Origin of the sequence: Galbibacter sp. PAP.153 (genome assembly GCF_037029175.1) — a bacterium.
In the GTDB taxonomy this organism is placed as follows: domain Bacteria; phylum Bacteroidota; class Bacteroidia; order Flavobacteriales; family Flavobacteriaceae; genus Galbibacter; species Galbibacter pacificus.
Genome location: NZ_JAZEUN010000010.1, coordinates 57,672 through 115,342, shown reverse-complemented (window position 1 = coordinate 115,342; position 57,671 = coordinate 57,672). Strand labels below are relative to the sequence as shown.

General features: G+C 39.1%; 51 protein-coding genes (1 of these 51 only partly in view). 19 read left to right on the top strand and 32 right to left on the bottom strand.

The genetic code is table 11. The annotated features are described in order from the left end of the window. Positions 1-85 precede the first annotated feature (85 nt). From UXI14_RS08380 to UXI14_RS08360, 5 genes are read right to left on the bottom strand one after another with little or no spacing between them, the layout of a single operon-like run. Positions 86-1,987, bottom strand: coding sequence for an amidophosphoribosyltransferase (locus tag UXI14_RS08380; protein WP_335965744.1), 1,902 nt, complete (start codon positions 1,985-1,987; stop codon positions 86-88). A gap of 47 nt (positions 1,988-2,034) precedes the next feature. Then, positions 2,035-2,961, bottom strand: coding sequence for a PfkB family carbohydrate kinase (locus tag UXI14_RS08375; protein WP_277899922.1), 927 nt, complete (start codon positions 2,959-2,961; stop codon positions 2,035-2,037). A 26-nt stretch (positions 2,962-2,987) separates the two neighbouring features. After that, positions 2,988-3,587, bottom strand: a complete 600-nt coding sequence (locus UXI14_RS08370; protein ID WP_335965743.1) for an START domain-containing protein — start codon at positions 3,585-3,587, stop codon at positions 2,988-2,990. 36 nt (positions 3,588-3,623) lie between these two features. Then, positions 3,624-4,097 carry a ribonuclease HI gene (gene rnhA / locus UXI14_RS08365; protein WP_335965742.1) on the bottom strand — a complete coding sequence of 158 codons (474 nt, stop codon included), beginning with the start codon at positions 4,095-4,097 and terminating at the stop codon, positions 3,624-3,626. Beyond that, positions 4,090-4,653, bottom strand: a complete 564-nt coding sequence (locus UXI14_RS08360; protein WP_335965741.1) for a phosphoribosylglycinamide formyltransferase — start codon at positions 4,651-4,653, stop codon at positions 4,090-4,092. The genes rnhA and UXI14_RS08360 overlap by 8 nt, the downstream gene beginning before the upstream one ends. 179 nt (positions 4,654-4,832) lie before the next feature. Between UXI14_RS08360 and UXI14_RS08355 the strand changes: the two genes are divergently transcribed. The 5 genes from UXI14_RS08355 (at position 4,833) to pyk (ending at position 9,175) form a co-directional block, all read left to right on the top strand. Continuing rightward, the gene (locus UXI14_RS08355) at positions 4,833-5,066 is read left to right on the top strand and encodes an acyl carrier protein (RefSeq protein WP_008989958.1); all 234 of its coding nucleotides are present in this window, start codon (positions 4,833-4,835) and stop codon (positions 5,064-5,066) included. A 100-nt stretch (positions 5,067-5,166) separates the two neighbouring features. After that, a complete protein-coding gene (fabF, locus tag UXI14_RS08350) occupies positions 5,167-6,417 on the top strand; it encodes a beta-ketoacyl-ACP synthase II (RefSeq protein WP_335965740.1) in 1,251 nt (416 codons plus the stop codon). Between the two features lie 16 nt (positions 6,418-6,433). Further along, positions 6,434-7,174 (top strand): ribonuclease III, encoded by a 741-nt coding sequence (gene rnc / locus UXI14_RS08345; protein ID WP_277899917.1) that lies wholly within the window; start codon positions 6,434-6,436, stop codon positions 7,172-7,174. A gap of 104 nt (positions 7,175-7,278) precedes the next feature. Then, positions 7,279-7,755 (top strand): IPExxxVDY family protein, encoded by a 477-nt coding sequence (locus tag UXI14_RS08340; protein WP_277899916.1) that lies wholly within the window; start codon positions 7,279-7,281, stop codon positions 7,753-7,755. After that, positions 7,748-9,175, top strand: a complete 1,428-nt coding sequence (gene pyk, locus UXI14_RS08335) for a pyruvate kinase (protein ID WP_277899915.1) — start codon at positions 7,748-7,750, stop codon at positions 9,173-9,175. Before UXI14_RS08340 ends, pyk begins: the two co-directional genes overlap by 8 nt. A 57-nt stretch (positions 9,176-9,232) precedes the next feature. Here pyk and UXI14_RS08330 read toward each other — a convergent pair whose 3' ends face one another. Next, positions 9,233-9,817, bottom strand: coding sequence for an RNA polymerase sigma-70 factor (locus UXI14_RS08330; RefSeq protein ID WP_335965739.1), 585 nt, complete (start codon positions 9,815-9,817; stop codon positions 9,233-9,235). 116 nt (positions 9,818-9,933) lie between these two features. Between UXI14_RS08330 and UXI14_RS08325 the strand changes: the two genes are divergently transcribed. The 3 genes from UXI14_RS08325 (at position 9,934) to UXI14_RS08315 (ending at position 16,171) form a co-directional block, all read left to right on the top strand. Continuing rightward, on the top strand, positions 9,934-11,100 hold the full coding sequence (locus UXI14_RS08325) for a FecR domain-containing protein (protein ID WP_335965738.1): 1,167 nt from the start codon (positions 9,934-9,936) through the stop codon (positions 11,098-11,100). Positions 11,101-11,244: 144 nt separating this feature from the next. Further along, positions 11,245-14,631 (top strand): TonB-dependent receptor, encoded by a 3,387-nt coding sequence (locus tag UXI14_RS08320; RefSeq protein WP_335965737.1) that lies wholly within the window; start codon positions 11,245-11,247, stop codon positions 14,629-14,631. Between the two features lie 25 nt (positions 14,632-14,656). After that, positions 14,657-16,171, top strand: a complete 1,515-nt coding sequence (locus UXI14_RS08315; RefSeq protein WP_335965736.1) for a RagB/SusD family nutrient uptake outer membrane protein — start codon at positions 14,657-14,659, stop codon at positions 16,169-16,171. Between the two features lie 61 nt (positions 16,172-16,232). Here UXI14_RS08315 and UXI14_RS08310 read toward each other — a convergent pair whose 3' ends face one another. From UXI14_RS08310 to UXI14_RS08280, 7 genes are all read right to left on the bottom strand, one after another. Next, on the bottom strand, positions 16,233-17,066 hold the full coding sequence (locus UXI14_RS08310) for a DUF1080 domain-containing protein (RefSeq protein ID WP_335965763.1): 834 nt from the start codon (positions 17,064-17,066) through the stop codon (positions 16,233-16,235). A gap of 2 nt (positions 17,067-17,068) precedes the next feature. Further along, the gene (locus UXI14_RS08305) at positions 17,069-17,824 is read right to left on the bottom strand and encodes a DUF1080 domain-containing protein (RefSeq protein ID WP_277899910.1); all 756 of its coding nucleotides are present in this window, start codon (positions 17,822-17,824) and stop codon (positions 17,069-17,071) included. A 20-nt stretch (positions 17,825-17,844) separates the two neighbouring features. Then, positions 17,845-18,897, bottom strand: a complete 1,053-nt coding sequence (locus UXI14_RS08300; RefSeq protein WP_335965735.1) for a sugar phosphate isomerase/epimerase — start codon at positions 18,895-18,897, stop codon at positions 17,845-17,847. A gap of 170 nt (positions 18,898-19,067) precedes the next feature. After that, positions 19,068-20,210, bottom strand: a complete 1,143-nt coding sequence (locus UXI14_RS08295; RefSeq protein WP_335965734.1) for a Gfo/Idh/MocA family oxidoreductase — start codon at positions 20,208-20,210, stop codon at positions 19,068-19,070. Between the two features lie 155 nt (positions 20,211-20,365). Next, positions 20,366-21,499 carry a Gfo/Idh/MocA family oxidoreductase gene (locus UXI14_RS08290; protein WP_335965733.1) on the bottom strand — a complete coding sequence of 378 codons (1,134 nt, stop codon included), beginning with the start codon at positions 21,497-21,499 and terminating at the stop codon, positions 20,366-20,368. A 108-nt stretch (positions 21,500-21,607) separates the two neighbouring features. Then, positions 21,608-22,837 (bottom strand): nucleoside permease, encoded by a 1,230-nt coding sequence (locus tag UXI14_RS08285; protein ID WP_335965732.1) that lies wholly within the window; start codon positions 22,835-22,837, stop codon positions 21,608-21,610. An 88-nt stretch (positions 22,838-22,925) separates the two neighbouring features. After that, entirely contained in the window at positions 22,926-23,939 is a 1,014-nt protein-coding gene (locus UXI14_RS08280) for a TIM barrel protein (protein ID WP_335965731.1), read from the bottom strand. 143 nt (positions 23,940-24,082) lie between these two features. Here UXI14_RS08280 and UXI14_RS08275 point away from each other — a divergent pair, with 143 nt between their 5' ends. Both UXI14_RS08275 and UXI14_RS08270 read left to right on the top strand, forming a co-directional pair. Beyond that, positions 24,083-25,798 (top strand): GMC family oxidoreductase, encoded by a 1,716-nt coding sequence (locus UXI14_RS08275; RefSeq protein WP_277899904.1) that lies wholly within the window; start codon positions 24,083-24,085, stop codon positions 25,796-25,798. A gap of 12 nt (positions 25,799-25,810) precedes the next feature. Next, positions 25,811-26,458 carry a gluconate 2-dehydrogenase subunit 3 family protein gene (locus UXI14_RS08270; RefSeq protein WP_335965730.1) on the top strand — a complete coding sequence of 216 codons (648 nt, stop codon included), beginning with the start codon at positions 25,811-25,813 and terminating at the stop codon, positions 26,456-26,458. A gap of 263 nt (positions 26,459-26,721) precedes the next feature. On the opposite strand, the gene UXI14_RS08265 is transcribed toward UXI14_RS08270, so the two are convergent. Then, positions 26,722-28,164 carry a glycosyltransferase family 2 protein gene (locus UXI14_RS08265; RefSeq protein ID WP_335965729.1) on the bottom strand — a complete coding sequence of 481 codons (1,443 nt, stop codon included), beginning with the start codon at positions 28,162-28,164 and terminating at the stop codon, positions 26,722-26,724. Between the two features lie 367 nt (positions 28,165-28,531). On the opposite strand from UXI14_RS08265, the gene leuS reads away from it, so the two are divergent. From leuS to UXI14_RS08250, 3 genes are all read left to right on the top strand, one after another. Then, positions 28,532-31,405 (top strand): leucine--tRNA ligase, encoded by a 2,874-nt coding sequence (gene leuS / locus UXI14_RS08260; RefSeq protein WP_335965728.1) that lies wholly within the window; start codon positions 28,532-28,534, stop codon positions 31,403-31,405. A gap of 261 nt (positions 31,406-31,666) precedes the next feature. Further along, on the top strand, positions 31,667-32,767 hold the full coding sequence (gene ald / locus UXI14_RS08255; protein ID WP_335965727.1) for an alanine dehydrogenase: 1,101 nt from the start codon (positions 31,667-31,669) through the stop codon (positions 32,765-32,767). Between the two features lie 99 nt (positions 32,768-32,866). Next, positions 32,867-33,559, top strand: a complete 693-nt coding sequence (locus UXI14_RS08250; RefSeq protein WP_277899899.1) for a zinc metallopeptidase — start codon at positions 32,867-32,869, stop codon at positions 33,557-33,559. A 55-nt stretch (positions 33,560-33,614) separates the two neighbouring features. Here the strand turns inward: UXI14_RS08250 and UXI14_RS08245 are convergent, their stop codons facing one another. The 3 genes from UXI14_RS08245 to UXI14_RS08235 form a co-directional block, all read right to left on the bottom strand. Then, positions 33,615-34,085: an Lrp/AsnC ligand binding domain-containing protein gene (locus tag UXI14_RS08245; RefSeq protein WP_335965726.1), complete on the bottom strand. Its 471-nt coding sequence runs from the start codon at positions 34,083-34,085 to the stop codon at positions 33,615-33,617. Positions 34,086-34,147: 62 nt separating this feature from the next. Further along, positions 34,148-35,245, bottom strand: a complete 1,098-nt coding sequence (locus UXI14_RS08240) for an esterase-like activity of phytase family protein (protein WP_335965725.1) — start codon at positions 35,243-35,245, stop codon at positions 34,148-34,150. A gap of 82 nt (positions 35,246-35,327) precedes the next feature. After that, entirely contained in the window at positions 35,328-36,698 is a 1,371-nt protein-coding gene (locus UXI14_RS08235; RefSeq protein WP_335965724.1) for a saccharopine dehydrogenase C-terminal domain-containing protein, read from the bottom strand. Positions 36,699-36,769: 71 nt separating this feature from the next. Here UXI14_RS08235 and UXI14_RS08230 point away from each other — a divergent pair, with 71 nt between their 5' ends. Both UXI14_RS08230 and pckA read left to right on the top strand, forming a co-directional pair. After that, the gene (locus UXI14_RS08230; protein WP_335965723.1) at positions 36,770-37,156 is read left to right on the top strand and encodes a DUF423 domain-containing protein; all 387 of its coding nucleotides are present in this window, start codon (positions 36,770-36,772) and stop codon (positions 37,154-37,156) included. A gap of 79 nt (positions 37,157-37,235) precedes the next feature. Next, positions 37,236-38,846, top strand: a complete 1,611-nt coding sequence (pckA, locus tag UXI14_RS08225) for a phosphoenolpyruvate carboxykinase (ATP) (protein WP_335965722.1) — start codon at positions 37,236-37,238, stop codon at positions 38,844-38,846. Positions 38,847-38,949: 103 nt separating this feature from the next. Here pckA and UXI14_RS08220 read toward each other — a convergent pair whose 3' ends face one another. Genes UXI14_RS08220 through UXI14_RS08210 form a run of 3 tightly spaced genes read right to left on the bottom strand, consistent with a single transcriptional unit; the run spans position 38,950 to position 42,043 of the window. Continuing rightward, positions 38,950-39,696 carry a uroporphyrinogen-III synthase gene (locus tag UXI14_RS08220; RefSeq protein ID WP_277899893.1) on the bottom strand — a complete coding sequence of 249 codons (747 nt, stop codon included), beginning with the start codon at positions 39,694-39,696 and terminating at the stop codon, positions 38,950-38,952. A 9-nt stretch (positions 39,697-39,705) separates the two neighbouring features. Beyond that, positions 39,706-40,356 carry a DUF4271 domain-containing protein gene (locus tag UXI14_RS08215; RefSeq protein ID WP_335965762.1) on the bottom strand — a complete coding sequence of 217 codons (651 nt, stop codon included), beginning with the start codon at positions 40,354-40,356 and terminating at the stop codon, positions 39,706-39,708. A 13-nt stretch (positions 40,357-40,369) separates the two neighbouring features. Then, a complete protein-coding gene (locus UXI14_RS08210; RefSeq protein WP_335965721.1) occupies positions 40,370-42,043 on the bottom strand; it encodes a glycosyltransferase family 39 protein in 1,674 nt (557 codons plus the stop codon). A gap of 137 nt (positions 42,044-42,180) precedes the next feature. On the opposite strand from UXI14_RS08210, the gene UXI14_RS08205 reads away from it, so the two are divergent. Genes UXI14_RS08205 through UXI14_RS08195 form a run of 3 tightly spaced genes read left to right on the top strand, consistent with a single transcriptional unit; the run spans position 42,181 to position 44,671 of the window. After that, positions 42,181-42,903: a polyprenol monophosphomannose synthase gene (locus UXI14_RS08205; RefSeq protein WP_277899891.1), complete on the top strand. Its 723-nt coding sequence runs from the start codon at positions 42,181-42,183 to the stop codon at positions 42,901-42,903. Between the two features lie 20 nt (positions 42,904-42,923). Continuing rightward, positions 42,924-44,261, top strand: coding sequence for a dihydroorotase (locus tag UXI14_RS08200; protein WP_335965720.1), 1,338 nt, complete (start codon positions 42,924-42,926; stop codon positions 44,259-44,261). 5 nt (positions 44,262-44,266) lie between these two features. Beyond that, positions 44,267-44,671, top strand: a complete 405-nt coding sequence (locus UXI14_RS08195) for a DUF4296 domain-containing protein (RefSeq protein ID WP_335965719.1) — start codon at positions 44,267-44,269, stop codon at positions 44,669-44,671. Here UXI14_RS08195 and UXI14_RS08190 read toward each other — a convergent pair. Further along, positions 44,661-45,656, bottom strand: a complete 996-nt coding sequence (locus UXI14_RS08190) for an NAD-dependent epimerase/dehydratase family protein (protein ID WP_335965718.1) — start codon at positions 45,654-45,656, stop codon at positions 44,661-44,663. The two genes, UXI14_RS08195 and UXI14_RS08190, sit on opposite strands and share 11 nt — an antisense overlap. Positions 45,657-45,815: 159 nt before the next feature. On the opposite strand from UXI14_RS08190, the gene tyrS reads away from it, so the two are divergent. Further along, the gene (gene tyrS / locus UXI14_RS08185) at positions 45,816-47,129 is read left to right on the top strand and encodes a tyrosine--tRNA ligase (protein WP_335965717.1); all 1,314 of its coding nucleotides are present in this window, start codon (positions 45,816-45,818) and stop codon (positions 47,127-47,129) included. 132 nt (positions 47,130-47,261) lie between these two features. Here the strand turns inward: tyrS and UXI14_RS08180 are convergent, their stop codons facing one another. The 11 genes from UXI14_RS08180 to UXI14_RS08130 form a co-directional block, all read right to left on the bottom strand. Then, positions 47,262-48,872 carry a DNA mismatch repair protein MutS gene (locus tag UXI14_RS08180; RefSeq protein ID WP_335965716.1) on the bottom strand — a complete coding sequence of 537 codons (1,611 nt, stop codon included), beginning with the start codon at positions 48,870-48,872 and terminating at the stop codon, positions 47,262-47,264. Between the two features lie 214 nt (positions 48,873-49,086). Then, a complete protein-coding gene (gene rpsU, locus UXI14_RS08175) occupies positions 49,087-49,281 on the bottom strand; it encodes a 30S ribosomal protein S21 (RefSeq protein WP_277899885.1) in 195 nt (64 codons plus the stop codon). A gap of 89 nt (positions 49,282-49,370) precedes the next feature. Continuing rightward, entirely contained in the window at positions 49,371-50,621 is a 1,251-nt protein-coding gene (locus UXI14_RS08170) for an FAD-dependent oxidoreductase (protein WP_335965715.1), read from the bottom strand. Between the two features lie 2 nt (positions 50,622-50,623). Next, entirely contained in the window at positions 50,624-51,631 is a 1,008-nt protein-coding gene (locus tag UXI14_RS08165) for a 4-hydroxyproline epimerase (RefSeq protein ID WP_335965714.1), read from the bottom strand. Between the two features lie 138 nt (positions 51,632-51,769). Beyond that, complete coding sequence (locus tag UXI14_RS08160; RefSeq protein WP_335965713.1) at positions 51,770-53,503, bottom strand: DUF885 domain-containing protein; 1,734 nt, start codon at positions 53,501-53,503, stop codon at positions 51,770-51,772. A gap of 1 nt (position 53,504) precedes the next feature. Further along, positions 53,505-55,088: an aldehyde dehydrogenase (NADP(+)) gene (locus UXI14_RS08155; RefSeq protein ID WP_335965712.1), complete on the bottom strand. Its 1,584-nt coding sequence runs from the start codon at positions 55,086-55,088 to the stop codon at positions 53,505-53,507. A gap of 99 nt (positions 55,089-55,187) precedes the next feature. Further along, positions 55,188-56,117: a dihydrodipicolinate synthase family protein gene (locus UXI14_RS08150; RefSeq protein ID WP_335965711.1), complete on the bottom strand. Its 930-nt coding sequence runs from the start codon at positions 56,115-56,117 to the stop codon at positions 55,188-55,190. 171 nt (positions 56,118-56,288) lie between these two features. After that, a complete protein-coding gene (locus UXI14_RS08145) occupies positions 56,289-56,654 on the bottom strand; it encodes an MmcQ/YjbR family DNA-binding protein (protein ID WP_335965710.1) in 366 nt (121 codons plus the stop codon). Further along, the gene (locus UXI14_RS08140; RefSeq protein ID WP_335965709.1) at positions 56,651-57,286 is read right to left on the bottom strand and encodes a DUF4230 domain-containing protein; all 636 of its coding nucleotides are present in this window, start codon (positions 57,284-57,286) and stop codon (positions 56,651-56,653) included. The genes UXI14_RS08145 and UXI14_RS08140 overlap by 4 nt, the downstream gene beginning before the upstream one ends. Beyond that, the gene (locus UXI14_RS08135; protein WP_335965708.1) at positions 57,283-57,636 is read right to left on the bottom strand and encodes a DUF4260 domain-containing protein; all 354 of its coding nucleotides are present in this window, start codon (positions 57,634-57,636) and stop codon (positions 57,283-57,285) included. Before UXI14_RS08135 ends, UXI14_RS08140 begins: the two co-directional genes overlap by 4 nt. Beyond that, on the bottom strand, positions 57,633-57,671 hold the 3' end of the coding sequence (locus tag UXI14_RS08130; RefSeq protein WP_335965707.1) for a cyclase family protein. The gene runs 717 nt beyond the window's last position; 39 of the gene's 756 nt are visible here — the last part of the coding sequence; the start codon falls outside the window, past its right edge — the gene reads right to left on this strand; its stop codon occupies positions 57,633-57,635. The genes UXI14_RS08135 and UXI14_RS08130 overlap by 4 nt, the downstream gene beginning before the upstream one ends.

Below are 57,671 nucleotides of genomic sequence, written 5' to 3'. Positions count from 1 at the left end.
TTGTCAAAGATAATATTTGAAAGTTATTTATAAGTTAATAATCAGTTAAAATGCATATTTTACCGATAAAACGTATATTCGCTTTTTAATAAGCTCTTCCAGTAACCCCTTCGTAAAAATTCATAAAGGCTCTGTTCACTACCCGGTTGCCTCCAGCTGTTGGGTAATTGCCCGTAAAATACCAATCGCCAAGGTTTTTGGGGCATGCCTTGTGTAAATTGTCAACCGTTTGATATATTATTTTCACTTTTGCATTAATACCTTCGGGACATAAAAGTTCGGAAATTTTCTCAGAGATTTCTTCGTCGCTAAATGGTTCATAGAATTCTTGAACGGCATTTTTTACTTCAGCATCGGGTAAATCAGCTTGATCCTTGCAATTTTTGTAAATAGCCTCTACTATTTCTTCTTTTGTCCCCCTGTCTTCATGCAGGGCCAGTGCCGCTTTAAAAGCAACAAGGTCTTCCATGCGGGCCATATCAATTCCGTAGCAATCGGGGTAACGTATCTGTGGAGCAGACGAAACTACAATAATTGTTTTTGGGTGCAACCTGTCGAGAATACGGAGAATGCTTTTCTTTAAAGTGGTACCCCTTACAATACTGTCGTCAATAATAACAAGGTTGTCTGTTGGTTTTACCGATCCGTATGTAATGTCGTAAACATGGGTTACCAAATCGTCACGGCTACTGTCTTCGGTAATAAACGTGCGAAGCTTGGCGTCTTTTATGGCCACTTTTTCGATTCGCGGCCTTTTGGACAGGATTTCGTGAAGGCGTTCACTTGTAAGCGATGCACCTTCCTGTAATATTTCCTGCTCTTTTTTATCGTTTAAAAAGTCCTGGGCCTGTTTTACCATTCCGTAAAAGGAAGTTTCGGCCGTGTTTGGGATGTATGAGAAAACAGTATTCTCTATATCATCATCAATGGTCTTGAGTATTTTAGGCAGCAATAGCCTTCCCAAGTTCTTTCTTTCCTGATATATTTCTGCATCGCTTCCGCGGGAAAAATAAATGCGCTCAAAAGAACAGGCTTTACGCTCAAGAGGCTCTAATATTTTTTTTGCTTTTACGGAACCGTCTTTTTTTATGATAAGGGCCTTTCCGGGGTCCAGTTCATGCACGTTTTCAATATCGACATTAAAAACGGTTTGAATTACAGGTCTTTCTGAAGCAACCACAACCACTTCATCGTCTTGGTAATAGTATGTGGGGCGTATTCCTGCTGGGTCCCGAAGCACAAAAGCATCCCCATGCCCTAAAAGTCCGGCCATGGCGTAACCACCGTCGAAATTTTTTGCGGCCTTTCTTAATATTTTGGCAACATTAAGCCTTTCTGCAATAATTGGAGAAGCCTCCATTTTGGTATATCCTTCCTTTTTTATTTGCTTGTAAAGCTTGGAAACGGCATCATCTAAAAAATGTCCTATTTTTTCCATCACGGTAATGGTATCGGCTTTTTCTTTTGGATGCTGGCCCAAACGGATAAGATTGGAGAAAAGCTCGTTTACATTGGTCATATTGAAATTCCCGGCAACAATCAAGTTTCTGTGCATCCAATTGTTTTGCCTTAAAAACGGATGGACGCTTTCAATACTATTTTTCCCAAAAGTACCATAACGCACATGCCCCAACATAAGCTCCCCGATATAGGGGATGTTCCGTTTTTGCAATTCAATGCTGTTGTTGTATTCTGGGTGCTCTTTTAATTCTTCGTTGATACGCCCATTTATTTGGTTAAAGATGTCTTGAATGGGCTGGGCTTGATTGGAGCGTACCCTGCTCATGTAGCGTTCCCCGGCTTGCATATTTAACTTTATGCTGGCAAAACCTGCACCGTCTTGCCCCCTGTTGTGCTGCTTTTCCATCATGAGGTACATTTTATTAATGCCATAAAATGCACTCCCGTATTTTTCCTTGTAGTATTCCAATGGTTTTAATAGCCTTACTAGGGCAATTCCACATTCGTGTTTAATAGCGTCACTCATTATTATTCTAATAAAAAACCCCGAAATTATTCAGGGCAGTGGTTTATTTACGTAAGTTTTATATCAAATTGCGTTAAACTCTTAAACTGTTCCAGCCTTTTGTAAACAGCATCGTGTTGTAATTCCTGTAGCCTTTTGGTTCCAAATTTTTCCACACAAAACGATGCAAGGTTCGATCCATGGATAACGGCTGTTTTCATATTGGCAAACGAATAGTCTTCTGTTTTGGCGATGTATCCAGAAAAACCGCCTGCAAAGGTATCGCCGGCACCGGTCGGGTCGAATACTTCTTCCAAAGGAAGTGCAGGGGCAAAAAATATGCTCCCCTTATGGAACAATAGAGCACCGTGCTCCCCTTTTTTAATAACAATGTACTTTGGCCCCATTGCTTGTATTTTTTCGGCGGCTTTTACCAAAGAATATTCGCCGGATAATTGCCTTGCTTCTTCATCGTTTATGGTAATAACATCTACTTTGGCGATTACCTGCATTAGCTCGTCCAGGGTATTGTCCATCCAAAAATTCATGGTGTCCAGAACAATTAGCTTTGGCTTTGTTTCCATTTGTTCAATAACACTTAGTTGGACGGATGGATTTAGGTTTCCTAACATTAGCACTTCGGCATCTTTATAATTGTCCGGTACTATTGGGTTGAAGTTTGCCAGTACATTAAGTTGCGTTTCTAAGGTATCTCTGGAATTTAGGTCGTTATGGTATTTTCCTTTCCAGAAGAAGGTTTTTCCGCCTTTAACAACCTCTATGGCATTAATGTCGATGCCTTTTTTTGAAAAAAGGTCGAGGTATTCTTTAGGAAAATCGTCGCCCACTACAGAAACAATGGCGCTCTCTACATTAAACTGAGAAGCGGCTAACCCTATAAAAGGAGCGGCGCCCCCTAAAATTTTATCAGTTTTACCAAAAGGAGTTTCAATAGCATCAAAAGCAACGCTTCCTACAATTAGTAATTTGCCCATGCAATAATTTTTGTGCAAATATAAGCTTAGTTTTCCAGTATTTCTTTCAGATTTTCAAAAGAATGGTAAGGAAATGTAACAAGAATTGAATTTACAAGCCATGACGGAATGGTTCCTTTTGGGTCTCCGTACATTTGCTGTGTAATTTCCACAGAATCTTTCCCTATGTCTTTAATGAGCCAATAACCTTCAAAATTATCCATTCTTATAATGTTCTTTTCTTTTTCCACATAATTGCTGTCGGCTGGTTTAATGGCTATTTTATATGTATTGGCCTCTGGTTGGGAAACATTTATGGATGAAACATGGTCCCGGTTGCTTATGGGCCAGGGAAGGTCGTTTTCCATCCAAAAAACAAATTCGCTATCAGAAATCTTTTTTACAAGTTTGCTTTGCGGGGTCTTATAGTTCCATTTTTTTAAATTATCGGCATCCACAATTGTTTCCAGGGCCTTTTTTATGGATGTTCTTGCAATAAGCACGGCCTTGTATTCATTAAACTTGGTAGAGTCCAGCTCCCGGGTGTACACCTTAATGTTGTTGGTATTGCGTTTTAGGTTCCATTCTTGAGAGTGCGATGGAGCGGTAGTGGTTAAATAAACACAAAATAAAATCAAGAATTTCATGGGGGTTGTTTTTTGATATATTGTGAAAATAGTAATTTATAACGAATTATTTTCAAATTCTGTATCGATGGCCAGTCTTTTTTCTTGGGCGGCATGTACGGCCAAAAAATCGCAGCGTTCATTTTGCGGGTGGTTGTTATGCCCTTTTATCCATTGAAAGGAGACCCTTTGTTTTCGGTATTGCTTTAAAAAGCCTTTCCACAGATCCGGGTTTTTCTTGTCTTTAAACCCTTTTTTTTCCCATCCAAAAACCCAGCCCTTCTCAACGGCGTCAACCACATATTTAGAGTCGGAAAAAACCTTTACCAGAAGTTGCGTTTTTTTAAGTTTTTTAAGCGCTTCAATCACGGCCATAAGTTCCATGCGGTTGTTGGTGGTTTTTCTAAAGCCTTTGGCGAACTCTTTTTTATAAGGTTTCCCTACCCATTCCATAACAATGCCATAACCTCCCGGCCCGGGATTTCCTTTAGAGGCCCCGTCTGTATATATATGTACGTCGTATTTATCCATTCAAAAGTTTTTCTATGATTTCGGGAAAATGTTTGTATTCCAGTTGATGTACCTTTTGTGCCACCGAGTCGGCAGTGTCTTGAGCCGTTACCTTGGTTTTTGCCTGAAAAATAATGTTTCCTTCGTCATAATTCTCGTTTACATAATGTATGGTAATCCCCGTTTCTATTTCTTTATTGGTAATAATAGCTTGGTGGACCTTTAGCCCGTACATTCCTTTGCCTCCATAATTTGGCAACAGGGCAGGATGTATATTAATGATTTTATCTGGAAATGCGGTAATTATTTCAGAAGGGACCTTCCATAAAAACCCGGCCAAAACAATAAGGTCCGGATTTAAATTTTTTAAAAGATCAAGCACATCTCCGTTCGTAAAAGCGGTTTTGTTAAAAGAAATTGTACTTTTTCCGTAACTGTTGGCACGGTCCAAAACTTTTGCCTCTTTTTTATTGGAAAGCACCATTCTAACCGATGCGGTTTGAGAATTTTCAAAATATTTTATTATATTTTCTGCATTGGTTCCTGAGCCTGAGGCCAATATAATGATATGCTTCATGAGGTGTAATTAATTAATTTCTAGGCAAAAAAAAGAATAATAATCAAGAAAGTGAAGGCAAAAATTAAATAGTTGAATTAAAAATTATTAACTTTAAAAGCACATTTTAGCCTCAAAACGTTTTTTTAAAGTAAAGTTTTTTATTTTTGCCAACAATTAAATTTTAAAACAAAAAAATTATGTCAGACATTGCATCAAGAGTAAAAGCGATTATCGTAGATAAATTAGGTGTAGATGAAAACGAGGTAGTGCCAGAAGCAAGCTTCACTAACGATTTAGGCGCAGACTCATTAGACACTGTGGAATTAATTATGGAATTCGAAAAAGAATTCGATATTCAAATTCCAGATGATCAAGCTGAAAACATTGCTACTGTTGGTCAAGCAGTTAAGTATATCGAAGAAGCAAAGTAAACGTTTTTATAAAAAAATAGACCAAAAAATTTATTCATGCTATATTGCGTGAATAAATTTTTTTGGTAGATTATTATTTATCAGAATAAAAAATATTCAGATGAAATTAAAGCGAGTTGTAGTAACAGGATTAGGAGCATTAACACCCATAGGGAATACTGTAGACGAATATTGGAACGGCCTTGTGAATGGTGTTAGTGGAGCTGCTCCGGTAACCCATTTTGATGCGTCCAAATTTAAAACGCAATTCGCCTGTGAAGTTAAAAACTTTGATCCTACAGACTTTATCGACAGGAAAGAAGCGCGCCGGATGGACCGTTTTGCCCAATATGCCATGGTTACGGCCGATGAGGCATTAAAAGATTCCGGGATCGACATCGATAAAGTAAACAAATACCGGGTAGGGGTTATTTGGGGAGCCGGAATTGGCGGTCTGGAAACTTTTCAAGAAGAAGTAACCAACTTTGCCCTTGGAGACGGAAGCCCAAGGTTCAACCCTTTCTTTATCCCTAAAATGATAGCCGATATAGCCCCTGGCCTTATTTCCATTAAAAATGGATTTATGGGGCCAAACTATACAACGGTATCAGCCTGTGCTTCATCGGCAAATGCCATTTTTGATGCACTAAACTCAATTCGACTGGGCGCAACCGACGTGGTTGTTACCGGTGGTTCTGAAGCTGCTGTTACAGCGGCCGGAATGGGAGGGTTTAATGCAATGCATGCCATGAGCACAAGAAACGACGACCCCAAAACAGCGTCTAGGCCATTTGATGCCAACAGGGACGGTTTTGTACTTGGGGAAGGCTCTGGTGCATTGGTGCTCGAAGAATATGAGCACGCCATTGCACGGGGCGCCAAAATTTATGCAGAAATCGTGGGCGGCGGGTTATCATCCGACGCATACCACATGACTGCGCCTCATCCGGAAGGTATTGGTGTTGTGGCAGTAATGGAAAATTGCCTGGAAAACGCCGGATTAAAACCAGCGGATGTAGATGCAATTAATACACATGGAACATCAACTCCCTTAGGGGATGTTGCCGAACTTAAAGCCATCGGTAAAGTGTTTGGGGAGAACGCGTACAATATAAACATTAACTCTACCAAGTCGATGACGGGACACTTATTGGGTGCTGCTGGGGCAATAGAAGCTATTGCATCGATATTGGCCATAGAAAAGGGTGTTGTACCACCGACCATCAACCACTCTACAGTTGATGAAAATATAGACCCTAAGCTTAACTTGACACTAAACAAAGCCCAAAAGCGAGATGTTAAAGTGGCAATGAGTAATACCTTTGGTTTTGGAGGACATAATGCTTGTGTAGTATTTAAAAAGCTAGATTAGATATCAAACCTATTGAATGAAGATCATTCGAAAAATATTAAATTCCCGGTCACAAGATGACGGGGATTTTTTTTTAGAAATCTATAAAATACTAGGCTTTAAACCTAAAAATATCGAGCTCTATAGAAAGGCTTTCACCCATAGGTCTGTTAATATTAAAGACCAAAAAGGCATTCCCGTAAACTACGAACGCTTGGAATTTTTGGGAGATACCATGTTGGGCTCCATTATCTCGCATTACCTTTTTAACGAAGTACCTACCGGAGACGAAGGGTACCTTACCAAAATGCGCTCTAAAATTGTAAGCCGGGAGCATCTAAACGAACTGGGAAAAGACCTTAACCTCATAAAATTTGTAAAAAGCAAGATACCCAGCGAACATTTTGGCGATAATATCCACGGAAATGTGTTCGAAGCACTGGTGGGTGCCATTTTTTTGGACAGGGGATTTCATTATTGCGAACGCTTTATCCATAAACGCGTAATCAAACCTTATGTGGACATAGAAAGCCTTGAAGGGAAAATTATTAGCTATAAAAGCTTAATAATTGAATGGTGCCAAAAAGAAAAGAAGGAATTTTTATTTGATACCTATGAAGATGATGGAAACGACGATCTAAAACATTTTGCAGTAAAACTGTACATTAATAAAAAGTTAATTTCCAAAGCCCGCGCCACTTCCAAGAAAAAAGCCGAAGAAAGCGCATCCAAAAGGGCTTATTATGCCCTGCAGGATAAAATAGATGAGTTTCTATAAGCAAAACTACATCGTTTTCGTATTAAAATCATTGCAATCAAAGACTTAAAAGTTGCTAAGTCACGCTTATAATTATATATTTACATTTCCGTGTAAACTTATGTATGGCAATCTATAAATTATTAGATGACGTTTATGAACACTCGTATACCTTAATCGCTATTCACGGCTCTTTAGATGATTACAGGTTAGCATACTTTTTAAATTCAGGATTGAATATAAAATTAACAAGGTTGGATGAAGATGTAACCATAACAAAGAATGCAAAAGTGCCAGCATTTAAATGGTACGACGAAGAAAACGACGTGCAGTGGAGTTTGGTAAAAAACAAAACAGCCGTACAATTGGAAAAGCCCGGATTAAGCCTGTTTGCCGAAAAGAACGAAATGCAAAGAGCCTTTTTAATACCCGAATACAGTAAGGTAGACTATTTTTTAAAAATAGATGAAGAAGGAAGGTATAAAAACGAAATACAGGTACTGTTAAAGCTAAAAAAAATACCCGGTGTAATAACCGCATATAAAATAGAAGCACAACAACTAAAATCTAAAAATAACTTAATTTTTCTAACGAATGCCTAATAGAAAAAAGACAAAAATTGTAGCAACGCTTGGTCCTGCCACAAGCACTAAGGAGGTTTTAAAAGACATGATAGAGGCAGGGGTAAATGTGTTCAGAATTAATTTTTCGCATGCCAATTACGACGATGTAAAAGAACGAATCGATATGATACGTTCTTTAAACAAAGAATATAATTACAACACAGCCATCCTGGCCGACCTACAAGGGCCCAAACTTCGTGTTGGGGTAATGAAAGAAGATGTTATCGTAAGCAAAGGCGATGAAATTACTTTTGTGACCGGAGAAGCTTTTGAGGGAAATGCCGAAAGGGTTTACATGAATTACAAAGAATTTCCAAGAGATGTAAAACCCGGAGAACACATTTTGCTGGATGACGGTAAGTTGATGTTCGAAGTTGTTTCGACCGATAAAAAAGAAGCGGTAAAAGCAAAAGTAGTGCAAGGAGGGCCATTGAAATCTAAAAAAGGGGTAAATCTGCCCAATACGGATATTTCGCTTCCCGCACTTACCAAAAAAGATATAAAAGATGCCATTTTTGCCATTAAGCAAGATGTAGATTGGATTGCACTTTCGTTTGTTCGCCATAGCGAGGACTTAATGGATTTGCAAAAATTAATAAGCGAGCATACAGACCAGAAAATTCCAATTGTAGCCAAAATAGAAAAGCCAGAAGCGGTAGAAAACATAGATAAAATCGTGGCCCATTGCGATGGTTTAATGGTTGCCCGTGGCGATTTGGGTGTTGAAATCCCGGCACAGGAAGTCCCATTGGTGCAAAAACAACTTGTATTACGCGCTAAAAAAGCACGTATTCCAGTAATTATTGCCACGCAAATGATGGAAACCATGATATCGAGCTTAACGCCAACACGTGCTGAGGTAAATGATGTGGCAAACTCGGTGATGGACGGGGCAGATGCCGTAATGCTTTCTGGAGAAACTTCGGTTGGGGCCTATCCGGTTCAGGTAATCGAAAAAATGGCAAGTATCATTGAAAGTGTGGAACATTCGCATCTTATTAAAGTTCCTCAGGAGCCACCTCATATAAAAACCAAAAGATATATTACCAAGTCGGTATGCTTTCATGCTGCTTCCATGGCAAACGAGATTAACGCAAAGGTTATTTCAACATTGACCAATAGTGGCTATACAGCATTTCAAATTTCTGCTTGGCGCCCAAAGGCACATATTTTGGTATTTACATCCAATAAAAGAATTTTAACTCAGTTAAGTTTGCTATGGGGTGTAAAAGCTTTTTATTATGATAAGTTTGTAAGTACAGATCAAACCATTGAGGACGTAAACAAAATAGCAACAAACAAGGGGTTCTTGGATAAAGGTGATATGATGATAAGCCTTGCTGCCATGCCAATACAAGACAAAGGTATGGTGAACACTTTGCGTGTTACGGAAATATAAAATAACAGCTTTAAACAAGCCAAAAAAGCCGTTTCTATTTATTTAGAAACGGCTTTTTTATGTTGCGCTATTGTTTAAAAGACAAAAAAGGAGAATAGCCTCATACTGTTTGGCCAATTTTTCCCTAAGCAAATTATAGGCCTTGCTTATCTGGGCTTCAACTGTTTTTGTGGAAATGCTTAAATGTTCGGCTATTTCGTTATTGGTAAGTCCTTCTTTTTTGCTCAACATAAAAATGCGTTGGCACTTTGGAGGGAGTTTTTCAATTTCTTTGGAAACAATACTAAAAAAATACTCGATTTTATTTTCATCGGCCTGTGTGGTTATTTTTTCCAGACTTTCTAAATATTTGTAATGCAACAAAGTGGTTGCCTTGCTCTTTTGATAGGTGTTTATAAATTCATTGTAAACCGATTTATAGAGAAACCCCTGAATGGAGTATTTGGCATTGAGGTTTTTTCTAAACTGCCATGTTTTAATCAATACGTTCTGAACAATGTCTTCGGCTATATCTTTGTCATTAATCAAACTAATTGCATAAGCATATAATTTTTGATAATAAATATCTACCAAATATTCATATGCTTTTTCATCTCCTTTTTTTAGTCCGTTTATAAACACATCATAATTATTGTGAAACATACACTTATTGTTTGATTGCATTCAAATTTATGTTAATAAAAGCGAAATCGTTAAAAAAAACACGAAAAAAGTAAGGGTATTATAATTTGGTCTTGTAATACTAATAAATATGTAAAATGATTTCTCCGGAAACAGAACAGCTTATAGTTAAATTCCTAACCAATTCCGCAACCTCGGCAGAACTGGACATACTCAATAATTGGATAGGTGCAGCTGAAAATTATAGGCTTTTCAAGGAATATGTGGAAACTCATTTTGCAATTTCGATAACTATGAACAAACCTAATACCGAAAAAGCAAAAAAGCAATTCCTGTTAAATATAAAAAAGGAAAAGAGAAAAGATAGGCTTAGGATATTGCAATCTGGAGTAAAATACGCGGCCATTTTATTGATTTTGTTCGGGACTTTTTTTACTTATCGGTACTATGTTGAAACAATACACGAAGTCCCGAATAATACTAAAGTCGTTCCGAGGGAAGAACAAGTGACCCTTCAATTGGGGAATGGGTCGGTACAAACCATTTCTGAAAAAAGCAATATTCAAGACAAAAAGGGGAATACCATAGCCCAAAGCGATGGAGAAAAATTGCACTACAATAAATCGACCGAAAAAAACAGCGCCTTGGTGTATAATAAATTAATGGTGCCTTATGGAAAGAAGTTCGATCTTTTTTTGGCCGATGGCACCCATGTGCGGTTAAATTCTGGCAGTTCTTTAATGTACCCCGTAGACTTTGTAAAAAAAGACCAGCGAAGGGTGTATTTGCAAGGCGAGGCTTTTTTTAATGTGGTACACGAAAAAGATAGGCCGTTTTTTGTGGGGGCTCAAGGAATGGACGTAAAAGTTTATGGAACCGAGTTTAACATAAAAAACTATAGCGAAGACATTCATACCGAAGTAGTATTGGTAAATGGTTCCGTGAGCTTGTTAACAGAAAATGGCAAAAAAATAAAGAAGGAGAGTATGTTGGAACCCGGAGATATGGGGGCATATAATAAAACCGATAAAAGTATCTCAAAGTCAAAAGTAGATACCTCTATTTATACGTCATGGTTAAACGGGAATATTGTTTTTAGGGACGAATCTTTTGATAATATTATAAAGGACCTAGAGCGTAGTTACAATGTGGTGATCATTAACAATAACAAAGAATTGGCGGCCGAGCATTTTAACGCAATTATAGAAACCCGCCATGAAAGCATTGAACAGGTGCTCAATTACTTCAGTAAAATCTATGAAATAAATTATCAGGTGGTAGAAAACAAAATCGTAATCAATTAAAATAGAAAGTATAAGAAGAAACACATTTTTCAACTAACAAAGCTAAAAAAGAATCACTTAAATAAAAAAGACCAGGAAATGCTGCCACATTTCCCGATCAGTTTAAGCGATTAAATTATTAATCAACTCTAACAATTCAAAATTATGAAAAAACGATTAAAGCTATGGGTTTTCGATCCATGGAGTTATAACCTCGATTTAAAAATGAAATTATCCATTTTGTTTGTTTTTGCAATGATCTTTACATTGCAGGCCAACACATCGTATTCTCAAAAGACCAAAATAACGCTCAACCTTCAAAATAGTACAGTTGGGGCCGTTATCGATCAAATTGAGACCACAACCGAGTTTAAGTTTATATTCAACACAGAAGAAGTAGACCTTAACAGGGAAATTTCAATAGCGCTTAAAAAAGCATCTATAAACAAGGTGCTGGAAAATGTTTTTAAGGATTATCCGGTAGACTATGAAATACTCGACAGGAAAATACTGCTCAAAAAAGCGAAACAGGAGGATAAAATAGATCATGAAGCCTTCCTGAAAGAAAGTCAGCAATTTCAAGTTTCTGGACAGGTCCTCGATGAAATGGGGACGCCCTTGCCCGGTGCCAATATTTTAGAAAAAGGGACTTCTAATGGAGCCCAAACCGATTTTGATGGAAATTTTACCCTTTCCCTATCCGGTCAAAATGCCACATTGGTAGTTTCGTATATTGGTTTTACTACTAAAGAAGTACCGGTTGATGGGCAGGCCAACCTAAAAATAACCATTCAAGAAAGTGCGGCCGCGCTCGATGAAGTGGTGGTTATTGGTTATGGTACACAAACCAGGGAAGAAGTAACCGGGGCAATGTCTTCTGTTAAATCAGACGATATTGTAACGCAGGGTTCCGCAACTGTAGAAAAAGCGCTTCAAGGGCGTGTGCCGGGGGTTCAGGTGGAATCTTCAGGTGGAAATCCGGGTTCTGGAGTAAGAATATTAATAAGGGGTACGGGCTCGTTGGGTAATAACAACCCGTTGTATATTGTAGACGGGGTTCAAGTAGACAACATCAATAACCTTAACCCTACCGATATATCTTCAATGGATATACTTAAAGACGCTTCAGCTGCTGCAATTTATGGTTCCAGGGCCGCAAATGGCGTTGTTATCATTACTACGAAATCTGGAAGGAGTGGAGAAAATGTAATTGACTTTAGTACCTACTACGGATTTCAAAATATCATAAACAAACAAGAAGTGTTAAATGCCTCAGAATGGGCAACTGTTAGTAACGCCGCGCACGATAATGCAGGCTTGGCAAGGTTGGATTTGGCCAATAACCCAGAATCTTTGGGGGAAGGCACCAATTGGCAGGACGAAATTTATAGAACAGCCCCCATACAAAACTATAATTTGTCTGCAAGCGGTGGTGGCGAAAACTATACGTACAGCGTTTCAGGGGGCTATATCGACCAAGAAGGAATTGTAAAGGAAACAGGTTATAACCGATGGAACCTACGTTTAAAGTCTACGTTGACCAAAGGAAGGTTTAAATTAGGCGAATCTGTAATTCTGTCAAAAGAATATTGGCGAAGGCCTGAAGGACTTGGTGGTCAAGGTGGAAATGCCGTTGGATCTGCCCCAAAAATGATTCCCGTTTTTGATGTGTACAACCCAGATGCGGTAGGAGGTTACGGAGGGGCTTATGGGCCTGTTGTAGATATTGCAAACCCAGTGGCCCAGCTCAATCTTAGAATACCCGAAGACTATGTTAAAAAAGCCATTATAAATGCCTTTGCTGAAGTCGATATTATAGAAGGACTTAAATATAAATTGAATTTGGGCTATACCAGTACAGAAGGGTATAATTACCAATATACCTACCCGTATGAAGTGGGTGCCCTGTTTACAAATTTGGATGCCGATTTAACCGAGACAAGGTATGAAAATGATTATGTACTAACCGAAAACACATTAAACTACAAAAAAACTTTTGGTGAACATAAAATAGATGCCTTAGTGGGCTATACCTATCAAAACACTTCGTATAGAGGGCTTACGGGTTCAAAAAGCGGAATGCCGCCCGGGGTTAAAGTACTGGATGCAGGAACCGTAAATGCAGCTGCCGGAAGCAATGCTTGGGAAAACGCCTTGGTATCTTATTTGGGTCGATTAACATATTCATTTGCAGATAGATATATCCTTACGGGAATTATTAGGCGTGATGGCTCGTCCCGCTTTGGGTCGGATAATCAATATGGTAACTTTCCTTCCTTGGCCTTTGCCTGGAACATTTCGAACGAGCCTTTTTTTGAAAATATAAAAGAAACGGTAAATACGGCGAAATTAAGGTTGAGTTATGGGGTGCTGGGAAATCAGGAATTCGACGATTATCGATACAGCCCGGCCATAAGCCTCAATGCCAATTATGTTACAGGGCAAGGCCAAACATTGTGGCCCGGAGCTATTCAAACTGCTTTTGCAACGCCAGATATTAAATGGGAGACCTCTAAAACATTTAATGTGGGGACGGATCTTAGCTTTTTCGAAAGAAAATTGAATTTCATTTTTGATTATTTTGTAAAAGAAAATTCCGATGTACTGTTGCAAGTGCCCATTCCGCTTTCCACAGGAGCGAGCTCAAACAGTCCGTATATCAATGCCGGACAGATAACCAACAAAGGCTTTGAAACATCGCTTACCTACAGGAATTCTGGTAACGATTTTTCATATGAAATTACTGGAACACTGGCCTCAGTAGATAATGAAGTGGATTTTCTAGGTACGGGATCCCAGCAAATATTTGGCGGACAACCCACCCACCATGGCGCTTCTGCCACGGTAACACAAGCAGGGTTTCCGGTGGGGTCGTTCTATCTTATAAAAACCGATGGAATATTTAATTCAGAAGAAGAAGTTAATGCCCATACACAAGACGGGCAACTTATCCAACCCAATGCGCAACCGGGCGACATAAGGTTTGTTGATTACAACAACGATGGACAAATTGACGAAGACGACAGACAGTTTTTAGGAAGCCCGACACCCGATTTTTCTTATGGTCTTGGCGGAAGCTTTACCTATAAAAATTTTGACCTCAATTTGTTTTTTCAAGGTACCCAAGGAAATAAAATCTACAATGGGGTACGTCAAGATTTGGAAGGGATGAACTTGGAATACAATTATGCCAAAACTACTTTAAACGCATGGACTCCAACAAATACGGATACCAATATGCCCCGGGCAGTAATAAACGACCCGAACCTTAACTCCAGAACGTCCGATCGTTTTCTGGAAGACGGATCTTATTTTAGGTTTAAAACACTTCAGTTTGGGTATACATTACCGGAGAATGTTTTAAGTGCGGCAAAAATCAATCGATGTAGGATATACATAAGCTTGGACAATATTTTTACAATAACCGATTACAAAGGGTATAACCCCGATTTGGGTAGAACAGGTTCTGTTTTAGACCGTGGCGTAGATTTTGGCCATGTTGCCTATCCGCTTTCGCGAACTTTTATGACTGGTGTTGAATTTTCTTTTTAAGATGAACGATAAAACTTTATTAAAGATGAAAAAATACATATATATACTTTTAATCGTTTCAACTTTTATAAGTTGCGATGATGAATTAGAACAAACCAACCCAAATGTGGTTACACAAGAAAATTTTTGGAAAACGGGAGACGATGTTTTGTCGGGACTTGCGGCAACCTATAAAATGTTTAGGCATATAGACAACGGTTATTGGGGCGTAAGGGGCGTAGAACTTACCAATGGCCGGGGAGACGACTTTTTTATCCGTAACGACGTTAAAGCACTATACGAACTCTCTACCTTTAGTAACACGCCTTCTACCGGTACGCCGACCTCAATATTTACAGGGTGTTATACGGGTATATTTAGGGCCAACCAAATAATAGACAATATAGGTACCGTAGAAGTTTCTGATGCCGACAAAGAAAAATTTGTAGCCGAAGCTAAGTTTTTACGGGCGCTTAATTATTTTCATTTAGTGATTAATTATGGTGCTGTGCCTATTTTTACTTCGGTACCGCAAACACGGGAAGAATATTTTATTCAACAATCGCCCGAAAGCGAGGTATGGGTGCAAATTGAAAACGATTTTAAAGAGGCCGCAGCCAATTTACCGGTTACATACCCATCACAATGGGTTGGAAGGGCCACCAAAGGCGCGGCAATTGGCTATTTGGGGAAAGTGTATTTATATCAGCAGAAATGGGAAGATGCCGTTACGCAGTTTTCAACCCTAACAACTCCAACAGGAATGCCAAAGGCTCCATATAATTACGATCTACTTGCAGATTTTCAGGAGAATTTCTTGCCGGGAAATGACAATAATATAGAATCATTGTTTGAAATACAAAACCAAAATGTTGGAGGAACAGAACCTTGGGCAGGCGAAAATGCAAACGAATCGCAAGGAGTAACTACTGCTCAGGAATTTGCACCAACAGAAGTTGGAGGCTGGTTTGAAGCGCATCCCACGGAAAAGATATTTCAGGAATTTCAAGAGGAAAAAACCACCGATGGCGATTTCGATCCTAGAATGTACGCTTCATTGATATGGGATTATCCAGGCGCCACATTTTATAACATTCCGTATGCCGAATTTTCCTCGCCTTTTGGCTACAGTGCCAAAATTAAAAAATACCAAAACTGGTTTGATGACAATGAAGGCATATGGATTTCTGAAATTAACGAAAAAGCACTTCGGTTTGCCGATGTTTTATTGATGTACGCTGAAGCTTTGACAATGCAAGGCAGGTCTGCTGAAGCTGTTCCGTTGGTAAACAGGATCAGGGAAAGGGCAAGCCTTTCGGCAATAGCTGCTTTAGGCCAAACAGAAATGATGGAGGAAATAAGGCATCAAAGAATGATTGAATTTTTCCGGGAGGGGCTCAGGTTTTACGACTTAAAACGTTGGGGCTTAATAGAACAGGAAATAAACAATAGCGATAAAGTTGGCAAAGAATTTTTGGTGTTGCCAAAGCATGCATATTTTCCCATTCCACAATCCGAAATGAATACAAATCCAAATATTGATCAAAATCCAGATTGGTAACAACAAAAAAGGGTTGGTATCATTGGTGCCAACCCTTTTTTATACTACTATTTTAATAGAATTATTCCAGTTCCCTTACCCAAATGTTCCGGTAACTAACACGGCTGTTATCGCCATGGTCCTGGAGCTTAAGCGGTCCTTTTCCGTGCGGATCGTTTTTAGGCCACCCAATATAAGGGGTGGTACCTTTTATTTCGGTATGGTCTTGTATCAAAACGCCATTTTGTAATAAGGTAATGGTAGCCGATTTTATTTTTCCACCTTCTTTGTTAAATTCAGGAGCATGGTAAATAATATCGTAAGTGTTCCATTCGCCGGTTGGAACAGAGGCCATTGCCAACGGGGCACCTTGCTTATAAATAGAGCCTACTTGGCCATTTGTATAGGTTTTGTTGTCGTTATTGTCCAGTACCTGTACTTCATATAACCCTTGAAGGAACACGCCGCTGTTTCCCCTGCTTTGTCCTTCGCCATGTATCTCTGCTGGAGAACGCCATTCTATATGAAGCTGTATGCTGCCAAAATTTTGTTTTGTCTGGATATCACCGGTTTTGTTTTTAACGGTCATGCTCCCATCGTTATTAATGGTCCATTTTGCGGCAGTACTATCGGCAGCACTGACCCAGTTGTCGAGGTTTTTACCATCAAAGAGAACAATGGCATCGCTTGGGGCGCCATTTTTTCCACTGGGGTCTACCGTAGGGGGAACAGGCTCATAAAACTCGGTTTCTTCAGGTTTTGTGGGCTCTTTTCCCGAGTATTCTTCATAGGTTATTACCGCTGGTTTTTCTTCAGCTTTTGTTGTAACGGCCTCAGTTTTTGCTTCTTCTTTTTGTGGAGTATTGCATGCTACTGTAACGTTTAAAAGCAAACCGCAAAAAAATAATTTTTTTATCATTAGTCCAGTTCTTTTATTTTAATATTTCTGAAAGAAACTTTGTTGCCGTGGTATTGGAGTCCGATTTTTCCAGTTTCGTATACGCCAAAACCATCCCAGTCCTTAAACTTGGAATTGGCGATTAATTCGTCCCACTTCGCTCCATGAACGGGAAATTCTACCACTTTTGTCCCGTTTAAGGTTACGGTCCCTTTATTGGTATTGTGGTTTATTTCCAACACGCACGTATTCCACTCTCCTACTGGTTTTGCTACATCTTCACTTGGGGCAATCATGTCGTACAAGGCTCCAGCCTGGTGCGATTTTCCTGCCTTGGCATCTGGATGTTTTTCGTTGTCCAAGATTTGAATTTCAGGTCCGGTTTGGTAGGGTTCATGGTATTTTTCATCTTCTTGAACTCCCCAGAAAAAACCACTGTTACCGCCTTCGGAAATCTTCCATTCCAAGGAAAGCACGAAATTGGTATATTCTTCATTGGTAACAATATTTCCTGCATGGTCTCCGGGGGTGAGCACCATTGCACCATCTTCTATAGACCAAGCGCTGGATACTTCTTTTCCGGTGTTGTACATATGCCAGTTGCTAAAATCGGTGCCATCAAAAAGCGTTTTCCATTCGCCTTTTGCTGCTGAAGTTGCTTGAGCTACTTCTTTTTTAGAAGTTGTCGTTTCTTCTGAAGCAGTTTCAGAATTGTTTTTTTGCTTGCACGACATCAATACAATCGATGCCATAAACAAATAGCTAATAGTTTTCATTTGTATAAATTTAATTGTTTTTATAGTCCGAGAATTTTTTTCAGTTTAGCTTCATCCACATCTGCTCCGGCGAAATCGTCAAATACTTTTTCGGTAGCTTCAATAATATGTTTTTTAATAAATGGGGCTCCTTCTCTTGCTCCTTGTTCCGGGCTTTTAATGCAACACTCCCATTCCATTACCGCCCATACGTCGCATCCGTATTGCGTGAGCTTTGAAAATATTTTTTTAAAGTCAATTTGTCCATCACCCAAAGAACGGTACCTTCCGGCTCGGTCCCCCCAATTGTTATAGCCTCCAAAAGCACCTTTTTTTCCTGTTGGATTAAATTCGGAGTCTTTTACATGGAAAGATTTAATAAATTCATGATAATGGTCTATGTATTCTATATAATCTAATTGTTGGAGCACAAAATGAGAAGGGTCGTACAAAATATTTACACGCTTATGGTTTCCGGTAGCCTCGAGGAAACGTTCAAAAGTGTCCCCATCGTGGATATCTTCACCGGGATGTACTTCATAACACACGTCCACGCCTTGCTCGTCAAAAACATTTAAAATGGGCAACCAGCGCTTGGCCAATTCGTCAAAGCCCATTTCTACCAGTCCCGGCGGTCGTTGTGGCCATGGGTGAAAAGTATGCCACAGCAAAGCACCAGAAAAAGTAGCGTGCGCTTTAAGTCCTAAATGATTGCTTGCCTTGGCCGCTTTTTTTACAGTGTCTACCGCCCATTCTGTTCTTGCTTTTGGGTTGTTTTTTACCTTTTCGGGGGCAAAATTGTCAAACATAATGTCATAAGCAGGATGGACAGCTACCAATTGCCCTTGCAGGTGAGTGGAAAGCTCGGTAATCTCCAATCCGTATGAATTGATTTTTCCTTTAAGTTCGTCGCAATATGTTTTACTCTCGGCCGCTTTGTCGAGATCGATTAAAAAGTTTTCCCAAGTAGGTATTTGTATTCCTTTGTAACCCAAATCGGCAGCCCATTTGCACATCCCATCAAGGGTATTGAAAGGAGCTTTATTATCTACAAATTGGGCCAGGAAAACGGCAGGGCCTTTTATGGTTTTCATCTATTTTAAATTTTTAATTTATATATGTTCATACAGTTGAGGACATGCATGAAATTTATTTTTTTAGTTGATAAAAATGCTTCGGTATATATATCCAGCAATTTATCCAGAAAAATACGTGTTTAAAAATAAAAGTATTAAAAAATGCCATGTCTAACGTTTGGCATTATTTATTTTAATTTTACCCACGCCGCATTTTGTTTATCGCTTTCAACGGCAGCATAGATAAACTCAACCCCTTTTACCCCGTCGTTTATCGATGGGTAATCTGGTTTTTCCATTGGATTGTTTTCAAGAACGCTCATTAAATGTGTGCCGAACGCTTTATAAATATTGGCAAAGGCCTCCAAATAGCCTTCGGGGTGCCCTTTGGGGATTCTTGAAATTTCCCTTACATTTTTATAGATGTCGTTTCCATCTGGGGTGAAGGTTTGTTCGGGCTTGTCGATCCATTTGGCCGTTAGTTTGGTAGCTTCTTCCTGGTTCCATTCTATACTGCCTTTGCTACCGTATATTTTTATGCCGAGGGCGTTTTCTTCGCCTACGGCCATTTGCGAAATAGACATGGTCCCTTTAGCCCCGTTTTCCATTCTAAGCAGGATGTTTCCATCGTTGTCGAGCACACGGTCTTTTCCAATCCTACCCAGATCGGCTGCAATTTCGGTTATTTGAAGCCCCGTTATATAAGAAACTAAATTTTCGGCATGTGTCCCGATATCGGCTAAAGAGCCGCCAACTCCAGATTTTTTGGGGTCTGCCCGCCAAGGCTTTATTTTTGCTTCCTTGTCTACTTCGGCAGCCATCCACCCTTGCAGGTATTGAACCTGTATTTTTCTAATGGCTCCCAATTCTCCATTTTCAACCATTTGCTTAGCCTGTTTTACCATGGCGTTCCCGGTATAATTATGAGTAAGCGCAAACAATAGGCTTGTGTCGTTCACCAGTTTTTCAAGTATTTGGGCTTCGTTTACGGTGAGTGTAACCGGTTTGTCGCAGACCACATGGAACCCATTTTCCAAAGCCATTTTTGCTGGTTCGAAATGTAAAAAATTTGGGGTTACAATGGTTACAAAATCCATTCGTTCGCCTTCTGGAAGCTCTTTTTCCTTTAAAATCATTTCTTGAAAACTGCCATAACACCTGTTTTCGGGTAAAAACAATGCTTTTCCCGTGCCCTTTGTTTTTTCAAGGGTGCTGTTAAAAGCGCCACATACCAATTCTATCATTCCGTCCAAAGCAGAAGCTTTGCGGTGCACATCGCCCATAAAAGAGTCCAGGCCGCCGCCAACCATGCCCATTCTTAGTTTTCTCATTGTGTTTTATATAATGTATTTATAAAGCATTTTTGTTTTACAACTTATGTTCACAACCCCGGCATAGGGTTGTTTTACTTGTATTTTTATAAAACAAGGCTGTGTATAAATTATGCACAGCCTTGTATAAATATGTTTAAAGGAAATGAGGGAAATTATATTTCTACCCAAACATTTCCTTTTTTATGAGATTCGACTGCTTTTTCTATAAAATTCATTCCGCGGACTCCATCGTTCATGACCGGAAATTCTCCTGGATGATATTTTTCCTTTCGGATGGCCTTGGCTACACCTTTATAGATGTTCCCCATGGAATCGAAAATTCCTTCGGGGTGTCCCGGCGGAAGTTTGGTCCCGTCCAGCGAGAATTCACTATTATATGCATGGCCGGGTTTTAATACTTTTAAAGGCTCATCTTCAGTTAAATGATAAAGATAGTTTGGATTTTCCTGCTCCCATTTCAAGCCTCCTTTGTTGCCGTAGATACTTACCGTAAAATTATTTTCTTCGCCTGTGGCAATCTGGCTGGTCCTTAAAACCCCTTTTACATTCTCCGAGAAACGAAGCAAAATAGTACCGTCGATATCCATTTTATTGTCACTATAAAGATAATTAAGGTCGGCGAGGATACTGTTTACCTCCATTCCGGTTACATATTCCATCATGTCGAACCCATGTGTGCCAATATCGCCCACACAACAGCTAATCCCCGATTTTTCGGGGTCAAGGCGCCAAGTATTGGACCTTTTATCTTTGTCGTGAATTATGGGGTTTATCCAGCCTTGGTAATACTGAACATCTATTTTTTGTATTTCGCCAATAACGCCAGAAGCTATCATTTCTTTCATTTGACGTACCATTGGGTAACCGGTATAGGTATATGTAACGGCAAATATGGTATTGGCTTTTTCTAATGTTTCCTGAAGGATTTTAGCTTCCTCGAAGGTGGTTGTCATTGGTTTTTCGCAAATGACATTAAACCCCGACTCCAAAAGCTTTTTTGCCATTGGAAAATGAAGAAAATTAGGTGTAAGCACCGAAACTACTTGCATTCGTTCATCTTCGGGGAGTTTTAACTCTTCTTCTATTAGGGTATCAAAATCTTTATATACGCGGTTTGTAGGAATGCCTATGTGCTCTGCAAAACCAATATTTTCATCTAGGTTAGGGTTAAAGACGCCTCCAACAAGTTGGTAGCTGTCGTACATGGAAGAAGCAATACGGTGTAACACACCAATGAGAGAGTCGCCACCGCCGCCTAAAATTCCGAGTCTTATTTTTTTGCTCATATTGTTAGTAAAAAATTAAATATATAATTGTAAAGGTATAACGTTAAAAAGGCAATTGAGTTAAGGTTTTTTTAAATTTCCTTGTGTAACATGGCCGGGACCATATTTTTATTGCTCTTTATATTCTATTTTTTCATTTTTAAAGAAAATGGCAAACAGGATGGCCACAGCCAATGCAAAGCCTGCCGGGTATATCCAGATGCTGTACCAATCGTGAGTTCCTTCAGAAATTAAAAATCTATCAGAAATGGCTCCAGCTACTTCAAAGCCAATGAGCATCCCAACACCATAGGTTGCCAAAGTGATAAGTCCTTGCGCAGCACTTTTGTGCTTAGCACCCGCTTTGGAATCGGTATAAATTTGACCCGAAACAAAGAAAAAATCGTAGCAAAGACCGTGTAAAGCAATTCCAATAATTAGCATAAACACTAAATCCCCTGCATCTCCAAAAGCAAACAAGAGATAGCGTAGGGTCCATGCAAGCATACCTGCCAAAATGGTTTTTTTGAAACCGAATTTTTTAAAGAAAAACGGTAATAAAAGCATAAACAACACTTCAGACATTTGCCCAAAAGACATTTTAAAGGTGGAGTTTTCTACGCCTATTTCTGTTAAAAACGGGCTCGCATTTTGATAATAAAATGCCAAAGGGATACAAATAAGCACCGATGAAATAAAGAATAGCAGGAAATTTCTGTCTTTTAAAAGTTTAAGAGCGTCCAAGCCCAATATTTCAGAGATGCTGGCCTTTTCGTTTTTGTCGGCTTTTGGTGGTGTTTTAGGTAAAGTGAAGCTAAACAAGGCTAAAATTACCGAAACAATGGAAGTCATTAAAAAAGTATTTTTAAGCATTCCCTGAGATATATTTTCGGTAGAATCCCATGCAAGGTAACTAATAACCGCTCCTGCAACAATCCAGCCTATGGTTCCAAAAACCCTTACAAAAGAAAATTGTTTTCCGGGGTCTGTCATCTGGTTAAAAGAAATGGAGTTTACCAAGGCCAGCGTTGGCATAAAGGCAATCATATAAGCCAATACATATGGGTAAAAGACACTGAAATCGGTGCTTTGGTACATTAGATACATTAATATGGCCCCTATGATATGCAAAATCCCCAAGATTTTTTCAGCATTAAAATAGCGGTCGGCTATTAAACCAATAATAAAAGGGGCTATAATAGCTCCCCAAGATTGAGTAGAAAATGCCATGGCCATTTGTCCGCCGGTGGCTTCAAGGTTGTTCCCTAGGAATGTGCCTAGCGTAACAAACCAACCTCCCCAAATGAAAAATTCTAAGAACATCATAAAGGAAAGTTGAAATTGAATTTTTTTGTTCATGTTAGCTTGCGTTTAAATATTAAATAGTTATAGTTAGTAATTATGTGCGGTTTTTTGAGCTTACAATTTTATAAACTTTTCTTATGCCTTAAGAACCCGCACCGGTATTTATTTTTTTTGCAACTTCAATAAGGAGTGCTTTGGTGGCCAGGATCCCTTTTTCTTCCGGGAGTTCCTCGCCTTCATATTCCACCCCTACATAACCGTTAAACCCGGCATCTTTTACAATCTTCATCATTTTCAGGAAATCTATAGTGGTTTCGTTGCCATTTTCGTCAAAGTTAAAAGATTTTGCACTAACTCCTTTGGCAAAAGGCATCAATTCTTCAACGCCTTTGTATTTATCGTATTCTTCTATGCAAGGCGTACCCCATAATTCATTTCCTTCCCTTCGGAGGCAAAAATTACCGAAATCGGGCAAAGTGCCGCAATTTTTTTTATTTACGATTGTCATGACTTCGGCCATGAGCGCTCCGTTTGAAGAAAGGTAACCGTGGTTTTCTACAATAATGTTTACATTTTTAGCAGAAGCATATTCAGACAGTTCGGTCAATGATGCAACAGAGCTTTCTTTCCATTTGCCTTCGTCAAGAGTGCCAAATAAATTAACCCGCATGGAATGGCAGCCTAAAATAGAAGTGGCATCAACCCATATTTTATGGTTTTCTACTGCTTGTTTCCGGATTGCTTCATCAGGGGTAGCCAGTAAGTTTTCTTCACCTTGTAAATCAACCATCATTATCTGGTTGTGCATTTGGTGTTCTTCGCTTCTTTTTTTCAGGTCGTTTGCCAACGAAATAATTGCTTCGTTAGTGTTGCCACGTTTTTCTATTTCTTTGTTATAAAGTTGATTTACATATTCCAGTCCGGAAAAACCCAGTTCCTTGGCCTTTTTTGCAAAATTCATCGGATCGAAATTTTCTTCCCATATCATTTTATGAATAGACCATTGTGCCAACGAAAGTTTGAAAAATGGTTCAAACACGTCTTTTTTAGTGACAATTTCTTTTTTTGTAGCCGTTTTTTTGCAAGCGTACATTCCTAATAATGAGATAGCTATGCCCGTGCTGCTAGTGTTCCGAATAAATTTACGCCTCTTCATATTCGTAGTATTTATATGTAAAAATTATCAATTCAATAATGTTAATGTTGTTAAAATGATTTATTCTTAATTAAAATATTCGTCTAATGTAAAAAATTAATTTTTATATTTGAAAAACTACTATTATAAACAAGCTATAAATAATGAGTACATTTTATTACAATTCCCCTCAAGAGGAATACGATGCCATTGTTGTAGGTACCGGTGTTTCCGGTGGCTGGGCCGCAAAAGAACTTTGCGAAAATGGATTGAAAACTCTTGTATTGGAAAGAGGACGCATGGTGAAACATGTGGAAGATTATCCAACGGCAAACCTAGATCCCTGGGATATGCCTAACGGAGGCGCTGCCTCCAGAGAGGTCAAAGAAAGGAAATACAAACAGGCACGTACCGGCTATACCGTAAGTGGGGCAAGTCAACATTTCTTTGTAGATGATGTTAAGCACCCATACAACGAGGATAGGCGCTTCGATTGGATGCGCGGTTATCATGTTGGTGGGCGTTCCCTTATGTGGGGCAGGCAAAGTTACCGCATGGGCGACGTGGACTTTGAAGCAAATTTAAAAGACGGGATTGCTGTAGACTGGCCATTGCGTTATGACGAAATAAAGCCATGGTACGATAAAGTGGAAAGTTTTATTGGCGTAAGCGGGGTTAATCTGGGATTGCCTGTACTTCCAGATGGAAATTTCTTGCCTCCAATGGACTTGAATTGTGTAGAAGACCATTTTAAACAAAGTATAGAGAGCAAATTTAACGACCGTACCATTACCATAGGCCGTGTAGCCCATATTACACAAGGAACCAAGCCCGGAGAAGGCAGGGGGCCTTGTCAATACAGAAACAGATGTATCCGGGGATGTCCTTTCGGGGCGTACTTCAGTAGTAACTCGTCCACTTTACCTACGGCCGAAGCTACAGGAAACATGACGCTTAGACCTTTTTCTATTGTTCATGAAATAATGTACGATGCCGAAACGGGAAGAGCAACAGGAGTTCGCGTAATTGATGCCGAAACCAAAGAAACGATGGAGTTTAAAGCAAAAGTAATTTTCCTTTGTGCATCGGCAATTGCATCGGCTTCTATTTTGTTGCAATCTAAGTCTGAAAGGTTCCCTGACGGAATGGGGAACGATAGCGGCGAATTAGGCCACAATTTAATGGATCACCACTTTAGGGTTGGTGCAAGCGGTAAATTTGATGGGTTCCATGATAAATATTACAAAGGAAGAAGGCCAAACGGGGTTTACATTCCACGCTTTAGAAACCTAGGTGGCGATACCAACCAAAAAGACTTTATAAGAGGATATGGTTACCAAGGTGGGGCCAGCCGAGGAGATTGGTCCGAGTCTATCCGTGAATTGGCGTATGGTAAAGAATTAAAAGAAGCACTAATGGAACCGGGAGGCTGGACCATGGGAATGACTGCCTTTGGCGAAACCTTGCCAGACCATAGCAACCGTATGTACCTTGATTATGATAAAAAGGACGAATGGGGATTACCAACCGTTACTTTTGATGCCGATTTTGGCGAAAACGAACTGGCCATGCGCAAGGACATGAAACAACAGGCTGCCGAAATGTTGGAAGCAGCAGGGTTTAAAGATATTTCTACCTACGACAGTATCGGTGGAATGGGGCTTGGAATACACGAAATGGGAACAGCCCGTATGGGGAGGGATCCTAAAACATCGGTGTTGAACAAGCATAACCAATTGCACGCTGTACCAAATGTATATGTTACCGATGGAGCATTTATGGCATCGTCTGCATGTCATAACCCATCGTTAGGTTATATGGCATTTACGGCAAGGGCCGCAAACCACGCTGTAGAAGAACTTAAAAAAATGAACCTGTAAAAACCAATTATTATGAACAGAAGAAAAGCACTTAGAAATATTGGTTTAACTACCGGATTTGTTGTAGCGTCGCCTACCCTTTTAAGCATGTTGCAAAGCTGTACTACCGATAAGGCCACATGGGTTCCGGAGTTTTTTACAGCAGAAGAAGGGATAGCCCTTACCAATATAGTAGATGTAATTATTCCAAAAACAGACACCCCTTCTGCTTCAGAAGTAAACGTACCTCAATTTATCGATAAGTACGTTAAAGAAGTAGAGTTTGATGAAGATCAAGCACGGTATCGTAAAAAAATGGCCGGGTTGGTAAATCAATTAAAGGCTAAATACAACGAAGACTTAAGCGAGATTACTCCAGAACAATACGAAGAAATTGTGTCGGAAAACCTAAAAGCATCCGATGACAAGAAGAAAGACCTGAACGATCGTATTAGTATTGAAGGGAACGAAGTGGAAATTGGAACCACAGAAAATAAAGTAGAAGACAACGAAGCATTGGCCTTTGGGATGATTAACGATTTGCGTTGGTCTACCATCAATGCTTATAAAAATAGCCAGAAAATAGGAGAAGAAGTATTGGCTTACGATCCTATTCCGGGAGTTTATACAGGGTGTATGCCTTTGGAAGAAGCAACTGGAGGAAAGGCTTGGTCCTTGTAGACGACTAAAAGTTTACTTAAATTTTGCGTTTAAAAAAACCTCTTCTTTTAACTAGGGATTAGTTCCCGCTTACAAAAGAAGAGGTTTTTTGTGTTTAATAAATAATGTTTGTGCATTATATTATTCCTTATATATTTAAGCGTTAATCCATGATCAGCATAAAAAAAGGGATAGACTTTTTATTAAAAAGTTTATCCCTTGAATATATATAGGTTGATATGCCGATATGTTATCCGTTTAGAACCGTTTTTATTTTCGGTTCGTTAAGATGCGGCTACCAATTGTTGTTGTTTTTTTAGTTGCCCTTTGGTCAAATCTCTTGTTAACCAACCACTTTTTCCAGCAGTAGCAATGGCGTAAGGGGTAATCCAGAACAGGGTAAAGGCGTAGAAAACACTGTACGGATATGCCCAAAAAGACTCGGACATGCTATGCTTTTTGGCATAAAAGAAGGCATGCATACTGGAAAATATCATGATACCTACCAACGTAGAGCTAAGGAACAATAACGGATGTGTGCTTACAAAAAATATCATCAATAATATTGCAGGATAGGCCATAATCATTTTCAACCATTGGTTCATTAGCAATATCCTGGTCCCGCTTTTTGCACCTTCCCTAAAGTTTCCAAAAGCAAACCTGCTCATGGCAATATTCTCGCGTACATTACTTCTTTCCCATCTGATAAACATTTTATACAAGTTCTTATATTTCTCGGGAATGTTAGTATATACATATGCTTTACGCTGAAATAATACTTTATATCCTTGCTTTAAAATCATGTTGGTCATGGCCCGGTCTTCTCCAATCTTGGAAACCTCGCCCATAAAAGTCTGGTTGATCCAGTCGTTCAGGCAATTAAAAACAGCTTCTCTTCTGTAGGCCGACAAAGCACCTGGCGTACACAATACTGAGCCCAATCTACTTTGTGCAGAACGAATAAACTCAAAACTAAAGGCAAAGTTTACATTAAGCATACGTGGTATCAAGGCTTTATCCCTGTTTAATACGCGTACGTTTCCGGCAACGGCACCACATTCTTTGTTTACCACAAATGGACTGGCCATTATCCGTAAGGTGTCTTTTAAAACAATAGAATCACTGTCTACGGTAATAAAAATGTCTCCGGTACCTATTTTAAATCCACGGTGCAACGCATGTCTTTTTCCCATGTTTTTGGGTTGCTGGTAAATAGCAACGCGGTCGCCCAATTCATCTTTTGCTTTTTTCATCCATTCCCAAGTATTGTCCTGGCTTCCATCGTCAATAGAAATGAGTTGCAATTTGTGTTCTGGATAATCGCTTTCTGCCAAACTTATCAATGTTTTATATACCAATTGGCCTTCATTATATGCAGGTACAATAACCGTACACAAGGGTAATTCGGCATCAGAAACAGATTTAATGGATCTATAGCGGAGATATAACGTTAAAATATAGATTAAGAAACTAATTTTAATGGCAAGCAGGGAAATCCCCAATATAATTAATGCCATTCCCCATCCGGTGGCCATTCTCTCTAAATGAACGGCTTCAAAATAAGGTTGTAAAAAGTAGAATAAAGAAGCGCCGCCCACCAGCAGAATGAATGTTCCTGCCAATATGAAAGATGGAGATGCGCTGGAAATAAATTTTTCTATGCGGTTAAAGTATTCGTTGATACTTGTTGTTTTTGGGGATTCTGATATTATCGTTGTTTGCTTCATGTTGTTTACTTATATTCATCAAGGATAAGTCAACATTGATACCAATTTGAATATCCTTGAAAAACAAGCGTTTACAATGTTTAGCTGATTTTTGAAGTGTGTAAATTTTACCCAATTGTATACAATTTGTCCTTTTTTATACACATTTTTTGGTTGCGTTGGAAAGGCACAAAAATTTTCATTTTCGCCAAATGATACTTTATGGGATTGTACAAATCGTGTTGAATAAGAGAACAAATTTTTCAGCTCGGGATTTATTTTTTTGAGATAACTTATTCCCTGTACCATTGGTTTCTAACTTTCTTATTTCATTCAATAAGCGTACTTTTGCGGTCTCTTATACCATTTTTGAAAAAAGAAGATAGTGATGAAGTACAATTTCAATGAAATTGAAGCCAAATGGCAAAAATATTGGGCGGACAACCAAACGTTTAAAGCTGAAAACAATTCGGCTAAGCCCAAGTTTTATGTATTAGATATGTTTCCGTATCCATCGGGTGCGGGACTGCACGTGGGTCACCCGCTTGGGTATATCGCCAGCGATATTTATGCCCGATACAAACGCCACAAAGGCTTTAATGTACTTCACCCAATGGGGTACGATAGTTTTGGGTTGCCTGCCGAGCAATATGCCATACAAACTGGGCAGCATCCGGCGGTAACTACCGAAACCAATATTGCCCGTTACCGTGAACAGTTGGATAAAATAGGGTTTTCGTTCGATTGGAGCCGCGAGGTACGTACCTCGAATCCTGAATATTATAAATGGACGCAGTGGATTTTTATTCAGCTTTTTAATTCTTGGTACAATAACGTTAATGATAAGGCCGAAGATATTTCAACCTTGATAAAAAAGTTTGAGGCCGAAGGGAATGCTTCCGTAAACGCAGTGTGTGATGATAATGTACGTGTTTTTACTGCTGAAGCGTGGAACGGTTTCACTTCCGAAGAGCAACAAAAAATACTGCTTCAGTATAGGCTTACGTATTTAGCTGAAACAGAGGTGAACTGGTGCCCTGCCTTGGGAACCGTTTTGGCAAACGATGAAATTGTAAACGGAGTTTCAGAACGTGGCGGTCATCCGGTGGTACGAAAAAAAATGAAGCAATGGAGCATGCGTATTTCTGCCTATGCCGAGCGTTTGCTACAAGGACTGGAAAAAGTAGATTGGCCGGAGCCGTTAAAAGAAATTCAACGTAATTGGATAGGGAAATCAGTAGGAGCAGTTGTAAAATTTAAAGTTCAAGGTTTAAAGTTCTCAAACATTGAACATGAAGTTTTGAATGCAGAAAATGACATTGAAGTCTTCACGACCCGTCCCGACACTATTTTCGGGGTTTCATTTATGACGTTGGCTCCCGAACACGAGCTGGTTGAGAAAATTACCACGCCCGAACAAAAGGCTGAAGTTGAAGCATACATTGAAGCAACTGCCAAGCGTAGCGAGCGCGAACGCATGGCCGATGTAAAAACCATAAGTGGCGTGTTTACCGGCGCTTATGCGGAGCATCCGTTTACCAAAAAGCCAGTTCCTGTTTGGATTGGTGATTATGTATTGGCGGGCTACGGAACTGGCGCCGTAATGGCGGTACCCTGTGGTGACCAGCGCGATTATGATTTTGCAAAGCACTTTGGGATAGAAATCCCCAATATTTTTGAAGGGGTTGATATTAGCCAAGAAGCTTTTGCCGATAAAGAAAATACCGTAATTTCCAACAGCGACTTTTTAAACGGCTTGGGTTATAAAGAAGCTGCCAAAATAACCATTGCAGAACTGGAGAAAATAGGGCAAGGCGAAGGAAAGGTAAATTACCGTCTGCGCGATGCCGTTTTTTCCCGTCAGCGTTATTGGGGGGAACCGTTTCCTGTCTATTACGTAAACGGACTCCCACAGATGATTGATAAAAAGTATTTACCCATTGAATTGCCGGAAGTGGAGAAATACCTTCCCACAGAAACCGGGGAACCACCTTTGGGAAATGCTACCGACTGGGCGTGGGATACAGTCAACAATAAAGTTGTTTCTAACGACCTTTGTTATGCTGAGCCTGTCGAAGCATCACATAATGGTATTTATCCCTTGGAACTTAACACCATGCCAGGCTGGGCTGGAAGTTCATGGTATTTTAACCGCTATATGGATGCAGGAAACATCGAAGAATTTGCCTCGCAAGATGCTTTAAATTATTGGCGGGATGTAGATTTATATATTGGCGGAAGCGAACACGCCACTGGGCATTTATTATACGCCCGTTTTTGGCAAAAGTTTCTGTTCGACCAAGGATTGCTTCCGGTAGACGAATTTGCCAAAAAACTCATCAACCAAGGAATGATTCTGGGAGAGAGCGCTTTTGTGTATAGAATTGAAGGAGAAAATACATTTATTTCTAAAAATTTGAAAGAGGGTAAATCTGTTACTCCAATCCACACAGATGTCTCTTTCGTAAATACATCCGGCGAATTAGATATTGAAGCATTTAAAAATTGGCGACCTGAATTTAAAGATGCTAAGTTCATCACGGAAGAAGATGGTTCTTTCAAAGTCTCTCGCGAAGTCGAAAAAATGTCAAAATCCAAATACAATGTGGTTAACCCCGATGATATCTGCGAAAATTACGGCGCCGATACCTTGCGGATGTACGAAATGTTCCTAGGCCCATTGGAGCAGGCAAAACCATGGAATACAGCGGGAATTACCGGCGTACATGGATTCTTGAAAAAATTATGGAAACTTTATTTTGATGACAACGGACTAAAAGTAACCGATGACGAACCTACAAAGGAGAATTTGAAGAGTTTGCACAAGACCATTAAAAAAGTAGAAGAAGATATAGAGAATTTTTCGTTCAACACATCGGTTTCTACGTTTATGATCTGTGTGAATGAGTTAACGGCCCAAAAATGTACAAGTAAAAAAATTTTAGAGCCGTTGGCTGTATTAATCTCGCCTTATGCACCACACATTGCAGAAGAACTGTGGCATAAATTGGGTAACGAAGAATCGGTTGCAACTGCTTCTTTTCCTGTGTTTAATGAGAAATATTTAGTAGAAAGCGATAAAACCTACCCGATTTCCTTCAACGGGAAAATGCGTTTTACACTCGATTTGCCATTGGATATGACCAAAGACGAAATTGAAAAAACAGTAATGGCGCACGAAAAAACGCAGGCACAGCTAGAAGGAAGAACACCTAAGAAAATTATTGTTGTTCCTGGAAAGATCGTAAATATAGTTGGATAAATACCATTCTTTTATCGCAACTTATACCACCAATAAAAACCTTGATTCTAAGTCAAGGTTTTTTGTTTTATATATCATGACCCCTTAAAAAAATATAATTTCTAAAAATATATCATATTTTTATTGTACCCCCTACAATATATAGGGGTGTGTAATTAAAAAAATATACATTTTATCTACACACCCCTATTTTTTTATCAACTTTATTTGAATTTAATCACTAGAAACCTGAAATTGCATTAAATCTTAAAAATAGAAGCAATGAAAATTGGGGTTCCAAAAGAAATTAAAAACAATGAAAATAGAGTGGGAATGACTCCTGCCGGGGTTTTCGAACTTGTAAAAAACGGGCATACGGTGTATGTGCAATCTACAGCGGGGGAAGGAAGTGGTTTTTTTGATGATGATTATCTTCAAGTGGGTGCCATTATCCTTGATACAATTGAAGGTGTTTATTTAAAAAGCGATATGATTGTAAAGGTTAAAGAACCCGTTGATCGAGAATACAATCTTATACAGGAGAATCAACTTGTTTTTACTTATTTTCATTTTGCTTCTAGTGAAACCTTAACAAAGGCAATGATAACAAGTAAAGCTATATGTATTGCCTATGAAACGGTAGAGGATGCAGATGGTACCTTGCCATTGCTAACGCCTATGTCTGAAGTTGCCGGAAGGATGGCCATTCAACAGGGTGCAAAATATTTGGAAAAACCCATCAAAGGCCGTGGTGTTTTATTGGGCGGAGTCCCTGGGGTACCACCGGGTCGTGTTCTTATTTTGGGCGCTGGTACTGTTGGAATTCAAGCGGCAAAAATGGCTGCCGGGTTGGGCGCACATGTTACCATTTTGGATATTAACATGAAACGTTTGCGCCATGTCAACGATATTATGCCAAGCCATGTGGTTACCGAGTTCTCTAATGAATACAACATCAGAAAACATATAAAGACCCACGATCTTATTGTTGGGGGCGTATTAATTCCGGGGGCCAAGGCACCAAGTTTAATAACCCGCGATATGCTCAAGGAAATGCATCCGGGAACCGTAATTGTAGATGTGGCGGTAGACCAAGGAGGTTGTATAGAAACCACCAAAGCTACTACGCACGAAAACCCAACCTACATCATCGATGATGTGGTGCATTATTGTGTAGCCAATATGCCGGGTGCCGTGCCTTATACTTCTACGGTGGCGTTAACCAATGTTACACTCCCGTATGTATTAAAATTGGCCAATATGGGCTGGGAAAAAGCATGTCAAACCGATAAATCTTTACAAAAAGGGCTCAATATAGTTAAAGGAGCCATAGTTTATGAAGGCATTGCAGAGGCTTTCGGGTGGGAAGTCAGTTGTTCATAATCAAGTGAACTGCCTTTACGGCAGAAGAATAAAACCTCGCTGAATTTGGCGGGGTTTTTGTATTTTTAATTATAAATTTAAGAATAAAAAATAATTGATATGGGAATAGGATATTGGATTATCATCGGGGGAATCGGGCTTATCAGCATGCTGGTAAGTTCACGGCTTAAAAGTAAGTTTAAGCATTATTCCAAAGTACATTTAAGAAACGGGATGAGTGGAGCGGAAATTGCCAGAAAAATGCTTCAGGACAATGGAATTTATGATGTTGAGGTAATTTCTACGCCCGGGATGTTAACAGACCATTACAATCCTGCAAAAAAAACGGTAAATTTAAGCGAAGGGGTTTACAATCAAAGAAACGCGGCCGCAGCTGCAGTGGCGTCACACGAGTGCGGGCATGCGGTTCAACATGCAAAGGGGTACGAATGGTTACAAATGCGCTCTAAATTGGTGCCCGTTGTAAGTGTAGCTTCGGGAATGTCTGTCTGGGTTATTTTTGGCGGCTTGGTGCTTGGTGCCACAACTGCTTTTGGATATACCGTTGCGGTAATAGGCCTTATTATGTTTGCCTTGGGGACACTATTTAGCTTTATTACCCTTCCGGTAGAATACGATGCCAGTAACCGCGCCTTGGCTTGGCTGAAAAATAAAAACATGGTTACGCCTGAAGAATACAAAGGGGCTGAAGATTCCCTAAAATGGGCCGCAAGAACGTATGTGGTAGCTGCAATTGGCTCTTTGGCAACGCTCTTGTACTTTGCCTTGCAGGTTTTTGGAAGTAGGGATTAGAAAATTAGGAAAATTATACATGGAAAGCCTTCATTTTATAGATTTGAAGGCTTTTTTATATACTTATCTGCCGGTCTATTTGTTGATTTAAGGAAATAAAGGTTTCCGTTCTGGAAACACCTTCAATAGATTGTATTTTATGGTTAAGTACGTTCATTAAATGCTCATTATCCTTACAGAGTATTTTAATGAGAATGGACCAATTTCCGGTGGTATAATGACATTCCAACACTTCTGGTATTTCACGTAATTGTTTCACTGCCTCTGGGTTTCTCATGGCTTTGTCTAAATAGATGCCAATAAACGCCATGGTATGATAACCTAAAACTCTTGGGTTGATTACAAATTTTGACCCCGAAATGAGCCCGGAACTTTCCAGCTTTCTTAAACGTTGATGAATGGCCGCACCCGAAATACCGATTTTTCTTGCTATTTCGAGAATAGGCTTCCTTGCATCTTCCATCAATGCTCTTAAAATCTCTTTGTCTATTCCGTCTATTTCTATTTTTTCATTAGAAAATTTCATTTTCAGCCTTATTGATTGTAAGCAAAGATACCGATATTGACTGTAAATATGTAAGCCAATGGTTAATTGATGATTTCAAATAATAAAAATTGATTTACCTGCGGATCGAGGGTATTGAAATTATTATCAGAAATTAAAAGGATGGTTTTATGTCCGTTTGAAAGTGGGGGGCCATAGCAAATACCTTCAATATTATCTATAGATCGATGTTTTAATTGCAGGCGAATGTCTTCTAGGTCAAAGACTAATTTTTTAGGTACCGTTGCTATTTTTTCTTCCGATAGATTAAGCGTTTCTAATGTGTTTGTACTATTTAAGGGGTCAATTTCGTATATCCGCAATCCGTTCGACTCTTTTCCCCAACCTGATGAATAAGAGCGTTCCAACACAAGCATTTTATCGGTAGAAAGGGCGAGCATGTCCGTGAGGCCGTTAACAGAAAATGTGCCTTTTGGCTTTTTGTCCATTTTATCCAGTTGATATATAAATTGTTTTTTTGGTAGCGTGTCGTTCCAATTGTAATAAGTAATACGGGCGGGGCTGTATTTTTCTGAAAAAACGGGTTCCGAACCATCACTTTCCAACGGAAGCTCTGTTCCGACCCAAAATCCTTTTTTGTCATAAGAAATAGCCAGTCCTTCAAAAAGTCCGTTGTGCCTTGGCTTGTATTTGCTGTTAGCCTTGAAGTATTCGGGGATTTGATAGCTTTTTATGAAATTTCCTTCTTTGTCAACTTCAATAACCGAGGGATCTTGCTTGTTTTTTATATTTCCTTCACTAGAAAGAATAAAACTGTTGTTGGCAGATTGGTAAAGAAGGGATTCTAGGTCGAAAAAATAATTTTCAACAAAGGTGTTGTTCTTCTTCAAATGAGACATGCTTTTAAATATTACAGTGTCTATTTTTTTATTTTCTATAACAATATCAGCAGTATAAAACCTCGGACTTTTAGAGTCGTCACAAACAAAAAAATATGAGTCTTTATAGGCATCTATGCCCGAAAGGCCGCCAATTTCTTTACCTTTAAACAAAACATTGTTCGGGAAAATATATTCATCCAAGAATTTTAGGTATGTGCTTTTATTGGCAGCTGTTTTGACCGAAGTGCAATTGACAGCAAATACGGCGATGGTGGTATAGAGGCAAAGCTTTTTAATCATGCTCGTAAAATTTATTGCAAGTTACTCTAAACAGGAATCCGATTATTATAACAAAGTCAAAAATTAATAAAAGTATTTAGTATCAACCTGCAACATTGTTTGGGTTGTAGCCCATATATGGAATGTTTTTTTCGGTAAATTTTATGCCATGATTTTCCAATTCATTCAGAACAGGGGCGTAAATATCTTTGAGGATGGGAATAACCACGCCCGTTGCCGAAATTTCTTTATTTAAAATTTTAAGTGCCGCAATGCCCAACGGAAGCCCAACGGTTTTAGACATGGCCGTATAAGTTTTATCTTCGCCAATGGCAACCATGCTGGAATCTATTTGTTTTTTTTCGCCATTAAGCTCATAACCAAATTTATGGTACATTACAATCATATCCTTATCGTCGTTGTTTAGCAACCAATGGTCTTCCAGGATTTTTTGCAGTGCTTGGGCCGGGGTTGCATTTTTTATAGCTATTTTCTTATGTGGATCAAAAAGATCGAGCTCAACAAGTTTCTCCCACATACTATCGTCTTGATCAATTTTTAAATAGTGCCTCAGCTTTAGTTCTACCGAATCGGTTGGCGAATAGGGGAGAAAGGAATTGACAAACTCGCGGTACGTCATATTTTCTGAATCTTCCAGCACAAACGTATCATCGGTCATTCCCAATTGTACAAACATGTTCCATGCCTTGGAAAAGCCAATCCTCCTAATAGTACCACGGTAGAGCGTAAGGACGTTCTCTAAGCCATAAGCACTTCTGTATTTTAGGGAATCTCGGTTGGCATAGCCTTCAAACTTTCCATAACCTTCTACTTCAAGAAACTCTGTCCGTCTAAAAAGCTTATGGTACGGAATATATTTGTAATTACCTTCCTGAATAAATTTGGCCGTGCCACCCTGCCCTGCCACCACCACATTTCTGGGGTTCCATGTAAATTTATAGTTCCATAAATTGGTGTCACTTTCCGGGGCCACCAACCCACCGGTAAAAGATTCAAAAAGAATCATTTTGCCACCTCTGTCCCTTATGCTATCTATAACCTTCATGGCGCTCATATGGTCAATTCCGGGATCTACGCCAATTTCATTTAAAAATACAAGCCCCTTTTGCTTAACAACATTGTTTAATTGTTCCATTTCTGGGCTTACATATGATGCCGTAACCAAATTTTTTTCATACCTAAGACAATCTTTGGCTACGTCAATATGGTATCTTGCGGGCAACATGGAGATTACCAAATGGGCTTTTTTTATTGTATTTTGCCTGTCTTCCTCATTAAAAATATCTAATTTTACTGCGGTGCTGTTAGGATGGTTTTTAAGCAATTTCTCGCAATTACTCGGGTCTTTGTCGCCGACTGTAATGTGAAGTTGCTCTTTTTCTGCTTTTTCTAATAAGTATTTTAATAAATGTGAAGTAGATTTTCCTGCACCAATCAATAAGATATTTCTCATACAACAAAATTTATAATTTAACACTAATGTATAAAAATGTTGTATACGTAACAATTAAATTACAATGAATTATGACTAAAGGAATTTTGATTGCCGGAGCTATTTTAGGCTTTTTGGCTGTAATATTAGGTGCCTTTGGGGCACATGCTTTAAAAAATGCCATCGATGCAGAAGCTGTAAAAACTTTTGAAACCGGCGTTAAATATCAAATGTATCATGCACTTTTACTTCTTTTTGTTGGAAGCACCACTTTTTTGAGTGAAGGGACAAAAAATACCCTTATGTATTTGGTAATTCTTGGGGTTGTATTGTTTTCTGGTTCCATTTACGGACTTGCCACCAACAGCCTTACTTCTTTTGATTTTAAAAAAATAGGCTTTATTACCCCAATAGGCGGAACATTGCTTATTGTTTCTTGGGGAATCTTAATTTATAAGTTCGTTCGTCTAAAAATTTAGCAAAAAATCGATAACTCAAACGTTGTAGTTAGATATTTTTTATACATTTGCGGTAGCTACTAACAACAATTAATTTATAATGACGGTGGACAAAGCACTTGTTACGAAAACGATTTCGTTAAAAGAATATGGAATTAATAATGCAAAGGTTAATTATCAATTAAGTCCGAAAAAATTACACCAGATTTCTATTGAAAAGGGAATGGGGCAAGAGGCTTCTTCTGGAGCCTTGGTGATAAATACGGGCGAATTTACCGGAAGGTCGCCCAAGGATAGATTTATTGTAAAGGACGAAATAACGGCCGATAAAGTATGGTGGGGAGATATTAACTTGCCTTTTGATACTGAAAAATTTGATGCCTTATACAATAAGGTGACCGATTATTTATCTGGAAAAGAACTGTATGTACGTGATTGCTATGCTTGTGCAGACAAAGAGTACCGATTGAATATTCGCGTAATTAATGAATACCCATGGAGCAATTTATTTGCGTATAACATGTTCTTACGGCCGGGGGAAGAGACTTTGGAAAATTTTACGGCCGATTGGACGGTTGTCAATGCGCCTGGATTTAAGGCCAATCCCGAAACCGACGGAACACGCCAACATAATTTTGCAATACTTAATTTTAAGAGGAAAATTGTCTTGATTGGCGGAACAGGCTATACCGGTGAAATAAAAAAAGGTATTTTTTCGGCTTTAAATTTTTTACTTCCCGTATATGCAAACACGTTGCCAATGCACTGTAGTGCAAATGTTGGCAAAAAAGGAGACACCTCCATTTTTTTCGGGCTGTCCGGTACGGGAAAAACAACCCTTTCGGCAGATCCTACCAGAAAGCTTATTGGCGATGACGAACATGGGTGGACAAGCGAAAATTCAGTTTTCAATTTTGAGGGTGGCTGTTATGCCAAAGTAATCAACCTTTCAGAAGAAAACGAACCCGATATATATGGTGCCATAAAAGAAGGCGCACTTTTGGAAAATGTCGTTGTAAAAGAGAATGGAGAAGTAGATTTTGGCAATACGTCCATTACACCAAACACACGCGTAAGTTACCCTATTTATCATATTAAAAATATACAGCAACCTTCCATTGGCTATACGCCCAAAAACATATTCTTTTTAACAGCGGATGCTTTTGGGGTGCTGCCACCAATTTCAAAACTTACGCCTGGCCAGGCAGCATACCATTTTATTTCTGGTTATACCGCCAAAGTAGCGGGAACCGAAGATGGTGTAGATGAACCCGTACCGTCGTTTTCGGCATGTTTTGGTGCGCCGTTTATGCCATTGCACCCTGCTAAATATGCCGAAATGCTAAGTGCTAAAATGAAGGGGTCTGGCGTAAATGTATGGTTGGTAAACACTGGATGGACAGGCGGTCCGTATGGTGTTGGAAAAAGAATGGCCTTAAAGTATACACGTGCCATGATTCAAGCCGCCATGAATGGGGATTTGGGAGAGATTTGCTATGAAAACTACCACATACATTCAGTTTTTGGCCTGGCGCAGCCACGAAGTTGCCCCAATGTGCCCAGTGAAATATTGAGTTCGAGAAAAACATGGAATAACGATGAAGGCTATTACAAAAAAGCCCATCAATTGGCAGATGCCTTTAAGGAAAACTTTAAAAAGTTTGCATCATATGCCAATGAAGAAACAAAGGTCGGCGGACCTTTGGTCTGACATTATTTTATAGGGAGTGAAGCCTCCCGAGCTTGCCAAATAGTTAGTAGAAAAGCCTCTGGATTCCCAGAGGCTTTTTGTATATGGTATGTAATTCTAAATGTTATTTTTTGTTCACTTGAGCAATGTATTTCTCAAGGGCCATTGTCATGGATGGGGTTTCGGGAGTGGGCGCTTCAATATCTATGCGCAGTCCCGCCTCTGTTGCCGCTTTAACGGTAGTGTTTCCAAATACTGCAATCCGGGTATCGTTTTGTTTAAAGTCAGGGAAGTTCTTCAGTAAAGATTCAATTCCAGAAGGGCTAAAGAATACCAGAATGTCATAATAAACATCTCTTAAGTCAGAAAGGTCGCTTATAACGGTTTTGTATAAGATTGCCCTTTTCCAGTCTACTTTAAGTTCGTTCAATGTTTCCGGAACAGAAGGTTTCAGCACATCGGAAGATGGTAACAGGAACTTTTCGTCCTTATACTTCTTGATAAGTGGTGCAAGTTCTTGGAAAGTACGTTTACCAACATAAATTTTACGTTTTCTGTAGACTACATATTTTTGTAAATAATAGGCTACGGCTTCAGATTGGCAAAAATATTTCATAGAATCCGGCACCTTGAACCGCATTTCTTCGGCAATTCTAAAAAAATGGTCTACAGAGTTTCTACTTGTTAGTACGATTGCTGTAAATTGCGTTAAGTCAATTTTTTGCTGTCTTACATCTCTTGCATTAACTCCTTCAACATGAATAAAAGGTCTAAAATCTACCTTGATTTTTTGCTTTTCCACCAGCCTTAAATATGGGGAATTTTCCACTTTAGGCTCGGGTTGGGAAACCAGTATTGTCTTAACTTTCATAAATATCCATTAGTTTGAAGCCTTATCAATAAAATAAAATTTTATTAGTATCAAATAAGGGGCTATTTCTAGCGCGCAAAGATACAAAATAAAATAAAACAAATATTTTCCTATTAATTTTTGATGATTTCTTAATGTAAGTGCTAAAGAGATGATATTTAAAGATATAAAAACAATTAAAATTATATAAAACATAATTTTAGTGTTTAAATTACTGTAAATGAGTAAACTAATTAACGGGAGCAATAGTAGTGCGGCAAGATTTCTATAGGTTACTTTATGAAAATGAAAACTTTCAACAAAAGAAGTGATATCAAAAATTGTTGCTATCATTTTTTCCAAATAGAATTTAAAAAGAATAAACAGGAACAAAAATGGAAGTATTAAATAGGGATTTATATGTATGGGAAGTTTAAAAATATCGATACAAATCCAGACAATTAAGGTGAAACAGATTAATTGGGGGACAAATAGAAAAAAATTAAATGGAGTGGTGGTCTGGTTTGGTTCTTTGCTGAAAATTTTGAGGTATTTATAATTAACAAAGAGCATAATGAAAGAGTGGAACTTTTGCTCGTCTATAAACTTTGCAATGGTTAAACTCAATACTGAAGCAAATAGTAAAAGGGTTTCTGCTGTGTTAAAATCAATATGTCGCAACGTTTCGTTCAAGTTAGTCGATTTTTATCAGTTTTCCTTGAAATCCCGGGTAAATGCCATGCTCTAAAATGCCCATTCTAAAATATTTGCTATTGGGTATAATAACCGTATCGGGAACTTTCACGTTAAGGACGATCGAACCCTTGGGGCTAATTGTATTTTCTTCAGAAGAAATAATTAACGGAAATGTTTTAATAATCCGTTTGTGCTTATCGAAAGAAACACCTTCAAAAGTCAATTTTTTAACGCTTATGTTTTCTGGGTACGGGTTGTAAAGGGTAGCCGCAAAAGCATTGGGAATGCTTTTCTTAAAAGTTTTCTTGGCAAATGACAATTTCATCTTTCTGTAACTCGTGAAATTGTCAATAATAGCTCCTTTAAATTTGTGGTGCCTAAATTCCCGGATATATGTAATAGTGGAATCTATTTTATACCTGTTGTCGCCGGTAATGTAGGCCACTTTTTTGTTCCGAACCTTAAATTCGGAGCTGTCGATATCAAACTGATTTTGGCGCGCATCAATATCGTTAGACGAATAAACAGTATTCCCAGAATAAAAGGCATACATAGAAGCATCTCTATAAGAACTGTGAAATACAACCGGAATATCCCCAACCTGCTTGTTTAAATGGGCTACCCATTCTTTATTTCCATATGCTTCGTAATTTATAGGGGAAATGGACGGGAAAATAAGGGCAACCCTTAAGATGGAGATTAAAATTACCGAAAAAACACTTATACGGAATAACCATTTGCGATATTTTGTATGGATAAAGGCATATCTTAACGAAAAAAGAATAAGCGGGATAACCATTAAAATTACCCACTGCGCTTGCGTTTTTCTTGAAAAACTGGAAAACAGGAAAAAAGCAAATACGCCATATGCAACAAATTTCAGTGCCTTGTCAAATTTATCTTTTGAGGCCAATGCATACAACGACCAATACATAAAAGGAAATGCCAATCCCGCTACGGCAATACAATTGGTAAGGTAGTTTAAAGTAAACTTAATTTTATAGGCACTATTGGCACGATCGAAGAGATGGTACCTTAAAGGCGCAAAATCAGCTTCATAGAGCCAAATGAGATGAGGTATATAAAGGATTAATGAAAATAAAACGGCCAGCCAAAACTTGCCGTTTTTGAGTAAAGACAGGTTCGAGAAAAGTACAAAGCCTATTAAAAGCACTCCATGATACTTACAGTACATAACAGCTGCCATACTAAAACCGAGCACCAAAACGGCAATACTGTCCTGCTGGTATAAAAAACGTTTGTATGCCCATAAAAACAGCAAGCTAAAAGTTATTAATGGAGTGTCGGGCAAAATCATAAAGCCATATGCCGTTAAAAGCCCCACGCTGCTTACAAACATTATAAAAAGCCAGATGTAGCGGTATTTTTTTTCGCTATCTATCAAGAACCATAACAATATTACATTGGCACTATATAGAAAAGGGGCGGCAAGGCGAACGCCCAATTCCCCTTGAAATAAAAGGGTGCCCAATTTAACCAAAAAAGCAACCATCGGGGGGTGGTCAAAATACCCCCAGCTTAAGTTTTTGGCAAAATACCAGTAATAAGCCTCGTCAAAAATAATTCCGGTATAAGCACTTTGTATGAGATTGACAATAGTAATAACAATTAAAAAACCAATGAGTATTTTGATTGAAAGTGCCTTGTTCATTATAGTTAATTCCAGATTGTTTGGTAAAAATACATAAATATTCGCATGCAAAATTCCTTAAAATCAGTTTAAAAAACTAAAAGATATCGCAAATACTTTTTATTTAATGCTATTTTTGTGGCATCAAGAAAGATAGCATGCAATCAGATAGTTTAGTAATTATACCTACATACAACGAAATTGAAAATGTAGAAATTATAATCACGGCTGTATTTCAACTTAAAAAATCTTTTCATATCCTTATTGTAGACGATAATTCTCCCGACGGTACCGCGCAAAAGGTAGAAGAACTGCAAGAGAAGTATCCGCAGGCACTTCATTTGGAAGTAAGAAAAGAAAAATCGGGTTTGGGAACGGCATATATTCACGGATTTAAATGGGCACTGGATAAAGATTACGAATATGTTTTTGAAATGGATGCCGATTTCTCGCATAATCCACGTGACCTTGTCAGGCTTTACAATGCCTGCGTGCGCCATGGCGCTAGCATGGCCATAGGTTCGCGTTATGTAAAGGGTGTAAATGTGGTTAACTGGCCCTTGCAAAGAGTGCTGCTTTCCTATGGGGCCTCCATGTATGTTAAAACCATTACGGGTATGAAAATACACGACCCAACTGCTGGGTTTGTTTGCTATAAAAGGGAGGTAATAGAAACAATTGACCTGGACAAAATTAAGTTTGTTGGTTATGCTTTCCAGATTGAAATGAAGTTTAAAGCACATTTGCAGCAGTTTAAAATGATAGAAGTCCCCATTATTTTTAAAGACCGTACCAGGGGGAAATCTAAAATGAACGGGAAAATTATAAACGAAGCTATTTTTGGCGTGCTCTCGCTAAAATGGAATAGCTTTTTTAAGTAATCAAGCTATATTTTTAAGAAATGAAGAAGACCATAATAAAAAATGCCACCATAGTTAATGAAGAAAGGGTTTTTGAAGGCGACGTGCTTATTGAAGGCGAATATATCAAGAAGATAGGAGAAGATATTACTGATGCCCATGCCGTAATAATCGATGCCAACGGAAAAATTTTAATGCCCGGAATTATAGACGATCAAGTACATTTTAGGGAGCCCGGGCTTACCCACAAAGGAAATATAGCCACAGAAAGTAGAGCGGCCATTGCCGGAGGTGTAACCACATTTATAGAACAGCCAAATACCAATCCGCAAACGGTTACCATTGAAAAACTTGAAGAGAAAATGGAGATCGGTAAGCAAACAGCCTATGCCAATTATTCGTTTATGTTTGGGGGGACCAACGATAATTTGGAAGAATTAAAACGTTTAGACAAAAATGCATGTGCCGGGGTGAAGTTGTTTTTAGGGTCTTCTACCGGAAATATGCTGGTTGATAACGAAGCCGTAATTGAAAGGATATTTTCTAACACCGAAATGGTAATTTCTGCCCATTGTGAAGACGAAACAACCATAAAGAACAACTTGGAAAAATATAAGGCCGAGTTTGGTAACGATATACCCATAAAATACCATCCAATTATCCGCAGTGCGGATGCGTGCTATTTGTCATCGTCAAAAGCAATAGCATTGGCCAGAAAAACCAATGCGCGCTTACATGTGTTCCATGTGTCCACAGCAAAGGAAACAGAGCTTTTTAGAAACGACATTCCGTTAGAAGAAAAAAGGATAACAGCAGAAGTTTGTACGCATCACCTTTGGTTCTCGGATGCAGATTATAATGAAAAAGGCACTTTTATAAAGTGGAACCCGGCAGTAAAAACGGCCAAAGACAGAGAAGCACTTTGGGAGGCTTTACTGGACAATAGGATAGACGTGCTAGCAACCGACCATGCACCACATACACTTGAAGAAAAACAGAACATTTATACAAATGCCCCTTCCGGGGGGCCACTTGTTCAACATACGCTGGCGGCATTAATGGAAAAACAAAAGGAAGGAAAGATTTCCTTGGAAAAATTAATCCAAAAAATGTGTCACAACCCGGCCATACTGTTCAATATTGCAAAAAGAGGATTTGTAAGGGAAGGATATTATGCCGATCTTGTATTGGTAGATCCAGTGACGAATTGGACAGTTAATAAGAACAATATTTTATACAAATGCGGGTGGTCTCCTTTTGAGGGCACAACGTTCTCGACCAAGGTTACCCACACGTTTGTAAATGGAAATTTAGCTTACCATAATGGAGCGTTTTCCAAAGAAAGAAACGTAAAACGACTTACTTTTAACAGAGATTAGAGAACATGAAGAGGTTTATTGTGCTTTTGTTGGTTTTTGTATTGCTTGTTTCCTGCAAGGAGGATGTTGTGGACAAGCCTGAAAACCTGATTTCAAAAAAAACAATGGTGGATATTTATTATGATATTGCCATTTTAAATGCCGCAAAATCCAGTGCCGTAAACAAACTGGAAGAAAACGACATCGATCCTATTGAATATCTATATAAGAAATATGATATAGATAGCACCCTTTTGGCGCAAAGCAGCGTTTATTACACATCGAACCCTGCCCTACAGTTGGAAATGTTTACAAAAGTTGAAGAGCGGTTGCAAAAATTAAAAGACACAATAGACGGAAAGTTGAAAAAGAAGCAGGAAAAAAACGTAAAAAAGCAACAGCCGGTCAAAAAGGCAGGGGCTAAAAAGTAAGTTTTTTGGCAATTCGCTGTATGGTTGTTTCCAACGGGGTAAATTGTAGGTTAAGTTTTTTCTTTGCTTTATCGTTACTGTATAATGTTTGCGATAGCAGCGAATGTGCTGCATTGCGGGTTAATTTGCGCTTTCTCCCGGGAAAAAAGCTCAAAAACCAGTCCAGTCGCCAAAAAAGCGCAAGCTGCCATGATTTTATTTTTTTATGCGGAGGCTTTTTGTTTAGGGCGTGCGCTATTTTCAACAGGACGTCTTGGTAAGTTGCATTTTCTCCAACAAGGATAAAACGCTCATTGCAAATAGGGGTATCCATACCAGATACCAAAGCTTCGACAACATTTTTCACATCTACAAAGCCAGTGCCGCCAGGCGGATAAAAAGAAAGGCCTTTTTGTACTTTTTTAAAAAAACCACTGCTTGGGGCTTCTTGAAAACCTTCGCCAAACACAACGCCCGGATTTAATATTACGGTAGGCAAGCCTTCTTGTGTGCCGCGCCATGCCTGCATTTCGGCACCGTATTTGGTAATGGCGTATACATTGTTCTCGGCTTCTGGGTTCCAGTATACATCTTCATTAACGGTTTTATTGCCAATTTTATTCCCCAAAGTTGCAATGGAGCTTAGATAGCAAAGTTTTTGCACGTTATGGGCTATGCAAAGGTTTACCATATTGGAGGTTCCTTCAATATTGGTTTTCCGTAACAAATGATAGTCCTTGGGGTCAAAAGAAATGAGTCCTGCACAATGATATACTTTTTCAATTCCTATGAAGGCATTTTGCAAAGCGGGAATATCGGTAATATCGGCTTCAACCCATTCTATTTTTTCAAAACGGGGCATGGCACCTTCCTTGTTAAAAAAGGTTTTAACGGCATCTATTTTTGCCTTATTTCGATAAATTGCACGAATCCCATCTTCCTTTAGGGAAAGTTCCAAGAGCAAATGGGCTCCTATAAGTCCTGTGCCACCGGTTACTAATATCATACAGCTAAAATACAATTATCGGCATAAACATGAAGCATGCAACTTAAATTATAGAAAACATAGATTATGGAATAATGGATTAATGTCGCTTTAACAGCAAATAACTTTACCACATAACAACATTGTTTTATCTTTGCGCCTGTTAAAAATAGTATTGAAATGACCGTAAATCTGGTAGAAGAATTAAAATGGCGGGGCATGGTGCACGATATTATGCCCGGAACCGAAGAGCAACTCAACAAAGAAATGACCACTGCGTATATTGGGTTCGACCCAACGTCGGATTCTTTGCACATTGGTAGTTTGGTGCCCATTATTTTATTGTGTCATTTATACAAAGCCGGGCACAGGCCCATTGCTTTGATTGGAGGTGCTACCGGTATGATTGGGGACCCTTCGGGGAAGTCGGATGAGCGTAATTTATTGGACGAGGCTACGCTGGCTAAAAATGTAGCGGGAATTAAAGGAGTGCTTTCCAAGTATTTGGATTTTGATTCGAAAGCTGAAAATGCACCTTTGTTGGTCAATAATTACGACTGGATGAAGGATTTTTCTTTTATTGAATTTGCCAGAGACGTAGGAAAACGAATTACGGTAAATTATATGATGGCAAAAGATTCGGTTAAAAAACGCTTAAGTTCCGATTCGGGCGTGGGCATGTCGTTTACCGAGTTTACATACCAGCTTATTCAAGGATACGATTTTTATCATTTGTATAAAGAATTTGGCTGTATGCTTCAAATGGGAGGTAGCGACCAATGGGGGAACATTACCACCGGAACCGAATTGGTAAGACGCATGAATGCTGGAGAAACTGGTGACGAACCTGCAAAAGCATTTGCAATGACATGCCCGTTAATAACAAAAGCAGACGGGTCAAAATTTGGAAAGTCAGAAGGCGGGAACGTTTGGTTGGACGCCGACAAAACATCGCCTTATAAATTTTATCAGTTTTGGTTGAACACCTCAGATGGGGATGCCGAAAAATATATTAAGATTTTTACATTTTTAGACAAAGAAACAATCGATGCCCTAATTAAAGAACACAACGAAGCGCCGCACATGCGATTGCTCCAAAAACGTTTGGCGGAGGAAGTGACCACGTTTGTACATGCCAAAGAAGAATATGAAAATGCCGTAAAGGCATCCAATATTCTATTTGGAGGTTCGGCAGAAGATTTGAAGCAACTAAACGAAAAAACGTTTTTGGATGTTTTTGACGGTGTTCCGCAAGCAGAAATCCAAAGGGATGAAATAAACGAAGGACTGGAGGTAATTGCGGCCTTGGCGGCAAAAACAAATTTTCTGAAATCAAATGGGGAAGCCAGACGGGCACTTAAGGAAAACTCCATTTCGGTAAACAAAGACAAGGTAAAAGAAGATTACACCATTACCAAAGACGATTTAATAAATGACAAGTTTGTTTTATTGCAGCGCGGGAAGAAAAATTATTTTATAATTAAGGTGGTTTAACCACTGTTTTTTATAATCGAATCTTCAAAATGTCATCCTGAGCATGTTAAAAGGATGACATTTTGATTTTTTGGGATTTTTTAAAAGCTATCTTTTTATTTACAATTGGCTTATTAAAACCGACATCGAGCTTTAAACAATCCCCATATTCTCCAAAAGAAAAGAGGCATTCATGTTCTCGCAAATTCCTTCTTTAAAAGTATAGTCGAAAGTAAGTGCTTTTCCGTCTATAAAGGCTTCAAAGAAATAGTTGGCTACTTTATCGTTGTTATTGGCAACTTGGCACAGGCTTAAATCGTGTGTCGCAATAATTCCCGTTGACCTAGAAGCCGATAACTTTTCAATAAACTTTTTGGAGCCAATGGCTTTGTCTTTACTGTTGGTGCCTTTTAAAATTTCGTCCAGCACCACAAAATAAGTATCGGTTTTAATTTTATCTACAATGAGCTTCAGCCGTTTTAATTCCGCATAAAAATAAGATGCATCGTCCGTAAGCGAATCAGCAGTACGCATGCTGGTGATAAGTTTTATAGGAGAATATTCACTGGAAGCTGCACAAACAGGCAAGCCGCAATTGGCCATTACAATGTGCAAGGAAACAGTGCGTAAAAAGGTACTTTTTCCGGCCATGTTAGCACCAGTAATTACAAAAAAATGCTCCCGGATAATCTTAAAATCATTATAAACCAACTTTGTTTCTTGAATAAGCGGGTGCCCCATTGCCTTGGCGTTTATTACCGTTTCATTTATATTGATTGCCGGGAATGCATAATGCGGATGATTAAAAGTAAAGTTGCCCAAAGAATTGTAGGCATCAAAAAAGGCGATAACCTCAAACCATTTTTCTACTTTATTTTTGTGCTGATGGATCCATTTTTCAATCCTGTGTATATTGTATAAGTCCATCAACAAAAAGGCATTTGCCGGGATTGAAATTAATATATTGGCCCGTTGTTCCAATGCATCGAGTGCTTTGGAGAATTTTTTTATAAGCAGGGAAGTAGATTTGTGTTGCCCTAAAACAATTTGTTGTTTTTCCTTTAATAAAGTTGAAGAAAAAGTTTCGGATTCTATTTTGGCAATAAGTTGATGATATTGCTGAAAAGTGTCTTGAGCTTTTGAAGTGTTTTGAGCCAACTGATTTACCTTTTTTACATACGAACCGGAAACCCCCAAGCCCAAAACAAACCAATACATAATAAGGGAGCTGGGAACAATATTAAAAACGGCCAAGGTAATTATGGCCATCGAGCATGCCGAAAAAGCGTAAGGGAGCCAAACAAGGCTTTTTTTAACAATGGGTTGATGCGATTGTAGCCATTTGGCAATCTTTTTTGCCGAGACTTTTACTTTTACGAGTGTTGCAGTTGCGCTGTAATCTTGGCGCCATTCTACTTTTTTGGCGAGTTCCCGTATTGCTTCTTGTTTTTCGGGAATTCGGTCAACAGCGTTTTCGGCATATAAATTTGCCAATGTTTCTGTTCCTGCTTTGGTTGCAGTCCTATTACTGTATTGAAAAAAGCTTCCTTTACCAAATAGGTCAATATCATGGCTATAATCATGTGTATAATTAGAGAATTCTTTTCCGCTTGGAAGAAAGGAAAAATTTTTTTCAAGAACTTTTAATTCGGTCTTGTTGATATGGATACGTTCTCGGATTTTATCCCTTTTGTACTTAAAAACACTATATTTTGTTACCAAAAAAAGAAATAGGGCAATGGAAACAATTATACAGGGAATCATTATTGATAAGACTCCCCAAAACCAATAAATAAAAAATACAATCAGTAAAAAAGCAAGCAGCCTAAAAAAACTGATTATGACCAGTGTTTTTTTGACTGCCGTATATTGTTGATTAAAAAGCTGAAGCTTATTTTTATAATATTGGGACGGGTTTTTCATTTAGCATATTTAGGCATTAAAGCTACTAAATATTCTACATGTAACCGCCATTTAATTATTCTTCTAAACTACGGAGGTATTTCTCTTTATAAGCTGCTTTTTGTTTTATTTCTCTTCTTGCTTGAGAAGGTTTGGTATATTGTTGTCTTTCCCGTAACTCCTGAAGCACTTTGGTTTTTTTATATTTTCTTTTAAACCTTTTAAGCGCCCTTTCAATATTCTCACCTTCTTTGATAACTGTTTTTAACATATATTTATTTATAAGATTATACTATGTATAATATAAAAGAATAATCGAGAAAATATGTTAAATAAGGTTAAAAAATTAAATTTTTAAGGCTAAAACTTCCTGTCTGGATGAAAAGCATCAATATTCATGGATAATTTCTTCCCGTCAATAATTTCAGAAACCAATTTTCCTGTTGCCGGACCCAAGCTCCACCCCATCATGGCATGCCCGGTTGCAAAGGTAATGTTCTTGTATTTTGAAGAACACCCAATATAAGGAAGCCCGTCGGGCGACACGGGGCGTAACCCGCTTTGAGCATTGTTTTTTTCATCGGGAGTAATTTCAATTTCCGGATAATAAGCTTTGGCGGCACGGGCAATGGCCTCGACACGTTCTTTGCGTATGGTCTTATTGATTCCTGAAAATTCCATGGTTCCAGCAAATCGCGTAAACCCGTTCATGGGCGTCATGGCGGCTTTGGCTTCCATTAAAATAGCGGGCAACTCAATGCCAGTAGGTCTGTGCAAATCAATTCGGTATCCCTTTCCTGCCTGAACGGGGAGCTTCAATCCTAGTTTTTTTGCCAGCCCTTCACTCCATGAACCGGCAGCAATTACCATTTCATCGGCATTGTAAAAAGCCTTATTTGTTTGTATGCTTTTTACTTTATTGCCGTCAATGACCATATTTTCAACAGTTTCGTTTGTTTTAATGGCAACACCATTTTTTTTAAGAAACGCTACCAGTTTGGGCATGATTTCGGTAGGCGTGCTATGTGCATCGCATTCGTAAAAAATGGCACCTTTGGCATCTATGGTTACGTTGGGTTCTAAAGCTTTTAAGTCATTTTTATCTACATGGCGGGCCTCCAATCCTTCTTTTTTGGCTTTTTCGGCAACCGCCATTTCACTTTCACCTGCCTTATCTGTTTTGTATAACATTAAAAGGCCTTTGTGCTCCCAATGAAATTGCCCCAAATCTCCAGAGGTTATCAAATCTTTGTACAATGTTCTGCTTAAAACATTAATTTCGCTAATTACCGGAATGGCTTTAGCTACCTTTTCGGGGGTCGACGATTTATGGAAATACCACGACCATTTAAAAAAGTCGGCATCCCAACGAGGTTTCATATAAAAGGGACTGGAAGAATTGAACATCCATTTAATTCCTTTGGCAATCATTCCCGGCGATGCCAAAGGGATAATATGACTTGGTGTAATATACCCGGCATTTACAAAAGAAGCTCCTTCAGAAATATCCGATTTATCGATAACCGTTACCTGGTGCCCTTCTTTTTGAAGGTAATACGCAGATGAAAGGCCTATAATCCCGCCCCCGATAATAACAATATTTTTTTGCATATTTAAATTACTTGAAACCCGTGTGCATACGGATCGTCGTCGTCAATAATGATGTTGTTGTATCCATAAACCCTTGCCCAGCCTTGAATGCTTGGCACAATGGCTTTCTTGCCCGCTAAGGTAGTTTCTTTTTCAATGTTACCAATAAATTGCGAACCAATAAAACTCTCGTGCACAAAATCGTCTCCCGGCTTTAGTAACCCTTTGGTATACCATTGTGCCATTCGTGCCGATGTGCCGGTGCCACACGGCGAACGGTCAATGGCCTTATCGCCATAAAAAACGGCATTTCTGGCCGTAGATTTTGGGTTAATGGTGTTTCCGGTCCAAAGCATATGGCTTACCCCGTTTATGGTTGCATCTTCTGGGTGCACAAACATTTCCTTGTACTTTGTGTTGATTTTTTGGCGGACTTCCTGACTAAAATGAATCAGTTCACTTGCCGAAAAATCATGAACCCCCGAAAAGTTCTTTTGCGGGTCTACAATGGCATAAAAATTTCCGCCATAGGCAACATCAAAAACCAGTTCGCCCAAACCACTGCATTCAATGGTCAGTTCCGTAGCTGCCAAATACGACTTCACGTTGGTCAATTTTACCCAGTCCACTTTTTTTCCGGTTTGCTGGTAGTCAATTTCAATCAAACCGGCGGGAGCTTCCATGCGGATTTTACCGGGAATTTTTGGCGTTACCAAACCTTCTTCAATGGCAATGGTAATCGTGCCAATGGTTCCATGCCCGCACATGGGCAAACAACCGCTGGTTTCAATAAAAATAATTCCAAAATCGTTTTCGGGATTATTCGGGGGGTACAAAATGCTCCCGCTCATCATGTCATGCCCGCGGGGCTCGAACATCAATCCTTTGCGGATCCAGTCGAATTCCTTCATAAAATGTTGCCGCTTTTCACTCATGTTCTTGCCGTCCAAATTAGGACCGCCACCGGCAATTACCCGTACCGGATTACCACAGGTATGGGCATCTACACAAAAAAAAGTTTTTCTTGCCATTAATTTTTCTTCTCCTTTATGTAAGTAGCATGTATGCTTGCGTATTGCTGTTGCCCGCTTTCACAACTACACGCCCCGGCATTTCATGACCGGGGGCGGGATAGATTTGTTCAATCGGGGCTATAAGCCATTGTTTGCCTACTCCTTTTTCTTTTTAATATACTTGTTAACCCGTCTCTCTAAAATAGGTAAGGTTACGGTACCTTGCCCTAAAATTATTTCGTGGAATTCCCGGATGTCAAAATCGGATCCCAGTTCTTTTTTGGTCTTTTTCCTAAGTTCCCTAATTTTCAGCTCGCCCATTTTATACGAGATGGCCTGCCCAGGCCATGCAATATAGCGGTCGGTTTCGGTATTGATTTCATGTTCAGACAAGGCCGTGTTCGATTTCATATAATCTACCACCTGATTGCGTGTCCAGCCCTTGGCATGAATTCCCGTGTCTACCACCAGCCGGCAGGCGCGCCACATTTCGTATGTAAGCTTCCCAAATTCTTCGTAAGGGGTTGTATAAATGCCCATTTCATCAGCCAAAAACTCGGTATAAAGTGCCCAGCCTTCGCCATATGCCGATAAATACATATGCTTGCGGAATTTTGGAATGCTGTCGCCCATTTCATTATTAAGCGACCCCTGTAAATGATGCCCCGGAACGGCCTCATGCGCCGTTAACGCAGGAAGGTTGTACAAAGGCCTACTTTCCAATTTGTATGTGTTTACCAGGTAATAACCGGGCTCAGTACTTCTCGATGTTCCCGAATACCGGCCTCCCGTATATTTTGGTGCAATGGCATCGGGGACTTTAATTACTCCATAAGGTTTTCTTGGCAGGGTTTTAAAATATTTGGGAAGCTCGGCATCGATGCGTTTTGCAATATCCCGGGCTTCTTTTAGCAACTCCCTTCCCGTGCTTACATAAAACTGTTTGTCGGTTCGCAAAAACTCCAAAAATTCTTCAAAACTGCCTTTAAAGCCTACTTTTTCAATAATTTTTTCCATTTCGGCTTTAATCCGAGCCACTTCCTGCAAACCTAATTTGTGAATATCATCGGCAGTATATGCTTTGGAAGTCGTGTAAAAATCAATACGGTTTTGATAAAATTCTTTTCCGCCCGGCGTTTCAGAAACACCAATTGCCGTTCGGGTGTTTGGGATGTACTCTTCTTCAAAAAACGTTTTCACTTTTTTAAACGAAGGCACCACACTTTTTTCAATCGCTTCTGTTGCTGCTGCTAATACCGAATCTTTTTGGGCTTCCGTCATTGTTTCCGGAAGTTTTTTAAAAGGCGAATAAAAATAACTTTCAGAAGCATTGGTTACAATATGTTCGTTATAAGTAGTTTCGTAACCCTTAAAAATAACCTTGGGTTGCGATATCCCTTTTTTAATGCCTTCGCGGATTAAAACCAAGTTTTGATCAACAAAATTTGGAATGTCGTTCAGGAGATTTAAATATTCTCGGGCATCATCATAACTCAAGATCGGTTTTACACGATAATTCAAGTTTAAATGAAACCCTTGATCTGCCTGAATAGGATTTAGGAACATTTCATAATCGTAAAAATCTACACGGTCCTGAAGTTTGAATTTAAGTAATTCCCATGAAATCAATTCGGTTTCAGACAAGTTGGATGTATCAATTTTATTCAGCTTTTCTAGTTGTTGCTTGGCAAAATCGGCATCTTTTTTATAAAGTTCTTTTTCAAAACGCCCCAAAGGGTGTTCTTCCCGATTGTACAGCTCAAAGTTTTCAACGGTATCGATTACGGCCGTCAACGCATCAGAAGGTGTATGCTGTTTTCTGTTATTGGTACACGAACCAAGTATAAAGCCGGTTGTCAAGCATAAAAGTAAAAAGCTGTTTTTTATCATATTAAACCTTTTTATCTGTATAAATTCCGTTTACAATACGTGTAATTTGTAGCGGGTTTTCGTTTTTTAAAGCATCGGGCAACAGCTCCAATGGCCAATTTTGGTATGCCACGGGACGCACCCATCTTTTTACGGCCGAAACTCCAACAGATGTATATTTGACATCGGTAGTTGCAGGAAACGGACCTCCGTGGTGCATTGCCGGACAAACTTCTACCCCTGTTGGGACACTGTTGAGAATGAGTCGGCCTACTTTTTCCTTTAAAGCATCTACAATTTTGGATTTTTGAGTTAATTCTTCGGCATTTCCTAAAATGGTTCCCGTTAACTGTCCTTCCAAAGCATTCAGTACATTTTCCAGTTCGGTATCGTTTTCACATTGAACTATAATAGAATATGGCCCAAAAACCTCTTGGTGCAATACCGTGTTGTTTAAAAATACATTGCCATCAACGGTTAAAACCTTGGCCTTTCCGTAGTTTGGGTTTGCTTTGCCTGTGTAAGCGGCTACTTCTTTTGTCTGCGCTTGCGAAGAAGCGGTTTCCATGCCTGTCTTGTATGCTTTATGGATATTTGGGTGTAACATGGGCGTGGGTTCGATTTGAGAAATTTCTTTGCCCAAGGTGTTTATAAACTTTGTAAGTGCATCGCTTTTAACCCCAAGAATCAATCCCGGATTGGTACAAAATTGCCCGGCGCCTAAAGTAATGGAGCCTGCATATTGCTTTGCCCAAAAATCCCCCTTTTCCATTAAAGCCGATGGAAAAGCAATCACCGGATTGATGCTTCCCATTTCTGCATACACGGGAATAGGCTCTTTTCGTTGAGAAGCAAGTTCGTACAATGCCGTTCCTCCTTTTATGCTTCCCGTAAAACCAACGGCCTTTATTTTTGGGTGCATGACCAATTGTTTGCCTACTTTAATGCCTTTGCTGTTTATGTTTGAAAAAACACCTTTTGGCATTCCCGTTTTTTCGGCAGCTTTGGTAATGGCCGCCGATACCAACTCGCCTGTGGCCGCATGCATGGGATGACTTTTTACAATTACGGGGCATCCGGCGGCCAAAGCGCTTGCCGTATCGCCACCTGCCGTAGAAAATGCCAAAGGAAAATTACTGGCTCCAAATACCACAACGGGACCTATTGGGAACTGCATTTTCCTGATATCGGGTTTTGGCAATGGTTGTCTTTCGGGTTGGGCTGTGTCTATAATAGCTTCCACCCAAGAGCCTTCTTCCAAGAGCGTTGCAAAGGCACGCAATTGCCCCATGGTCCTTCCGCGTTCACCTTTGGCCCTGCCTTCGGGTAAACCGGATTCTGCTGTATACGTTTCAATTAAACTATCTCCCAAGGCTTCAATCTCATCGGCAATGGCATTTAAAAAGGCTGCTTTTTTTGCCCCAGAACAACTTTTATATTCCTTGAATGCTTCAACAGCCAAAGAAACAGCTTCGTTTATTTCGTCTGAAGTTGCCTCTTTGAACGCCCACGGGGTCTCTTTGTTTAGAACCGGGTTGAAGGTTTTGTAGGTAATTGTTCCTTTTGATGAGGTTTTGTTTCCTATAAAATTCTTTCCTGTAATCATTTTAAAATTTTTTCCTGCAAAGTCTTTTTTTAACCTTGTAGGGATTAGTATTGTTTTGAATACCTACAAGGTTTTTGGAGCCTTGCAGGAGGCATAGCCTTATACTGCCGTTGCTTTCAATGCTTTGTAATTTGGTAGTTGCGGACGGCTTTTTACACCTTCTTCTATAATTTTTAATACACGCTTGCGCTCCTCGCCTTGTAATGGCAATCTTGGAGCCCTAACGGTTTCTGTACCTATTTTGGTTGCAACTTCGGCCAATTTGATGTTTTGTACCAACTGCGGACTAATATCCAGCTCTAACAAAGGTAAAAACCAACGGTAAATAGCAATAGCCGCTTCGTTTTTCCCTGCTTTTGCCAATTCATAAATGGCTACGGTTTCGGCAGGAAATGCACAAACCAAGCCTGCAACCCAGCCATCGGCACCCATAAAAATGCTTTCAAGGCCTAAGGTATCAACCCCGGTGAGTACTTTTAAACGGTCTCCAAACCTGTTTTTTATCCGGGTTACATTAGAAATATCTCTTGTAGACTCTTTCACTGCCTGGATATTGTTGCACTTCAACAATTCCTCAAACATGTCCAAGGTCACTTCAATATTATAATCAACAGGGTTGTTGTATATCATAATGGGGAGGTCGGTACTGTTGGCCACTTCCTTAAAATAAGTAACGGTTTCAAAGTCGTTTGCCTTGTAGCGCATAGGCGGGAGCATCATGAGTCCGCTTGCCCCGTTTTCTTTGGCTATTGCAGCGGCTTCAATTGCGCCTTTTGTGGTTTGCTCGGCAATGTTGATTATTACCGGGATTTTATGGTCCACGATGCGGACCGTTTCTTTTATTAAAGTGACTTTTTCATCATCGGTCAAAGTACTTGCTTCCCCCAAAGTTCCGCCCAAAATAATTCCGGTTACACCAGCATCGAGTTGCGCTTTGATGTTTACCTCAAACATTTTTAAGTCTAATGTATCATTCTCATTAAACTTTGTAGTTACTGCCGGCATTACGCCTTCCCATTTTACTTGCATATTTCTTGTATTTTATGTTCTTCACAAAAATTCAATACAAAATTACCGTAATGAATCGGGCAAAAATTCAAGCATTTTATCCAAAACCATGCAAATATTACCCTATTTTGGTGTTTTATGCTGTTGGATGAGTGAATAAGGTAACATTTTAAAATGAAGAAAAGTTAAATGCTATTCCCATATTTCCTTTTGAAGTTTTTTGGGCAGGCCTTTTACTACCATTTCATAGGAATGATCTATGAGCTCCCTTAAAAATTCCGGACTTATTTCATTGGAGTTTAAAGAAACCGTGTTCCAATGTGTTTTACTCATATGATAGCCAGGATTGATGCTTTTATAAGAAGCCCTTAATTCAGCGGCCTTGTCCGGATCGCATTTTAAGTTGATGCTTTTTTCGCCTTTTTCCCATTTTTCCAAGCCGCATAGCGCAAACATTTTTCCGGCGACCTTAAAAACCAATGTGTTTTTATCAAAGGGAAAATCTTCGGTTACTGCTTTTTTTGCGGTGCAATATTGGTATAGTTCCTCTATGTTCATTTGTCTTTTTTTGTATGTTCCTTTAAAATACTTTTTTGATCGATTTCGAGGGCTTTATAGTCCAGTTTCCAGCCAATGGCCTGTACCATGCTTTCAATCATATGCACGGCATCCAAAGCTTCTTTTTTGGCCGAGTCCAAAAGTCCGCTGTCCGGAATTTTTTTCAGGATGTGTTCTTTGGCTTCGCTGTTTATGGCCGAAAGGTCGTCGGATTTAAACCAGTTAAAAAGCCCTTCTTTGATATCGTAATATTTTACATCGGGTTCAATGCTGAGCACTTCCGGTTGCGGGAAATCCGTTAAAATGATTTTTTTTGTATCGGGGTCGGCATGCATTTCTATCTTTTTAAGGTCGAAACCTATGTTTACCTTGGCATTTATAACCAACAAAGCCTTTTTTTTACTGCTGATGAGGCGCATAAAATGCTCCCGTACATTTTCATAATGGTAAATCTCTGCAAATTCGCCTTCAACAGTTATCAATTTATAAACGTTCCTTATTTTTTCCAACAAAATAACGGATTGCCTTTCGGTATTTTCTGTTGATTTTTTCTTTTTAAAAACCGTAAACAGCCAATACGAGCCAAAAACCCCTAATAACAAGCCTACCGATATTTGAACAATGTCGCTCATTGATTTCCTATTTTTCCTAAATGTGTGTTATTAAAATTATCCTTGTATTTCAAGCCATAGCCCAGCATTCTGTCGAACGATGCGTGGGCAAACAATATTATCCCGACAAATTGAAGCCATTCGCTTTGTTGCCATATTCCCACAAAATATAAAACCAATGCTATTCCCTTGTGATGAAACAAATTGTAAGTAAATGCTCCTGTTTTTTGATTGACAATATATCCAAAAATTCCAATATCCGGAACAAAGAAAAGGCCAATAAAAAACCACCAGCTTAACGAAAGTTTACTGAACATAAAAATGCCCAGTAACAACATTGCCAACTCTTCGAGTTTTAAACTGTACTTCATTTTTCAATTATTTTATACAAAATAGGTTTGCTGGG

Bases quoted from the DNA above. Each gene is read 5' to 3' on its own strand.
- UXI14_RS08380 (WP_335965744.1), bottom strand. From the start codon at position 1,987: ATGAGTGACGCTATTAAACACGAATGTGGAATTGCCCTAGTAAGGCTA.
- UXI14_RS08375 (WP_277899922.1), bottom strand. From the start codon at position 2,961: ATGGGCAAATTACTAATTGTAGGAAGCGTTGCTTTTGATGCTATTGAA.
- UXI14_RS08370 (WP_335965743.1), bottom strand. From the start codon at position 3,587: ATGAAATTCTTGATTTTATTTTGTGTTTATTTAACCACTACCGCTCCA.
- rnhA (WP_335965742.1), bottom strand. From the start codon at position 4,097: ATGGATAAATACGACGTACATATATATACAGACGGGGCCTCTAAAGGA.
- UXI14_RS08360 (WP_335965741.1), bottom strand. From the start codon at position 4,653: ATGAAGCATATCATTATATTGGCCTCAGGCTCAGGAACCAATGCAGAA.
- UXI14_RS08355 (WP_008989958.1), top strand. From the start codon at position 4,833: ATGTCAGACATTGCATCAAGAGTAAAAGCGATTATCGTAGATAAATTA.
- fabF (WP_335965740.1), top strand. From the start codon at position 5,167: ATGAAATTAAAGCGAGTTGTAGTAACAGGATTAGGAGCATTAACACCC.
- rnc (WP_277899917.1), top strand. From the start codon at position 6,434: ATGAAGATCATTCGAAAAATATTAAATTCCCGGTCACAAGATGACGGG.
- UXI14_RS08340 (WP_277899916.1), top strand. From the start codon at position 7,279: ATGGCAATCTATAAATTATTAGATGACGTTTATGAACACTCGTATACC.
- pyk (WP_277899915.1), top strand. From the start codon at position 7,748: ATGCCTAATAGAAAAAAGACAAAAATTGTAGCAACGCTTGGTCCTGCC.
- UXI14_RS08330 (WP_335965739.1), bottom strand. From the start codon at position 9,817: ATGTTTCACAATAATTATGATGTGTTTATAAACGGACTAAAAAAAGGA.
- UXI14_RS08325 (WP_335965738.1), top strand. From the start codon at position 9,934: ATGATTTCTCCGGAAACAGAACAGCTTATAGTTAAATTCCTAACCAAT.
- UXI14_RS08320 (WP_335965737.1), top strand. From the start codon at position 11,245: ATGAAAAAACGATTAAAGCTATGGGTTTTCGATCCATGGAGTTATAAC.
- UXI14_RS08315 (WP_335965736.1), top strand. From the start codon at position 14,657: ATGAAAAAATACATATATATACTTTTAATCGTTTCAACTTTTATAAGT.
- UXI14_RS08305 (WP_277899910.1), bottom strand. From the start codon at position 17,824: ATGAAAACTATTAGCTATTTGTTTATGGCATCGATTGTATTGATGTCG.
- UXI14_RS08300 (WP_335965735.1), bottom strand. From the start codon at position 18,897: ATGAAAACCATAAAAGGCCCTGCCGTTTTCCTGGCCCAATTTGTAGAT.
- UXI14_RS08295 (WP_335965734.1), bottom strand. From the start codon at position 20,210: ATGAGAAAACTAAGAATGGGCATGGTTGGCGGCGGCCTGGACTCTTTT.
- UXI14_RS08290 (WP_335965733.1), bottom strand. From the start codon at position 21,499: ATGAGCAAAAAAATAAGACTCGGAATTTTAGGCGGCGGTGGCGACTCT.
- UXI14_RS08285 (WP_335965732.1), bottom strand. From the start codon at position 22,837: ATGAACAAAAAAATTCAATTTCAACTTTCCTTTATGATGTTCTTAGAA.
- UXI14_RS08280 (WP_335965731.1), bottom strand. From the start codon at position 23,939: ATGAAGAGGCGTAAATTTATTCGGAACACTAGCAGCACGGGCATAGCT.
- UXI14_RS08275 (WP_277899904.1), top strand. From the start codon at position 24,083: ATGAGTACATTTTATTACAATTCCCCTCAAGAGGAATACGATGCCATT.
- UXI14_RS08270 (WP_335965730.1), top strand. From the start codon at position 25,811: ATGAACAGAAGAAAAGCACTTAGAAATATTGGTTTAACTACCGGATTT.
- UXI14_RS08265 (WP_335965729.1), bottom strand. From the start codon at position 28,164: ATGAAGCAAACAACGATAATATCAGAATCCCCAAAAACAACAAGTATC.
- leuS (WP_335965728.1), top strand. From the start codon at position 28,532: ATGAAGTACAATTTCAATGAAATTGAAGCCAAATGGCAAAAATATTGG.
- ald (WP_335965727.1), top strand. From the start codon at position 31,667: ATGAAAATTGGGGTTCCAAAAGAAATTAAAAACAATGAAAATAGAGTG.
- UXI14_RS08250 (WP_277899899.1), top strand. From the start codon at position 32,867: ATGGGAATAGGATATTGGATTATCATCGGGGGAATCGGGCTTATCAGC.
- UXI14_RS08245 (WP_335965726.1), bottom strand. From the start codon at position 34,085: ATGAAATTTTCTAATGAAAAAATAGAAATAGACGGAATAGACAAAGAG.
- UXI14_RS08240 (WP_335965725.1), bottom strand. From the start codon at position 35,245: ATGATTAAAAAGCTTTGCCTCTATACCACCATCGCCGTATTTGCTGTC.
- UXI14_RS08235 (WP_335965724.1), bottom strand. From the start codon at position 36,698: ATGAGAAATATCTTATTGATTGGTGCAGGAAAATCTACTTCACATTTA.
- UXI14_RS08230 (WP_335965723.1), top strand. From the start codon at position 36,770: ATGACTAAAGGAATTTTGATTGCCGGAGCTATTTTAGGCTTTTTGGCT.
- pckA (WP_335965722.1), top strand. From the start codon at position 37,236: ATGACGGTGGACAAAGCACTTGTTACGAAAACGATTTCGTTAAAAGAA.
- UXI14_RS08220 (WP_277899893.1), bottom strand. From the start codon at position 39,696: ATGAAAGTTAAGACAATACTGGTTTCCCAACCCGAGCCTAAAGTGGAA.
- UXI14_RS08210 (WP_335965721.1), bottom strand. From the start codon at position 42,043: ATGAACAAGGCACTTTCAATCAAAATACTCATTGGTTTTTTAATTGTT.
- UXI14_RS08205 (WP_277899891.1), top strand. From the start codon at position 42,181: ATGCAATCAGATAGTTTAGTAATTATACCTACATACAACGAAATTGAA.
- UXI14_RS08200 (WP_335965720.1), top strand. From the start codon at position 42,924: ATGAAGAAGACCATAATAAAAAATGCCACCATAGTTAATGAAGAAAGG.
- UXI14_RS08195 (WP_335965719.1), top strand. From the start codon at position 44,267: ATGAAGAGGTTTATTGTGCTTTTGTTGGTTTTTGTATTGCTTGTTTCC.
- UXI14_RS08190 (WP_335965718.1), bottom strand. From the start codon at position 45,656: ATGATATTAGTAACCGGTGGCACAGGACTTATAGGAGCCCATTTGCTC.
- tyrS (WP_335965717.1), top strand. From the start codon at position 45,816: ATGACCGTAAATCTGGTAGAAGAATTAAAATGGCGGGGCATGGTGCAC.
- UXI14_RS08180 (WP_335965716.1), bottom strand. From the start codon at position 48,872: ATGATTCCCTGTATAATTGTTTCCATTGCCCTATTTCTTTTTTTGGTA.
- rpsU (WP_277899885.1), bottom strand. From the start codon at position 49,281: ATGTTAAAAACAGTTATCAAAGAAGGTGAGAATATTGAAAGGGCGCTT.
- UXI14_RS08170 (WP_335965715.1), bottom strand. From the start codon at position 50,621: ATGCAAAAAAATATTGTTATTATCGGGGGCGGGATTATAGGCCTTTCA.
- UXI14_RS08165 (WP_335965714.1), bottom strand. From the start codon at position 51,631: ATGGCAAGAAAAACTTTTTTTTGTGTAGATGCCCATACCTGTGGTAAT.
- UXI14_RS08160 (WP_335965713.1), bottom strand. From the start codon at position 53,503: ATGATAAAAAACAGCTTTTTACTTTTATGCTTGACAACCGGCTTTATA.
- UXI14_RS08155 (WP_335965712.1), bottom strand. From the start codon at position 55,088: ATGATTACAGGAAAGAATTTTATAGGAAACAAAACCTCATCAAAAGGA.
- UXI14_RS08150 (WP_335965711.1), bottom strand. From the start codon at position 56,117: ATGCAAGTAAAATGGGAAGGCGTAATGCCGGCAGTAACTACAAAGTTT.
- UXI14_RS08145 (WP_335965710.1), bottom strand. From the start codon at position 56,654: ATGAACATAGAGGAACTATACCAATATTGCACCGCAAAAAAAGCAGTA.
- UXI14_RS08140 (WP_335965709.1), bottom strand. From the start codon at position 57,286: ATGAGCGACATTGTTCAAATATCGGTAGGCTTGTTATTAGGGGTTTTT.
- UXI14_RS08135 (WP_335965708.1), bottom strand. From the start codon at position 57,636: ATGAAGTACAGTTTAAAACTCGAAGAGTTGGCAATGTTGTTACTGGGC.